Genomic DNA, 49,587 nt, shown 5'->3' on the forward strand with positions numbered 1-49,587 from the left:
CGCTGTAGCCCAGCGGGCCAACGCGCCCTTCGTCATACGACATGCAACCGGACAACCCCGACAGCAGCGCGCAACACACGATCATGGTTTTCATGCTGGTTCTCTCCGATCACTTCAGATCATGGCCAAAGTTGCCACCGCTGACGCCGAGGCTGACGGGAACCGAGCGCCCGGGCTCACTGCTCTTGGTCTTGCCAAGCAGGTAGAAGTCCAGGTCGCTGGGTTCGACAAATTTCTCGGTGGGCAGGCGCACCGCCTTGGCATCCACAGGCTTGGCGAGGTGCGGCGTCACCAGGATCACCAGTTCGGTTTCACCGTTGATGAACGACTGGCTGCGGAACAAGTGTCCGAGTATCGGCAGGTCCCCCAGCCCGGGGAATCGGCTGACGAAATCGCGGGTGTTTTCACTGATCAGCCCCGCGATGGCGATGGTCTGGCCATTTCCCAGTTCGACCGTGGACTCGGCGCTGCGCTTGGTCAGCGACGGAATGACCTGGGTAACACCATCACCCAGAATACTGTTCAGGCCAGTGTCGAGTACCAACGAGTTGACGTTCGAAAGCTCGCTCACCGAGACATTCAGGTTGAGGTTGATACGCCCGGAGTCGAGCACCACCGGCAGGAACTTCACGCCGACACCGAATTCCTTGTATTCGATGGTGATGCCATCATCCTCGGTGATCGGGATCGGGAACTCGCCACCGGAAATGAACTCCGCCTGCTGGCCGGTCAGGGTGGTAAGAGTGGGCTCGGCCAGCACTTTGGCCGAACCATTGTCCTTGGACGCTTCCAGCACCACATTGAACAGGAAATCGTCGGACAGGAACTGGGCGAACAAACCTTTGCCGCCACCAATCAGCGAACCTGGCGAAAGGATCGACCCACCGCCTGGAGTCAGGCCCAGCCCTTGACCATTATTGAACCCGCCACCGCTCCAATTGCCGGATGAGCCAAGTGCATTGAAGCGCACGTTGAGGTTCTTGATCAGGCTGCGCTGCATCTCGGCCACTCTCACTTCCAACATCACCTGCTGGCTGCCACCGACGCTGAGCAGGTTGATCACCTCCAGCGACTGGGCCGGTGCCGCTTCAGCGGCTTCACCCTTGCCTTGCACCACGCTCGAGGTTTGCGCGGCATAGGTCTTGGCGACCTTCATCGCCGTGTCCATGGCAGCGGCGCTGCGCACCTGGCCACGCAGTACCAGCGCGCCCTGGGCGCTGAACACTTCGATGTTCTCCTCGGGCAGCAACTGGTGCAGTTTGGTCTTGAGCCCGGTGAGGTCATGCACGACCTCCACATCCAGGGTGTCGATCAAGCGGTTGTTGCTGTCCCACAGCAGCACGTTGGTCGTGCCCAGGGAACGGCCGAGCAGGTAGAGCTGGGTCGGGCTGGTGATCAGGATATCGGCGATATCCGGGTTGCCGACCGAGATTTTCCTCACCGGCGTACGAGCGCTGATCGTACGCGACTTGTAGATGGGTACCTGGATCATATTGGTGTTGGCCGCCGGCATGGCGCTGTATCCCGATCCAGGTTCTGCAGCCTGCGTCACACCGACGAACAGCAGCTGCGTACCCAGCCCGCACAACAGGTACATCCCTAATCTCTGCAAAGTATTCATGCACAACTCCTTGCGAGGTGTTCTTGTTCCTGCCGAAAGTTAGCCATTCGGACGCCAGCCGCCTTAAAACCTTGCTTTCGCTACTTCAACTTCAGTCCCGCGGATGATGGTGACCGAGCCACCATCACTACTACGATTTACCACCGGTCTCGGTTGGGGTTTGAATGCTGGCGTTGCAGCCTTCACCGGCTCGACAGCGGCTACGGCTGGCGCCTGCTTCCGAGCGTCCAGCGGATTGCGCAGGGCCAACTGCAACTTCCCTTCGGATTGCGCCCTGACCAGCACCTCGGCCTCTTTGGCCGACATTTCCAGGGTCACGGCACGTACCACCACCGGCTGGGTCTTGTCCGTCCCCGCTGTCTGGTCCACGGCCAATACCCGGAGGTCCTGGAGGATGGTTCTGGACTCAGCGTCATTACTACCGCCATTGCTTTGCTTGGTAGCCAGAACATCGACCCGGTTACCCGGCAACAGGAACCCGCCCACCCCGACCACGTCATCCACACGCACCGAAATGGCGCGCTTGTCTGGAGCAATCAGCGAAGCCAGGGTACTGCCACCCAGGTGCTCGGCCAGGCGAGCGCTACGCAGCACATCGCCGCGCAACAGTGCAAAAGTGGCAATCTTGCCAACCACCTTTTCATTGCTGTCAAAGGCATCGTCAGGTACCGCATCCTTGGGCATGCGCACGATGGCGACTTGCTGCGCCTCGATCATCTGCCCGAACGGGATCTCCACCGTGGCGACCACCACGTTCTTCATGTTGTCATCCGGGGCGGCGTTGAGCCGTCCATTGAGCCAGTTGTTGGCCATCAAGGCGGCGCCAAGCCCCAGGGACAGGGAAACGGCAACCAGGATCAGCGTACGGGCACTCATGTCTGCATCTCCTCATCCAAGGAAGTCGATCTGCACGAAGTAGCTTTGCCAGGCCCATTTCAGTTCCTGCTCCGACAACGGCCCCTCGCCTCCCAGATAACGCTGGCGGTCAAGTGCCATGTTCAGCAGGTCGCGAGGGTGGCAGGGCACAAGCGGCACGCCTTCGGCCTCGTACAGCGCCTGTAGCGCGTAACGCAACAACAGCGGGTCATAAACCAGGCCCAGGCGCTCGCATTCCTGGCGCCAGATACGTTCGTACTCATCGACCTTCAGGTAGCTGAACTGCAGCTTGTAGCCGATACGTCGCAAGAAGGCTTCGTCGGCCAACTCCAGCGGGTTGAGGTTGGTGGAGAACACCAGCACCAGATCGAACGGCAGCTCGCAATGGCGCCCACCACCCAGGTTGAGGAAGTCGCGCTTCTCTTCCATCGGCACGATCCAGCGGTTGAGCAGTTCGGCCGGGGCCATGCGCTGGCGGCCCATGTCGTCGATGATGAACAGGCCATTACTGGCCTTGAGTTGCAAGGAGGCCTGGTACTGACGGGTACTGGGATCGAAGCGGACATCCAGTTGCTCCATGCCCAGTTCGCCGCCAGTGATCACTACGGGGCGCTTGCAGCGCACCAGCCGCCGGTCGATGCCTTCGTTGAGCAACAGGCTGGTAGATTGGCTTTCTTCCTCCAGGCACTGATGCACCTGAGGGTCGTACACCTCGATGACCGACTCGTTGATCTCGATGGCATGAGGTACCCAGATAGATTCGGCGAACAGGCGGATCAGGCGACTGCTGATGTAGGTCTTGCCGGTGCCTGCAGGGCCATAAATCATGATGGCGCGTCCGGAGTTCAGCGCTACGCCCAGCTGGTCGAGCATACTTTCCGACAGCACCACGCCCGCAAAGGCCTTGTGCATATCCTGCGTATTGACGCGGCCATGGTGGATGGTTTGCAGCTTGAGCAGCTCACGGTAGGCACTTACCGGGAATGGTGCCGCGCCGATATAGCCGCTGCGCGCCAGTGCATCGCGGGCAGTGCCACGGCCGCGCTCAGTCAGGCCGTAGCGCAATGCCTGCCCCCCCGTTTGCACACCGACCTGTCCCAGTACTTCGACGCGGCCATCCTTGCGCAAAAAGGCCAGCACTTCTTCCACCACCGCACCGGTCAGCGCCAGGCGCTCGACCAAGCGCGACAGGTCCAGCGTACCGGCGTCGTGCAAGTGTTTGCACAGCAAATCACCGAGAAAGCTTTCCGCCAGGCCAGTCTCGCGAACTGAGCGTGGCTGAGGTGCCAGTCTCTGCACTGCGTCCTTGTCGCAGGCGTCGGCACCACTGTCTCTGAGTGCGTACATTATTAGCCTCCCAGGCTATAGGCCTAGCGGTAGCCCGATCAGGCTAACAAGGGTTCCAGAAAGGATTGCGACCGAATAAGGGAATGGCTTGGCTGCAACTTCATCCGATGCTGGTGCCAAATACGCCCCTGACCTCAACATCAACCAGTAGCGTTGTAACGTCTGTTGCAACTGGCCACGCACGAGCACTATCAGGATCCCGAACATGCCACCGGCTATCAGGCTGAAAAGTGCAGCCGAAAGTACGTCGTACGGTGTAAGAAAAGCGCCGACCATGGCCATCAACTTGACGTCCCCGGCGGCCATTCCCCCCAACGCATACATCGGTAGAAATATGGCGAACCCGATAAGCATACTCAGCACGCCATACCCCAATCCGGCGAGTGCTGCGGAGTAGACCTGGCCCGCCAACCCCAGCCCCAACCCCAACAGGATCAGGACGTTAGGGATGCGGTGGTGTCGAAGATCGCCCACCACCGCGATGCCTAGCAGCCCTAGCAGCACGACAATGGCGAACAGAGACTCTGCTGACATTGCTGCATCCCCCCGTAGGGCTTATTAGTTGACTGCGTTCACCAAGGCGGTGATTTTGGTAACTACTGCAGCACCCAATGAATCGAAAGCAGCAACTACAGCCAGCGTTATCAGTCCCCCCGCCACGGCATATTCCACAATGGTCAGCCCGTCTTCGTCTTTGACGAACTTCATCACAGAAGCCTTGATTGTTTGCAGGTTCATTTCGCTCACCTCGCTAAGGACATTATTTTTATTGCCAGGCAGTGGTGTTTTGCACTACCTGTTGCGAATCCTAGTCAGAGGGTGACAGCGGTGGTTAGGAGATTTTTGCGAATCGCTAGGACTTTTTTGCGGCCATTGGCCATCATCAAAAGGCGGCCACTGCCATCAGGAAAACAGGCAGGAAACCCGAATATGAGAACCACCTTCGTACGCATTTGCAGGCGGTCGGAAAAAGTTCCTGGTACTTTTGTTCAAAGCCGACAGGCGGTCATCAAGCTCACAGGCCAGACCAGGTGCGGAACGTGTCTAACATCAAGATCTTACGACAGACTTAGATCGCTCTAATCGAAAAAGATATAAGGTAATAACCAAATCGCTCAGCGACTTGATAGTGTTTTGACAATACTGCTGCTCGTAAGGAAACTCCCAGCACAAGGTTAAGTCACGATGTCTAACCCGGGCACAAAGCCGCTGCTGTTGTGGTTCGATCTGACACGCGATCATTCCACCGAAGCGTTGATGGCGCAGTTCAGTCATGTCTGCGATTGCAAACTGGCGAAGGCAGTCGCGCCTTCCGAACGCCAGCAGGCAGACATGATCTGCATGCATTTCGATCGCCCCGACACCCTCAACCTCAACCTTCTGCTGGAAGTGAAACGCAACTCACCTTCCATCCCGGTCACCATGTTCACAGTGCAACACTCCGAAGAACTGGCCGTCTGGGCCATGCGTTCGCGGGTCTGGGAGTATCTGGTACTGCCGCTGACAAGCGGTGAGAAAAGCCGCTACATCGATGTCCTCAAGCAGCTTTGCGACATACGCCGCGCCAGCAGGAGCTCAGGCCATGCGCAGCGCATCGACCACCTTCCCTCCCTGCCGGACAGCATTCGCCTGACCGGCGAACACCACAAACACCAAGCGCTCAGCAAGGTCATGCCGTATATCGACCAGCACTTTCGCGAATGCATCGATCAAAAAGACCTCGCACAGCGCTGCGGCATGACCACGGCCCGCTTCAGCCGCCTGTTCAAGGAAGTCAACGGTGTGGGTTTTCTGGATTACATCCTGAGCAAGCGCATGAACCTGGCCATGGACCTGCTCGTCAACAGCCAGATGCCGATTACCAGCATCGGCTATGAGGCCGGCTTCAAGGACCCGTCCTACTTCGCCCGTGCCTTCAAGCAGGTCAGCAATTGCACACCCAGCGAATACCGCCAGGCCCGCCAGCTCGGGGCGTCGGCCGGCGAAACCGAGCCCCTGAAAGGTACGAATGCGCCACTTATGGATAACGTGTTACCGAGTGCGGCGCTTCACAAGAGCCGCTGAGGAATCACACGTCAGGCAGCAACCCATCCGCCCGCAACAGCGTCTCCAGGCAATGCTCCTGCACTCCGTAAAAAGCCTTGAGCTGCCCGATCTTCTCCAGCAACGCGCCGTTGTTCCCTGCCTGGCGCCGCTTCACCGCAAGAATCATCTTGTTCTTGTTGGTGTGCTCCAGCGAGATGAACTCGAACACCTTGGTCTCGTACCCGCAGGCTTCCAGGTACAGCGCGCGCAGGCTGTCGGTCAGCATCTCGGCCTGCTGGCCCAGGTGCAGGCCGTACTGCAGCATCGGTTGCAACAACCCCGGGCTGTGCAGTTGCGGGCGGATCTGCTTGTGGCAGCACGGCGAGCACATGATGATTGCGGCGTTGCAGCGGATGCCGGTGTGGATGGCGTAGTCGGTGGCGATGTCGCAGGCATGCAGGGCAATCATGACTTCGATGGCCTCAGGCACCACGCTACGCACGTCACCACACTGGAACTCCAGGCCCGGGTGCTCAAGGCGCAAGGCGGCAGCGTTGCACAGGTCGACCATGTCCTGGCGCAGCTCTACGCCGGTTACCTGAGCTTCGCGGCCCAGGCTGTTGCGCAGGTAGTCGTGCATGGCAAAGGTCAGGTAGCCCTTGCCAGAGCCGAAGTCGGCCACCCGCAGCGCCTGCTCCACCGGCACCGGGGCGTTGGCCAGGGCGTGGTCGAAAACTTCGATGAACTTGTTGATCTGCTTCCACTTGCGCGACATTGACGGGATCAGAGCGCCTTGTGCGTCAGTCACGCCGAGGTCACGTAGGAACGGCCGTGACAGCTCCAGGTAGCGCTTCTTCTCGCGGTCATGGCCACTGCTGCTGGCAGCTTCGCGCGGTGCCTGTGCGCCGTGGCGCTGGAGCATGGGCTTGCCCTTCTTGCTGAAGGTCAGCTGCACTTCACCGTCTGCGTCGAACAGGTGCGCGTTGCGGAAGCTTTCCGGCAGCAATTCGGCGACCAGCGCCTGAGCCTGGTCCAGCGCCAGGTTGCGGGTGATATCGCGGGTCTGGTGGCGGTAGACCAGCGACAGGCACGGCTGGCCCTTGACCTGCAGCGGCTTGGCAATGATCCGTTGCAACGTCTGGTCGGCACCGACATGGCGCGCCAATACCAGTTTGACCAGGGTATTGCCATGCAGGGCGGCATTCAGCAGGTCGAGAAACTGGGTGCGCGCATCCGGCGCGGATGGGGCAGAAGAACTGGCGGACATGGAAAAACGGTGCCTCGGATAGCGGGGAGCGCTTGGCGCAATGCACGCATTCTACAGGGTGCTCAACTTCCTGTGGGAGATAGCCCAGTCCTTTGGGCTGCGCTGTCGCGTAGGGAACTGAATTCGCAAGCGGTCCGCGTACCCTGTGAGAGCGGCTTTAGCCGCGAAGAATCCAACGCGGTGCAAGGCACCGGACGCCGACTCAATCGAGAATCACCAACCGGTTGGGCAACTCGTTACGTGCATGGGTAGGCGGCACATGTTCGCTGAGCAGTTCGCCGCACGCCTCGATGCACTCGACAAACCCCTGCAAGGTGCGGCCCTGGCGTACCTGTTCGGCAAGGCGGGCGACGATGGCCGCGCGGGCGGTGGCATCCAGATGGCGCTCGATACCGCGGTCGACAAGGATCTCCACATGCCGCTCTGCCTCGCTGACGAAGATCAGTACACCCGTGGCACCAGCAGTGCGCTGCAGGTTCTGTTCGCGAAACTGCTGGCGGGCCAGGCGCGAAGCACGCCAGCGGCGCAGGGCCCGGGGGATCAGCCAGCCGGCCAGGCGTGGGCTGCGCAACAGCAGGCACAAGCCGACGAACAGCAGCACATTGGCCACCAGCAAGCCACGCACTCCGGGCCAACCCAGCAGCCATTGCAACAGGGCCGGCACGGCCAGCGCCAGCACGGCGGCCCAGAACAACGGCCAGTAGGCATAGTCGTCGGCCCGGCGGGCCAGCACCGTCACCAGTTCGGCATCGGTGCGCCGTTCGGCACGGGCAATGGCTTCGGCGATCTGGCGCTGATGGTATTCATCGAGGGGGGTCATGCCGTCGGTCTCTTGAGCGTTCTTATAGTTGTTGTCCCGGCATTCGGGGCTTCGTCCGCAGGCGACATATTCAGGCATAATCCGCCGCTGGAAGAAATGCCTGCAAATCGTACAACAATAGCCGCCTGAAAACTTCGGCCGCGCGCGTATCACCGTGGATACGGCAGAGGCCCCACAACGGAATTGATGATGAAACTGTCTTTGCTGGGCCTGGCCATGGGCCTTGCCAGTCAGGCGGCCCTCGCCGCCCCCTCCGCCCCGCCCCTGCAGGACAAGCAGGCGTTCATCGACCATCTGGTCAGCCAGATGACCGAAGCCGAGAAGATCGGCCAGTTGCGCCTGATCAGCATCGGCCCGGAAATGCCCCGCGACAAGATCCGCGAGGAAATCGCCGCCGGCCGCATCGGTGGCACCTTCAACTCGCGTACCGCGCCCGAGAACCGGCCGATGCAGGACGCGGCCATGCGCAGCCGCCTGAAGATCCCGATGTTCTTTGCCTACGATACCGTCCACGGCGAACGCACCATTTTCCCGATCGGCCTGGGCATGGCCGCGACCTGGGACATGGACGCCATCGCCAAGGTCGGCCGCACCGCCGCCATCGAAGCCGCGGCTGATGCCCTGGACATGACCTTCGCGCCGATGGTCGACATCGCCCGCGACCCGCGCTGGGGTCGTACGAGTGAAGGCTTTGGCGAAGACACCTACCTGACCTCGAAGATCGGCCAGGTGATGGTCCGTTCGTTCCAGGGCAGCAGCCCGGCCAACCCCGACAGCATCATGGCCATCGTCAAGCACTTCGCCCTGTATGGCGCAGTGGAAGGCGGGCGCGACTACAACACGGTCGATATGAGCCTGCCGAAAATGTACAACGACTACCTGCCGCCCTACCGCGCCGCGCTCGACGCTGGTGCCGGCGGGGTGATGGTGGCGTTGAACTCGATCAACGGCGTGCCGGCCACCTCCAATACCTGGCTGATGAATGACCTGCTGCGCAAGGAGTGGGGCTTCAAGGGCGTGACCATCAGCGACCACGGCGCCATCCAGGAGCTGATCCGCCATGGCGTCGCCCGCGATGGCCGCGAAGCCGCCAAACTGGCGATCAAGGCCGGCATCGACATGAGCATGAACGACACCCTGTACGGCGAGGAGCTGCCCGGCCTGCTGAAGTCCGGCGAAGTGACCCAGGGCGAGTTGGACCAGGCGGTGCGCGAAGTACTGGGTGCCAAGTACGACATGGGCCTGTTCAAGGACCCGTACGTGCGCATCGGCAAGGCCGAGACCGACCTGAAGGACTACTACGGCAACGACCGCCTGCACCGCGAAGCCGCGCGTGACGTGGCGCGCCGCAGCCTGGTGCTGCTGGAAAACCGCAACCAGACCCTGCCGCTGAAAAAGGCCGGCACCATCGCTTTGGTCGGCCCGCTGGCCGATGCGCCGATCGACATGATGGGCAGCTGGGCAGCCGACGGCAAACCAGCGCACTCGGTGACCGTGCGCGAAGGCTTGCGCCGCGCCGTGGAGGGCAAGGCCAAGCTGGTCTACGCCAAAGGTTCCAACGTCACCGGCGACAAGGCGATGTTCGATTACCTGAACTTCCTCAACTTCGATGCCCCGGAAATCGTCGACGACCCGCGCCCGCCAGCGGTGCTGATCGACGAGGCGGTGAAGGCGGCGAAGCAGTCCGATGTGGTGGTGGCAGTGGTCGGTGAATCCCGCGGCATGTCCCACGAGTCGTCGAGCCGTACCACCCTGGAAATCCCGGCCAGCCAGCGGGAGCTGATCAAGGCCCTGAAGGCCACCGGCAAGCCGCTGGTCCTGGTACTGATGAACGGCCGCCCACTGTCGATTGCCTGGGAGCGCGAGCAGGCCGACGCCATTCTGGAAACCTGGTTCGCCGGTACCGAGGGCGGCAACGCGATTGCCGACGTGCTGTTCGGCGATTACAACCCGTCCGGCAAGCTGGCCATCACCTTCCCGCGTTCGGTCGGGCAGATCCCGATGTACTACAACCACACCCGTATTGGCCGGCCCTTCACGCCGGGCAAGCCGGGCAACTACACCTCGCAGTACTTCGAGGAGCCCAATGGCCCGCTGTACCCGTTCGGCTATGGCCTGAGCTACAGCAGCTTCGAGCTGTCGGGGCTGAAGCTGTCGAACAAGGACCTCAAGCGTGGCGACACGCTGGAAGCCAAGGTGACGGTGAAGAACACCGGCAAGGTGGCAGGCGAGACCGTGGTGCAGCTGTACCTGCAGGATGTATCGGCATCGATGAGCCGCCCGGTGAAGGAACTGAGGAACTTCCAGAAGCTGATGCTCAAGCCTGGCGAATCGCGCACGTTGAGCTTTCGCATCAGCGAAGAAGACCTGAAGTTCTACAATGGCCAGCTGCAGCGGGTTGCCGAACCAGGGGAATTCAATGTACAGGTCGGGCTGGATTCCCAGGCGGTGCAGCAGCAGAGCTTTGAACTGCTGTAATTGACAGGTTTTGCCTGTACCGGCCTCTTCGCGGTTAAACCCGATACCTGTGGGAGCGTGTTCACCCGCGAAGAGGCCGGCCCTGATATCTCATTCATCCGGATCCGCCCCATGCCCTTTTCCGTTCGCGCCCTGCGTCTGGGGCTGATCACCCTGCTTATCGTGCTGGGCACCGCCCTCAGCGCCAGCTGGGCCATGCACCAGGCCAAGCGCCAGGCCATGGAAGCCGACGCCCAGCGTGCCAGTCAGCAGTTGGGCCTGTACGCCAATGCCCTGCACACGCTGATCGATCGCTACCGCGCCCTGCCCGCCGTGCTGGCGCTGGACCCGGAACTGATCGCCGCCCTGCGCGGCCCGGTCAGCGAACCGGTGCAGGACGCCCTGAACCGCAAGCTCGAACGCATCAATGGCGCCGCCAACTCCTCCACCCTCGAACTGCTCGACCGCACCGGCCTGGCCATCGCCGCCAGCAACTGGCGGTTGCCCAGCAGCTACGTGGGCTCCAATTATGGTTTTCGCCCCTACTTCAAGCAGACCCGCAGCCAGGGCAGTGGTCGCTTCTACGCCGTGGGCGTGACCAGCGGCGTGCCCGGCTACTTCCTCGCCAGCGCGGTGAACGACGAGCATGGCCGCTTCCTCGGCGCCATGGTGGTGAAACTGGAGTTTCCCGAACTGGAACGCGAGTGGCGTCAGGGCAGCGACATCCTGCTGGTCAGCGATGCCCGCGGTATCACCTTCATCGCCAACCAGGACGGCTGGCGCTACCGTGAACTGCAGCCGCTCAGTGGCGCCGACCGTGCCGAACTGGCCGAAACCCGTCAGTACGACAAGCAACCGCTGGTGCCGTTGCAGCACCAGGTGCTGACCCGCTTTGCCGCCAATAGCACCCTCAGCCGCGTGCAAGGCCCGGAGGGCAGCGCCGAGTACCTGTGGGAAAGCCTGCCGCTGGAAGGTGAAAACTGGACCTTGCATCTGCTGCGCAAGCCGCAGGTAGCCGCCGACGGTCGCAATGCCGCCCTCGGCGCCGCCGCCGTATGGCTGAGCCTGGTGTTCGCTGCGCTGTTCGTCAGCCAGCGCCTGCGCCTGGCCCGCCTGCGCCAGCGCAGCCGGGAGGAGCTCAAGCGCCAGGTCGAGGAGCGCACCCGTGAGCTGCGCACCGCCCAGGAGGGGCTGGTGCAATCGGCCAAGCTGGCCGCGCTGGGGCAAATGTCGGCAGCCATGGCCCATGAAATCAACCAGCCGCTGACCACTCAGCGCATGCAGCTGGAAACCTTGCGCCTGCTGCTCGACCATGGCCGAATTGACGAAGCACGCCAGGCACTGGAGCCGCTGGAACAGATGCTCACGCGCATGGCTGCGCTCACCAGCCACCTGAAAACCTTCGCCCGCAACAGCCCGGTCGGCCTGCGCGAGCGCCTCGACCTGGCCAACGTGGTCGACCAGGCCCTGCATCTGCTGGAAGCACGCATTCGCAGCGAAGAAGTGGAAATAGCCCTGTACCTGGCGCGCCCGGCCTGGGTACGCGGCGATGCCATTCGCCTGGAGCAGGTGCTGATCAACCTGCTGCACAATGCCCTCGACGCCATGGCCGACAAACGCTACAAACGCCTGGAGATCCGCATCGAGCCCGACGGCGAGCTGTGGCGCCTGAGCGTGCTGGATTCGGGTGGCGGCATTGCCGAGGACGACCTGGCCAAGGTCTTCGACCCGTTCTTCACCACCAAGCCGGTGGGCGAAGGCCTGGGGCTGGGCCTGGCCATTTCCTACGGTATCGTCCACGAGGCCGGCGGCCAGCTGCAGGCCGAAAACCTGCCTGGCGGCGCGCGCTTCAGCCTTACCCTGCCCCGTGACCTGGAGCCTGTATGTTGAATTCAGTGATCGTCGTCGATGATGAAGCCAGTATCCGCACCGCAGTCGAGCAGTGGCTGAGCCTGTCCGGCTTCAGCGTGCAACTGTTCGCCCGCGCCGAAGAATGCCTGGCACACCTGCCACGGCACTTTCCCGGGGTAATCATCAGCGATGTACGCATGCCGGGCATGGATGGCCTGCAGTTGCTCGAACGCCTGCAGGCGGACGACCCCGACTTGCCGGTGATCCTGCTGACCGGCCACGGCGATGTGCCCATGGCAGTGGAAGCCATGCGCAGCGGGGCCTACGACTTCCTGGAAAAACCCTTTACCCCGCAGCACCTGCTGGGCAGCCTGCGCCGGGCCCTGGAAAAGCGCCAGCTGGTCCTGGAGAACCGCCGGCTGCACGAGCAGGCCGACCTCAAGTCACGCCTGGAAGGCACGTTGCTGGGCATGTCCCAGGGCCTGCAACAGCTGCGTCGGCAAGTGCTGGACCTGGCCAGCCTGCCGGTCAATGTGCTGATTCGCGGCGAAACCGGCAGTGGCAAGGAGCGCGTGGCCCGCTGCCTGCACGATTTTGGCCCGCGCGCTGGCAAGCCGTTCGTCGCCCTCAACTGTGCAGCCATCCCCGAGTCGCTGTTCGAGGCCGAGCTGTTCGGCCATGAAAGCGGCGCCTTTACCGGGGCCCAAGGCAAGCGCATCGGCAAGCTGGAGTACGCCAACGGTGGCACGGTGTTCCTCGACGAAATCGAAAGCATGCCACTGGCCCAACAGGCCAAGCTGCTGCGGGTGATCCAGGAACAGAAACTGGAGCGTCTGGGGGCCAACCAGAGCATCAGCGTCGACCTGCGCATCATTGCCGCGACCAAGCCCGACCTGCTCGAAGAAGCACGTGCCGGGCGCTTCCGCGAAGACCTTGCCTATCGCCTGAACGTGGCGGAGCTGCGCCTGGCGCCATTGCGTGAACGGCGTGAGGACATTCCACTGCTGTTCGAGCACTTCGCCCGTGCCGCCGCCGAAAAGCTTGGCCGCGCAGCCCCACCACTGTCGGGCGCGCAACTGGCGCAGCTGCTGTCGCACGACTGGCCGGGCAACGTGCGTGAACTGGCCAATGCGGCGGAACGCCATGCGTTGGGGCTGGGCTCGCCCAACATAGAGGTGGCGCCTGCCGGGCAGTCGTTGAGCGAACAGATGGAAGCGTTCGAGGCGCAATGCCTGCGCGCGGCGCTGCGCCAGCACGGGGGCGCGATCAATGCGGTGATGGAAACGCTGCAGCTGCCACGGCGCACGCTGAACGAGAAGATGCAGCGGCATGGGTTGGTGCGCGAGGATTTTGTTGGGCGGGAATGAGCGGAAATCCGCTTATCGCGCCCGGCCACTAAGCAAATAACCGCTCATTAGCCGGATTCTGTTGGCGCTGCCTTCCAGGCTTTCGCGGGCACGCCCGCTCCCACAGAGAAACGCGAAGAGTCAGACGTCACGCGGTCCCTGTGCGAGCGGGCGTGCCTACCAAGGGGCGCGCAGCGCCCCCATTTGAAGCCCAATGCACCCATTTGGCACACCTTCTGCAATTGCCTTGGCAAGCTGCGCCACGGCGCGCTCCACAAAAACAACGAGAAGGTATCCCTGATGGATAATGCCACCTCCCTGCCAGCCGGGGCGTCCACCGCGCCTGCCACAGAAAAAACCACCGCCAGCCGCCTGAAGTCGATCTTCAGCGGGTCCATAGGCAACATGGTCGAATGGTACGACTGGTACGTCTACGCCGCATTCTCGCTGTACTTCGCCAAGGCCTTCTTCCCTGCTGGCGATTCCACCGCACAGTTGCTCAATACCGCCGCGATCTTCGCCGTGGGCTTCCTCATGCGCCCGATCGGTGGCTGGCTGATGGGCCTGTACGCCGACCGCAAAGGCCGCAAGGCCGCGTTGATGGCCTCCGTGCTGCTGATGTGTGCAGGCTCGCTGGTCATCGCCCTGACCCCGGGCTACGAAACCATCGGCGTCGCCGCACCAATCCTGCTGGTCATCGCACGCCTGATGCAGGGCCTGTCGGTGGGTGGCGAATACGGCACCTCTGCTACCTACCTGAGTGAAATGGCCAGCAAGGACCGCCGTGGCTTCTTCTCCAGCTTCCAGTACGTGACCCTGATCTCCGGCCAGCTCATCGCCCTGGCGGTACTGATCGTGCTGCAACAGACCCTGACCACCGAGCAGCTGTATGCCTGGGGCTGGCGCGTACCGTTCGTGATCGGTGCGCTGTGCGCCGTGGTGGCCCTCTACCTGCGTCGCGGCATGGAAGAAACCGCCTCCTTCACCAAGAAGGAAAAGGCCAAGGAAAGCCTGATGCGCACCCTGCTGCGCCACCCCAAGGAGCTGATGACCGTGGTCGGCCTGACCATGGGCGGCACCCTGGCCTTCTACACCTACACCACCTACATGCAGAAGTACTTGGTCAACACCGTGGGCATGAGCATCAGCGACTCGACCACCATCTCGGCCGCCACGCTGTTCCTGTTCATGTGCCTGCAGCCGGTGATCGGTGGCCTGTCCGACAAGATCGGTCGGCGCCCGATCCTGATCGCCTTCGGCGTGCTCGGCACCCTGTTCACCGTACCGATCCTCAGCACCCTGCACACCATCCAGACATGGTGGGGCGCGTTCTTCCTGATCATGGCGGCGCTGATCATCGTCAGCGGCTACACCTCGATCAACGCAGTGGTCAAAGCCGAGCTGTTCCCAACCGAAATCCGCGCCCTGGGCGTGGGCCTGCCGTACGCCCTGACCGTGTCGATCTTCGGCGGCACCGCCGAGTACGTGGCCCTGTGGTTCAAGAGCGCCGGCATGGAGAGCGGCTTCTACTGGTACGTCACCGCCTGCATCGCCTGCTCGCTGCTGGTTTACGCGACCATGAAGGACACCAAGCAGCACTCGCGGATTACCACCGAGTGATGCTGGCCTGGCAGTACTGAAAAGGGGCGCTCCAGTGCATGGGGCGCCCCTTTTTTGTGATATGCGGCAGCCTGTGAGCCGAGTGACGGCCTTATTCGGCTCATGGGACGGATCATGAATAGCCCCTTGTGGATCTGGCAGCAACCTGCCTGGCCACGTTTCACCTGGCAAAACGAAGCCATCATCGACAGCAAATCACCCGCCGTTTCGCCATGGGTGGTAGCGCACATCTTCATGACCCAGAAGGCGAAGGTGATTTGCGGAAGTTTGTTCATTGTTGTGCCGCTCCGATTTTGAGGTGCGGCGATGGTGCTGAGCAGCATTTGAAAAATCGGTTGGTGATGTATGAAAAATGCGTTCAGCAGCCCTCTGTGAAAGATTTTTCATCCTTAACGCCCCATTAATTCCACCCCCTCAAGCTGAAATAGCTGGCAGAACCTCGGCGTATGGGCAGGCACATCCTGGGCCAGAACCGCTGCCAGTGCCACAAGATCCACGCCAATCTATATCGAATTATTCGATTTTTAAGCACTATTATTTGCGCTTTTTAATCAAATTAATCGGCGTAGGATTAAACCCATAGAAACAAACAACCTCAAGTAACCCTGGAGCAACGACCATGAAAAACAAACTGATCCTCACCCTGGCCCTCTCGATTTTCGCTGCTGGTGCCTTCGCCGAAGATGGCTTCAACCGTACTAACGCGCACACCTTCGCAGCGACCCAGAGCCAATCAGCTGCCTACGCTGAAGATGGCTTCGACCGTACTGGCGGCCAGCGTTTCGCCGAAGACGGCTTCGACCGCACTGGCGGCCAGCGTTTCGCCGAAGACGGCTTCGACCGCACCGGCGGCCAACGTTTCGCTGAAGACGGCTTCGACCGCACCGGCGGCCAACGTTTCGCCGAAGACGGCTTCGACCGCACTGGCGGCCAACGTTTTGCTGAAGACGGCTTCGACCGCACTGGCGGCCAGCGCTTCGCCGAAGACGGCTTCGACCGCACCAACGCCCACCGCATCAGCTGAGCCCTGATGCGAGCACCCAGCCCGGCTTCGGCCGGGCTTGATCATTTGCAGGCGGGCACAGGCTTGGCACACTAGGCGCCTTGTCCACCAGGAGGTAGGGCCTTCAAGCCCAGCACAGATGTATTACTACGAACCCGCCAAAGGCCACGGCCTGCCCCACGACCCGTTCAACGCCATCGTCGGCCCCCGCCCTATCGGCTGGATCTCCTCACAGGACCGCGAAGGCCGCCTGAACCTGGCTCCCTACAGCTTCTTCAACGCCTTCAACTACATCCCGCCGATCATCGGTTTCTGCAGCGTCGGGCGCAAAGACAGCCTGAACAACATCGAGCAGACCGGCGAGTTCGTCTGGAACCTTGCCACCCGCTCGTTGGCCGAGCAGATGAACCAGAGCTGCGCACCGGTTGCCGCCGAGATAAACGAATTTGAATTGAGCGGCCTCACCGCCAAGCCGTCGAGCATCGTCAATGTGCCGCGTGTCGGCGAAACCCCGGTAGCCTTCGAGTGCAAGGTCAGCCAGATCGTCCAGCTCAAGCGGGCCGACCAGGAACTGGTGCCCAGCTGGCTGATCCTGGGTGAGGTGGTGGCGGTGCACATTGCCGAGCACCTGTTGAAGAACGGCATCTACGATACCGCTGCCGCCGAGCCGATCCTGCGTGGCGGTGGCCCGGCAGACTATTTCGAGCTGGGCAACCTGTTCAAGATGGCCCGCCCGCCGGCCTGATCACCAGATCAGCTCACCCTCTTCGCTGACGCCCTGCAGGCGTTGCAGCTCGGCCGTGGCCGCTTCGTCGGCAGCCACGGCACCCTTGAACACCTGGCCGTCGAGAATCTTGTGAAAGCGCGGCGCGCCGCCCATACCCAGGGCCTTGACCGCGATGGCCGCGGTGTAGCCACCACCTTCCACCGGGACCATCGCCGAAACCGCTTCGAAATGCTGGAATTCCCTACGTGCCATGTTGCTATCCGCTTCGTTGATCGGGGGCCGGCATTTTACCTTATTTGCCCGTACCGGCCTCATCGCCGGCAAGCCAGCTCCCACAGGGTCATCACAGGTCTTAAGGGCGGTGCAGCACCTGTGGGAGCTGGCTTGCCGGCGATGAGGCCGGTACAGGCAACACCTCAATCAAAGGTATGCAGATCCAGGCTGCTGACCACCTGCGCCTGTACCAACTCACCAAACACTTCCAGCGTCGGCGAAGCAAAGTAGCCACTCATCGCCTGCTGGTCTTGCCAGCTGCCACTGAGCAACCATAAATCGGCATCAGCCTGCGAACGTTGCACCGTGAAACTCAGGCAGCCCGGCGCCCGCAGTGAGGGCTCGAGCAGGTCACGCAGGCGCGCGCCCAGCTCCGCCGAGCGCCCGCTGCTGGCACGGATGAAAGCAAGGTGGGTGACCGGTTGTGTCGGGGTCATTGCACAATCTCCTTGAAGCAGGCGGACGGAAAAGCCAGGCTGCCAAGGTTAGGGCCTCACCCGCGCGACGCGTTAGGCCATTACTGCTCGCCGATTGCCTGATCCTGCAGCGCGGCAGGATCAGGCAATCGGCGTGCAGCTTTTGACTAGCGCCCGCCATTGCCCAAACCTATGCTGCGTCGGTCAGTAGAGGAAAGCCACCATGACCATCGCCACGTCCATCGACCCGAGCCTGGAACTTCAACGCCAGGAGCTGGCCGAGCTGATCCGCCGCCACGCAGGGGAGCCTCACGGCCCGGCATCGGCCATCGATGACCTGTACCTGGTGCGCTACACCGAAAACGTGCGCTCGGTACCGACCCTGGCACAACCCGCGCTGTGTATCCTCGCCCAGGGCAGCAAAAGCTTGTTCCTCGGTGACGAGCAGTACGCTTACGACCCGCTGCACTACATGGTGGTCTCGGTAACCTTGCCGTTGAGCGCCGTGAGGCTGGACGCCAGCCCCGAGCACCCGAGCCTTGGCCTGCGCATGGACCTGGACCCGGCCGAAATCAGCCAGCTGATCGCCGAAAGCGGGCCGATGCTGGTGCCCAACCGGCCTTCCGGGCGTGGCTTGTATGTGGAAAGAACCGATGCCGCGCTGCTCGACGCCCTGCTGCGGCTGATCCGCCTGCTGGATACCCCGCGCGACATCGCGATGCTGGCGCCGCTGTTCCGTCGGGAGATTCTGTACCGCCTGCTGCGTGGGCCGCAGGGCTATCGGTTGTACGAAATCGCCTTGGCCAACAGCCAGACCCACCGGGTTTGCCAGGCGATCACCTGGCTCAATCAGAACTACCAGTTGCCTTTGCGCATCGAGGATCTGGCGCGGGAGGTCAACCTAAGCACCTCGACCTTGCACCACCGATTCAAGGCCGTGACGTCGATGAGCCCGTTGCAGTACCAGAAGCAACTGCGCCTGCAGGAGGCGCGGCGATTGATGCTGAATGACGGGCTCGAGGCGGCGGTGGCGGCCTACCGGGTGGGGTATGAAAGCCCGTCACAGTTCAGCCGTGAATACAGCCGGCTGTATGGCGCGCCGCCGATTCGTGATGTGGCAAGGTTGCGGGCGACTGCTGGCTGAAATTTTGGCTGGCAGTACCGGCCTCTTCGCGGGCTTGCCCGCTCCCACAGGTACAGCACAACGTTCAGAGCCTGTGCAAAATCCTGTGGGAGCGGGCAAGCCCGCGAAAGGGCCGGTACAGACAATAGCTTCACTTCAACCCAACACAGCCCCTTGCCACTGATTCTGGTCAACCTGGATCAAGGTCGGCCCCTTGCGCTCCAATGCCTGCCCCAACGCCACCTGCAGCTGCGCTACATCTGCCACCTGCTCCGCTACCGCGCCCAGGGCCCGCGCCACACCGATGAAGTCCGGCGTATGGATATCCACCCCCACCGGCTCGATCGCCCGGTTGACCATGTATTTCTTGATTTCCTCGTACCCCTGGTTGTTCCACAGCAGCACGATCAGCGGCACCTGCGCTTCCACCGCGCTTGCCAGCTCCGGCAAGGTGAACTGCAAACCGCCATCACCAATCAGGCACACCGCAGGCGCACGCTCACCGACCTGCTCCGCACTGCCCAACCAGGCGCCCATGGCCGCCGGCAGCGCATAACCCAAGGTGCCATAGCCGGTCGAGGCATTGAACCAACGGCGTGGCTGGTCCATGTCCAGGGTCAGGTTGCCGGTATAAACCGGCTGGGTCGAATCGCCCACAAGGATTGCATTGGGCAGGCACTCGAGAATCGCACTCAGCAAACGCGTCTGGCTCAGGGTCGGCTGGTCCCAACCCGCTGCCAGTGCCTGGCGCAACTTGGCCACCCGGGCCGCTCCCCACGTGCTGTCACGCACGGGTTGCGGCAACCCCTGCAAGGCACCGAGCAGCGCCTCGGTGGCCAGTTCGGCATCGGCCACCAGCGACAGCGTCGGCAGGTAATTGCGCACGGTCTGGTCCGGGTCGATGTCGATGCGCAACAGGCTGCCCGGGATCTCGAAACCACCTTTGAAGGTAACGTCATAGTCGGTTTCGGCCAGTTCGGTGCCTATCGCCAGCACCACATCGGCCTCGGCCACCAGCGCCCGCGTGGCTGGCAGTGACTGGGTCGAGCCGATCTGCAGGGGATGGCTGGCCGGCAGCAGCCCCTTGGCATTGATGGTCAGCGCTACCGGCGCCTGCAGGCGCTCGGCCAGGCGCGCCAGCGCAGCGCCCGCAGCCAATGCGCCCCCCCCTGCCAGGATCAATGGCCGCCGTGCACTGACCAGGCGCTCGGCCATCTGCGCCACGGCCTGCGGCGCTGCGCCAGCCCGGCTGCTACGCACCACGCGCCCCGGCAGCAGGTGATCGGCCGGCTCGACCAGCACGTCGAGCGGAATCTCGATATGCACCGGCCGAGGGCGAGCACCTTCGAAAACGGCGAATGCCCGGGCCAGCACCTGCGGCAAGTCATCGGCACTCATCAAGGTGTGGGAAAACGCCGCCACACCCGACACCAGCGCTGCCTGGTTGGGCAACTCGTGCAGCTTGCCGCGGCCACCGCCCAACTGGTCGCGGGCCTGCACGCTGGAAATCACCAGCATCGGGATCGAGTCGGCATAGGCCTGGCCCATGGCGGTGGTGATGTTGGTCATGCCCGGGCCGGTGATGATGAAGCACACCCCGGGCTTGCCGCGGGTCCGCGCATAGCCGTCGGCCATGAACCCGGCACCCTGCTCGTGGCGCGGGGTGACATGGCGGATGGACGACCCCGCCAGGCCGCGGTAGAGCTCCACGGTATGTACACCAGGAATGCCGAAGACATGGTCAACGCCATAGCCTTCAAGGAGTTTTACCAGTACTTCGCCGCAGGTTGCCATTGGGTTTCACCATGAATCTTGGTTGGGTTATGCCCTTATTGGACCCAGCCACGGCTATCGCCACAATGCAAAAAAACACATACTAGCCATGTTCTGTAATCATGGCTAAGCACAATGAAACGCCTCCCGCCCCTGCCCGCCCTGCATACCTTTCTGGTCACCGCCCAACACTGCAATTTCACCCGTGCAGGGCAGCAGTTGCATATCACCCAAGGCGCCGTCAGCCGGCAGATCGCGGCCCTCGAAGAGCATCTGGGTTATGCCTTGTTCCAGCGCCAGGCCCGTGGGCTGAGCCTGACCCGTGAAGGCCAGGACTGGCTGCCAAGAGTGCAGCAGGTGTTCGCGCTGATCGAACAAGGGGTGCGTGAGGTGGGTGGGCGCAGCACTACCTTGCAGCTCAAGGCACCGACCTGCGTGATGCGCTGGCTGTTGCCGCGCCTGATGGAATGGCAGGCACTACGCCCGGATGTGCCTGTAGAGCTGACCACCACGGTGCAACATGGAGTGGACTTTCGCCGCGAGGGTTTCGATGCCGCGGTGGTGTATGGCGATGCGCCGAACCATGGGCTGCGCGTGCGCAAGCTGTTCGATGAGCAGCTGACGCCGGTGTGCGCGCCGTCATTACGCCAAGGGCCGGTACCGTTGCAGCAGGTCGAGGACCTGGCGCTACACATGCTGCTGCACCCTTCGCGGGATGAGCATGACTGGCGGTTGTGGCTGCAGGCAGCCGGGGTGACGCTGGGCACTCAAGGCCCGAAGCAGCATTTCGAGACGCTGGACATGGCGATGGCCATGGCCTCGCAGGGCACCGGCGTGGCCATCGGCGACTGGTCGCTGATCGGCGATGACTTGCGCGGGGGACGGCTGTGCATGCCGTTTGCGCTCAAGGTGATGACCGGCAAGGGGTATTACCTGGTGAGCCAGAGCAAGAACTTGCCGCCGGGGCTTGTGGAGTTGCTGGACTGGCTGGAGGACCGGGCCAGCCTGCAAGGGCCCCTTCGCGGGTAAACCCGCTCCCACAAGTAATACACCGGCATCGAAATCAGTGCAGTACCTGTGGGAGCGGGTTTACCCGCGAAGGGGGCGACTCAATAGCCGACGGTAAAACGCTGCCGCGAATGTTGTGGCTTCTCCAGTTCGTCGAGCATGGCAATTGCGTAATCGGCGAAGGTTATCCAGCTCTTGCCATCGGCGCCGATCAGCAGATGATCCTTGCCCAGCTTGTAATGCCCGCTGCGCTCACCTTCAACGAACTCCGCCGATGGCGACAGGAAGGTCCAGTCCAGGTTCGGCTCACGTTGCAATACTTCCAGAAAACGCACCCCGGCAGTGGCCTCGGCCTTGTATGCCTCGGGGAAGTCCGGGCTGTCGATCACCCGATGCCCCGACGGCAGCAACAGGCTGCCGGCCCCACCCACCACCAGCAGGCGCCTGACCCCGGCCCGCTTGACCGGCTCGATGATGGCGTGTGGCTCGATGGTCGAGAAATGCGCCGCGCTCAGCACCGCATCCACACCTGCGATCGCCGCTTGCACGGCCGCGCTGTCCTTGGCATCCAGCGCCTTGACGGTAACCCCGTCCCGCCCCTGCAACCGCGACGGGTCGCGGGCGATGGCCAGCACACTGTGGCCACGGCGCAGGGCCTCCTCCAACAACTGGCTGCCAGCGCGGCCAGTGGCACCGATGATTGCAATCTTGCTCATGGGATACTCTCCATCAATTGAACGGAATTACCACTTCATCTCGCCCTTGGCGACCTTGGCCCCCAGCTCCAGCGAGCTTTCATCGGCCAGGCCCGGGTAACGTCGTTTCATCGCCGCGATCAACGCACCGGAGTCTTTCGCCCTGGCGGTCTCGCTATCGAAATCACGAATGTAGTTCGCCGTGAAACGCACGGCCTCCAGCGATCGGCCGCTGTCCCCCTGGTAGTGCCCAGGGATGACCGTACGCGGCGCCAGCGCTTCGATGTGCGCCAAGGTGCCAAGCCAGTCGGCGTGGGACTTGGCCGTTTGTGTGTCGGCCATCCACACGTGAATGTTCTCCGACACCACCACGCCACCGACCACCGCCTTGATCGACGGTATCCATACAAAACTGCGGTCAGGTTGAGGGCCGTCGAGGCCGACAACCTCAAGGGCCTGCCCTTCCAGCGTCAGGTGGTGGCCTTCGAGCACCTGCGGCAGCACCAGCCGCGCCGGCTTGTCCGCGCCCATCTGCGGCCCCCAGTAGGCCAGCTTGGCATCCATGGTCTGGCGGATGTGGGCAACCGTGGCGGCCGACGCCAGCACCTTGGCCTCCGGGAAGGCCTGGGTCAGGGTATCCAGGCCGAAGTAGTAGTCCGGGTCGCCATGGCTGATGTAGATACTGGTCAGCTGCTTGCCGCCCGCCCGCAGTCGCTGTACCAGCTGTTCGGCCTGGGCCTTGCCGAACTGGGCATCGACGAGGATGGCGTCGTGCTCGCCGCTGACGATCACCGAACTGACCGGGAAGATTGCCTCATGCCCAGGGTTGTAAACCTCAAGCCGCAAGGGGTCGGCAGCCAGCGCCGGGCCGGCCAGGGTCACACAGGCCAGCAGCAAGCCATGCAAGGGAGTGAAAAGAGACATCGCAAACACCCGTCAGATGAACAATGCCCAACAGCTTAGTTGCCCAATCCGTGACAAAAAATGCGATGCTCGAACATAGTTTGTTTCTGAAACCGGGCAAATCATGGACCGTCTCAACGCCATGCGTGTTTTCGTCACCGTAGTCGACCTGGGCAGCCAGTCAGCGGCGGCGGATCATCTGCAACTGTCTCGGCCGGTGGTGTCGCGCTACCTGGCAGAGCTGGAAGACTGGGTTGGCGCACGGCTGATGCAGCGCACCACACGCAAGCTCAGCCTTACCGCCGCCGGCCAGGAAACCCTGCCCCGCTGTCGGCAACTGCTGGAACTGGCCGGCGACCTGCAAGCCGCGGTGCAGCAGCCGGATGACGCGCCCAAGGGCGCGCTGCGCATCAGCGTCAGTACCTCGTTCGGCCAGGCCCAGTTGGTGGATGCAGTGGCCGACTACGTCCGGCGCTACCCCGGGGTGAAGGTGGAACTGCAGATGCTCGATCGCACGGTCAACCTGGTGGACGAGCGCATCGACCTGGCCATCCGCACCAGCAACGACCTGGACCCCAACCTGATCGCCCGGCGCCTGAGTGTGTGCCGCTCGGCAGTGTGTGCGGCACCGGCCTACCTGCGCGAGCACGGCACGCCGCAACGGGTCGAGGATCTGAGCCGGCACAACTGCCTGACCCATGCCTACTTCGGCCACAGCCTGTGGCATTTCGAGGTGGCCGGCCAGCAAGTCGCCGTGCCAGTGGCGGGGAACATCAGTGCCAACGAGGCGATGACACTGCAGAAAGCGGCGCTGGCCGGCGCAGGTATCGCCATGCTGCCGACCTACCAGGCCGCGAAAGCCCTGCGCCGGGGTGAACTGGTGCGCCTGCTGCCCGAAGCCAGGCCACGCGAACTGAACCTGACTGCGGTGTACACCTCGCGCAAGCACATGCCGGCGACCCTGCGCAGCATGCTGGATTTTCTGGTGCAGCGATTCAAGGACGAACCGGAGTGGGATCAGGACTTGTAAGGCCGTTCCTCCAGGGGGGGCGTGTCACTCTTCGACGCTCATGTATTCCTTGGCCCAACGGATGTAGTCCTCGGGCTGGGTGTAGGTATGCGAGAGTTCGGTGGCGCTGAGGTTTTCCGACTTGTTCTGCTGGCCGCGCTGCAGCCGCAGGCAGTCATAGGTGGCCTTGATCGCGGCAAAGTAGGCGGCGTGACCATCGACCACGATGCGCACGCCCAGGCGTGCCAGGCGCTCGTCGTCTCGCAGGTTCGGGTTGCCGTAGGTCACCAGCATCAGTGGCACCGTCAGGTGCTCGGCAATCTGCTCGAGTTGCTCGAAGTCCTTCACACCCACCATGCAGATGCCATCGGCTCCAGCCTTCTGGTAGCTCTGGGTACGCACGATGATTTCTTCGGTGGTGAGCACACCAGCGTTGGTACGGGCAATGATCGACAGCGACGAATCGACCCGTGCCTCCAGCGCCGCGCGGATCTTGCCGACGCCCTCTTCAACCGGGATCAGGTCGGTGGACTTGCGCCCGAACTGGGCAGGCAGCAGGGTGTCCTCGATGGTCAGCGCAGCCACGCCGGCGCGCTCCAGTTCGATGACCGTGCGCATGACATTCAGTGCGTTGCCATAGCCGTGGTCGGCGTCAGCCAGCACGGGCAGTTGCGCCACGCGACCAATACGGGTGGCCTGCTCGACGAACTCGCTGAGGGTGATCAGGGCGAAGTCCGGTGCCGCCAGTACCTGCAGCGAAGCGACGGAACCACCGAGGATGCCGACCTCGAAACCCAGGTCTGCGGCAATACGTGCCGACATCGGGTCGAACACCGATGCGGTGTGGTAACAGGAACCTGAAGCGAGCAGCTCGCGGAAGGCAAAACGCAGATCTTGATGGGAAGCCTTGGGCATGATCACTCCGCAAAATAAGTTGAAAGTCGAACGGTAACTACCGACCCCTGTAATCGGGTCTACCTGGCCTGTTCCAACCGTCGCCATCTGGGCGGTCATGCTTGACATGCAGGCAGAGGAATAAAAGGTGTGGGAGACAGCGGCGCGAAAACCTGCGGCATAATGTTGCACCAAGCTGGTGCGAGCCCCCGGTTTTCCGCCTCTGTGGCATACCAACGATATCACGCAGCCATGCAGCACTGGATGAATGCGCCAATGCCGATCTTGCATAGGGGATGCAGATAGTACATAGGAAGCTACCTAACTCAGGTTACAATTTCGGGGCCCCTTCGCGGGCACGCCCGCTCCCACAGGTACACCACAGCCTTCAAGCCCTGAGTTGTACCTGTGGGAGCGGGCATGCCCGCGAAGAGGTCTCAACCGATAAACAAGGTATCCCCGTGACCGCCGCCCTGCCCCCCACCACCCTGCGCAACGTGCTTACCGCCCTGATGCTGGCGATCTTCCTCGGCGCCCTGGACCAGACCATCGTCGCCGTCTCGCTGCCGGCAATCTCGGCGCAGTTCAACGATGTCGGCCTGCTGGCCTGGGTCATCTCCGGCTACATGGTGGCGATGACCGTGGCCGTGCCGATCTACGGCAAGCTGGGCGACCTGTACGGGCGGCGCAGGATGATCCTCACCGGCATCAGCCTTTTCACCCTGGCCTCGATCGCCTGCGCCCTGGCCCAGGACATGCAACAACTGGTGCTGGCCCGGGTACTGCAAGGCATAGGTGCCGGTGGCATGGTCTCGGTGAGCCAAGCGATCATCGGCGACTTCGTACCCCCACGGGAGCGCGGCCGCTACCAGGGCTATTTCAGCAGCATGTACGCCGTGGCCAGCGTCGCCGGGCCGGTACTGGGCGGCTGGCTGACCGAATACCTGTCATGGCGCTGGGTGTTCTGGATCAACCTGCCGCTGGGGCTGGTCGCACTGTGGGCGATCCGCCGCGCCCTCGGCGGCATGCCGGCGCAGCGCCGCGAGGCGCAGGTGGACTACCTGGGCGCCGTGTTGCTGATCCTCGGCCTGGGTAGCCTGTTGCTGGGTATTACCCTGGTCGGCCAGGGTCACGCCTGGGTCGACTCGGCCGTGCTGGCCCTGTTCGCCTGCGCCGCGCTGGGCCTGGTGCTGTTCATCGCCCATGAGCGCCGCTGCCCGGAGCCGCTGCTGCCACTCGGCCTGTTCGGCAATCGCGTGGCGGTGCTGTGCTGGGGCGTGATCTTCTTCGCCAGCTTCCAGTCAATCTCCCTGACCATGCTCATGCCGTTGCGCTACCAGGGCATCACCGGCGCCGGCGCCGACAGTGCTGCTTTGCACCTCCTGCCGCTGGTGATGGGGCTGCCCATGGGGGCCTTCACCGGCGGGCGCATGACCAGCCTGACCGGGCGTTACAAGCCGCAGATCCTGGCCGGCGCGCTGCTTATGCCGCTGGCCATTTTCGCCATGGCGCTGACCCCGCCGCAATCGGCCTTGCTCAGCGCACTGTTCATGCTGCTGACCGGCATCGCTTGCGGGCTGCAGTTCCCGACCTCGCTGGTAGGCACGCAAAGCGCGGTGGACAGCAAGGACATCGGCGTGGCCACAAGCACCACCAACCTGTTCCGCTCGCTGGGCGGGGCCATGGGGGTGGCGTGCATGTCCAGCCTGCTGCTGGCGCTGCTGCACCAGGGCGGGTTCGAGTCGCTGGGTAATCCGTTGCTGGGTAGCTTGAAGGCCGGCGAAGTGGACCTGATGACACAAGGGCGGTTACTCGAGACGTTCCGGCGTTTGTTGATGGGAAGTGCCGGGGTAGCCGTGCTGGGACTGTTTGCAGCGTTTGCATTGCCCGACCGGCAACTGCGCGGACGCTAGAAGCTACGCGATCTCTGTGGGAGCGGCCTTGTGTCGCGAAAGGGCCGCGAAGCGGCCCCAGGATTTCAGCAGTGATGCACAAATTGCCGGGGCTGCTGCGCAGCCCTATCGCGACACAAGGCCGCTCCCACAGGATCGGTGATTTGTTCAAGGTCATCCGGAAGCATTAATCCCCCCTTAACACAAAGGGGTAACACTCCCTCACAATCCTTAACAAAGTGTCATTTGCGCAGAGCCGGGCTCAAGCGCAGCATATCCAGCCCGGTGTCGACCCATTTTTCGACATCCTTCAACAGATCGACACTGTCAGGCAGCAACAGCCAGCGCCCGATCAGGCCATCGACATAGGCAAACATGGCCACCGCCGCGCGCTCGACATCCAGCTCGCCTGGCAACTGGCCCCGGCGCACGGCATTGGCCAACGCCAGGGTGATGCCCTTGTGGCAATCCAGCACCGCACCCTGGCGCTGCTGGCGAATTTCACACATGTCATCGGTGAACTCGCACTTGTGATGCAGGATTTCATTGATACGCCGGGTTCGGGCATCGAGCACCAGCTCGTTGAACACTTGCAGCAACAGCTTGCGCATGCAGCCGAGCGGGTCCACTTCGTCCTCGCTTTCGCTCGCCCGCGCCAGGTGGTCATGGGTTTCATGCAGGCTGTCGAGCAGCGCCTGCACAAGCTCGGCCTTGTTGTTGAAGTGCCAGTAGATCGCCCCCCGCGTCACACCCGCGAGTTCGGCGATGTCGGCCAGGGTGGTTCGCGCAACCCCGCGCTTGTAGAAGGCCTTTTCCGCCGCTTCGATGATCTGGGCGCGGGTTTCCTGGGCTTCTTCTTTGGTTCGACGGACCATGGCAGTACAAACCTCATCTGCCCCGAACGCGCGGCGCGTGCGGGGAACACTCCGGGGGCACCTCTGCAGGGTGCCTCGCGGAGGAGCTAATCAAGGGCTGTGGCAGTACCCGAGTACAACCCAGCGGTATTTACAAACAACCATGAATGTAAGTATATTCCTTAGCAAGCTATTTATCCACCGGATAGCAATTTTTCCAGATCAAGACTCTTCCATTACTCTTGAGCGTCTCCCTGCTCCAGCGACCCGAGGATCCTCATGCAATTCAAGCCAGCCGTTACCGCTCTGGTTTCCGCCGTCGCCCTGGCAACCCTGCTCAGTGGCTGTAAGAAAGAAGAAGCAGCGCCAGCGGCGCAGGCTCCTCAGGTCGGCGTCGTGACCATCCAGCCCCAAGCCTTCACCCTGACCTCGGAATTGCCGGGGCGTACCAGTGCCTACCGCGTCGCCGAAGTGCGCCCGCAGGTAAACGGCATCATCCTCAAGCGCCTGTTCAAGGAAGGCAGTGAGGTCAAGGAAGGCCAGCAGTTGTACCAGATCGACCCTGCCGTGTACGAAGCCACCCTGGCCAATGCCCAGGCCAACCTGCAGGCCACCCGCTCGCTGGCCGAGCGCTACAAGCAGCTGATCGACGAACAGGCTGTCTCCAAGCAGGAATACGACGACGCCAATGCCAAACGATTGCAGGCCGAGGCTTCGCTCAAGAGCGCGCAGATCGACCTGCGCTACACCAAGGTCCTGGCACCGATCAGCGGCCGTATCGGCCGTTCTTCGTTCACCGAAGGTGCACTGGTGAGCAATGGCCAGGCCAACGCCATGGCCACCATCCAGCAACTCGACCCGATCTACGTCGACGTCACCCAGTCCACCGCCGAGCTGCTCAAGCTGCGCCGTGACCTGGAAAGCGGCCAGTTGCAAAAGGCCGGCGACAACGCCGCCTCGGTGCAACTGGTGCTGGAAGACGGCAGCCTGTTCAAGCAGGAGGGCCGCCTGGAGTTCTCCGAGGTCTCGGTCGACGAGACCACCGGCTCGGTCACCCTGCGCGCCCTGTTCCCCAATCCTGATCACACCCTGCTGCCTGGCATGTTCGTGCATGCGCGGCTCAAGGCAGGTGTCAACGCCAATGCCATCCTGGCCCCACAACAGGGCGTGACCCGCGACCTGAAAGGCGCGCCGACCGCGCTGGTGGTCAACCAGGAGAACAAGGTCGAACTGCGCCAGCTCAAGGCCAACCGTACCCTGGGCAGCGACTGGCTGATCGAGGAAGGCCTGAACCCGGGTGACCGCCTGATCACCGAAGGGCTGCAGTACGTGCGCCCGGGCGTCGAGGTCAAGGTCAGCGAAGCCACCAACGTCAAGAAGCCGGCCAGCCCTGTTCAGGCCAACGCGGCGAAAGCAGACGCCAAAGCGGAGTAAACCATGTCGAAGTTCTTTATCGATCGCCCGATCTTCGCCTGGGTGATCGCCTTGGTGATCATGCTGGTCGGCGCCTTGTCGATCCTGAAGCTGCCGATCAACCAGTACCCCAGCATCGCGCCACCGGCCATCGCCATCGCCGTGACCTACCCGGGCGCCTCGGCGCAAACCGTGCAGGACACCGTGGTACAGGTGATCGAGCAGCAGCTCAACGGTATCGACAACCTGCGTTATGTGTCGTCGGAAAGTAACTCCGACGGCAGCATGACCATTACCGCCACCTTCGAGCAGGGCACCAACCCAGACACCGCGCAGGTGCAGGTGCAGAACAAGCTGAACCTGGCCACCCCGCTGTTGCCGCAGGAAGTGCAGCAGCAAGGTATCCGCGTCACCAAGGCAGTGAAGAACTTCCTGCTGGTGATCGGCCTGGTGTCCGAGGACGGCAGCATGACCAAGGACGACCTGGCCAACTACATCGTCTCCAACATGCAGGACCCGATCTCGCGTACCGCGGGTGTGGGTGACTTCCAGGTGTTCGGTGCGCAGTACGCCATGCGTATCTGGCTCGATCCGGCCAAACTGAACAAGTTCCAGCTGACCCCGGTCGACGTCAAGACCGCCGTGGCCGCGCAGAACGTGCAGGTATCCTCCGGCCAGCTCGGCGGCCTGCCGGCCATGCCCGGCACCCAGCTGAACGCCACCATCATCGGCAAGACTCGTCTGCAGACTGCCGAGCAGTTCGAGAAGATCCTGCTCAAGGTCAACAGCGACGGTTCGCAAGTGCGTCTGGGTGATGTCGCCCAGGTTGGCCTGGGTGGTGAAAACTATGCCGTCAGCGCCCAGTTCAACGGTAAGCCGGCCTCCGGCCTGGCAGTAAAACTGGCCACCGGTGCCAACGCCCTGGACACCGCCAAGGCCTTGCGCAAGACCATCGCCGACCTGGAACCGTTCTTCCCGCCTGGGGTGAAAGCGGTATTCCCATATGACACCACCCCGGTGGTCACCGAGTCGATCAGCGGCGTGATCCACACCCTGATCGAAGCCGTGGTCCTGGTGTTCCTGGTGATGTACCTGTTCCTGCAGAACTTCCGCGCCACCATCATCACCACCATGACCGTACCGGTGGTGTTGCTGGGCACCTTCGGCATCCTTGCCGCTGCCGGCTTCAGCATCAACACCCTGACCATGTTCGCCATGGTTCTGGCCATCGGCTTGCTGGTGGACGACGCCATCGTCGTGGTGGAGAACGTCGAGCGGGTGATGTCCGAGGAAGGCTTGCCGCCCAAGGAAGCGACCAAGCGCTCGATGGAGCAGATCCAGGGTGCCCTGGTGGGTATCGCCCTTGTGCTGTCGGCGGTACTGCTGCCCATGGCGTTCTTCGGCGGCTCCACGGGTGTGATCTACCGGCAGTTCTCCATCACCATCGTCTCGGCCATGGGCCTGTCGGTGTTGGTGGCGCTCATCTTCACCCCGGCCCTGTGCGCCACCATGCTCAAGCCGCTGAAGAAGGGCGAACACCATGTGGCCAAGCGTGGCTTCTTCGGCTGGTTCAACCGCAACTTCGACCGCAGCGTAACCGGCTACGAGCGCAGCGTGGGCTCCATTCTGCGCAACAAGGTACCGTTCCTGCTGGCCTACGCGCTGATCGTGGTCGGCATGATCTGGCTGTTCACCCGCATCCCTACCGCGTTCCTGCCGGAAGAAGACCAGGGCGTATTGTTCGCCCAGGTACAGACTCCGGCCGGCTCCAGTGCCGAGCGCACCCAGGTGGTGGTCGACCAGATGCGTGAGTATCTGCTCAGCGAAGAGGCCGACACCGTGGCTTCGGTGTTCACTGTCAACGGCTTCAACTTCGCCGGCCGTGGCCAGAGCTCGGGCATGGCGTTCATCATGCTCAAGCCTTGGGATGAGCGCTCCAAGGAAAACAGCGTGTTTGCCCTTGCCCAGCGCGCCCAGCAGCACTTCTTCACGTTCCGCGATGCGATGGTGTTCGCCTTTGCCCCGCCTGCGGTGCTCGAACTGGGTAACGCCACCGGCTTCGACGTGTTCCTTCAGGACCGCGGCGGTGTCGGCCATGCCAAGTTGATGGAAGCGCGCAACCAGTTCCTGGCCAAGGCCGCGCAGAGCAAGATCCTCAGCGCCGTGCGCCCGAACGGCCTGAACGACGAGCCGCAGTACCAGCTGACCATCGATGACGAGCGTGCCAGCGCCCTGGGCGTGACCATCGCCGACATCAACAACACCCTGTCGATTGCCTTGGGTGCCAGCTACGTCAACGACTTCATCGACCGTGGCCGAGTCAAGAAGGTGTATATCCAGGGCGAGCCGAACGCGCGGATGAGCCCGGAAGACCTGCAGAAGTGGTACGTGCGCAATGGCGCTGGCGAAATGGTGCCGTTCTCCTCCTTCGCCAAAGGCGAATGGACCTACGGTTCGCCGAAGCTTTCGCGTTACAACGGCGTCGAGGCAATGGAAATCCTCGGTGCACCGGCACCAGGCTACAGTACTGGTGAAGCCATGGCCGAGGTCGAGCGCATTGCTGGCGAACTGCCAAGCGGTATCGGCTTCTCCTGGACCGGCATGTCCTATGAGGAAAAACTGTCCGGTTCGCAGATGCCGGCACTGTTCGCCCTCTCGGTACTGTTCGTGTTCCTGTGCCTGGCGGCCCTGTACGAAAGCTGGTCGATCCCTATCGCCGTGGTACTGGTAGTACCGCTGGGTATCATCGGTGCCCTGATCGCCACCAGCCTGCGCGGGTTGTCAAACGATGTGTACTTCCTGGTCGGCCTGTTGACCACCATCGGCCTGGCAGCGAAAAACGCCATCCTGATCGTCGAATTCGCCAAGGAACTGCACGAGCAGGGCCGCAGCCTGTATGACGCGGCGATCGAGGCGTGCCGCATGCGTCTGCGCCCGATCATCATGACCTCGCTGGCGTTCATCCTCGGCGTGGTACCGTTGACTATCGCCAGCGGCGCCGGCGCCGGCAGCCAGCACGCCATCGGTACTGGCGTGATCGGCGGCATGATCAGTGCGACCGTGCTCGCTATCTTCTGGGTACCACTGTTCTTCGTCGCAGTGTCGTCACTGTTCGGCAGCAAAGAGCCGGAAAAAGACGTCACCCCTGAAACTCCACGTTATGAGGCTGGGCAATGACCAAGTCTTTGTTGTCCCTGGCAGTAACCGCTTTCATTCTTGGCGGCTGCTCATTGATCCCTGACTACCAGACCCCGGAATCGCCGGTGGCTGCGCAGTGGCCGCAAGGCCCTGCGTACTCGCCGACGCAATCGGCGGAAGTTGCCGCCGCCGAGCAGGGCTGGCGCCAGTTCTTCCACGACCCGGCACTGCAGCAGCTGATCCAGACCGCGCTGGTAAACAACCGCGACCTGCGCGTTGCCGCTTTGAACATCGACGCCTACCGCGCTCAGTACCGCATCCAGCGCGCCGACCTGTTCCCGGCGGTTTCGGCCACCGGCAGCGGCAGCCGCCAGCGCGTACCGGCGAACATGTCGCAGACGGGCGAAGCGGGCATCACCAGCCAATACTCGGCCACCCTGGGCGTCAGCGCCTATGAGCTGGACCTGTTCGGCCGCGTGCGCAGCCTGACCGAGCAGGCCCTGGAAACCTACCTGTCCAGCGAGCAGGCGCGTCGCTCCACGCAGATCAGCCTGGTGGCCAGCGTGGCCAATGCCTACTACACCTGGCAGGCCGACCAGGCGCTGTTCAAGCTGACCGAAGAAACGCTCAAGACCTACGAGGAAAGCTACAACCTCACCCGTCGCAGCAACGAAGTCGGCGTAGCCTCGGCACTGGACGTCAGCCAGGCGCGTACCGCCGTGGAAGGCGCCCGGGTCAAGTACTCGCAGTACCAGCGCCTGGTCGCCCAGGACGTCAACAGCTTGACCGTGCTGCTGGGCACCGGCATTCCCGCCGACCTGCCCAAGCCACTGGAGCTCAATGCCGACCAGCTGGCCGAAGTACCGGCCGGCTTGCCGTCGGACATCCTCCAGCGTCGCCCGGACATCCAGGAAGCCGAGCACCTGCTCAAGGCCGCCAATGCCAACATTGGCGCGGCTCGTGCAGCGTTCTTCCCGAGCATCAGCCTGACCGCCAATGCCGGCAGCCTGAGCCCCGACATGGGCCACCTGTTCTCGGGCGGCCAGGGCACCTGGCTGTTCCAGCCGCAGATCAACCTGCCGATCTTCAACGCCGGCAGCCTGAAGGCCAGCCTGGACTACTCGAAAATCCAGAAGGACATCAACGTCGCCAAGTACGAAAAGACCATCCAGACCGCCTTCCAGGAAGTCTCCGATGGCTTGGCGGCGCGCAAGACCTTCGAAGAGCAGCTGCAGGCGCAACGCGACCTGGTGCAGGCGAACCAGGACTACTACCGCCTGGCCGAACGCCGCTATCGCATCGGTATCGACAGCAACCTGACCTTCCTCGACGCCCAGCGCAACCTGTTCAGTGCCCAGCAGGCGCTGATCGGCGATCGCTTGTCGCAGCTGACCAGCGAGGTCAACCTGTACAAGGCGCTTGGCGGTGGCTGGTACGAGCAGACCGGGCAGGCCAACCAACAGGCATCGGTGGAAGCACCGAAGAGCTGATTGAAGCTGTCAAAGCATCAAGCCCACCCTCGCGGTGGGCTTTTTTTTGTGTTGCCTGAACCGGCCTCTTCGCGGGTTCGCCCGCAAGCCCCAACATAGACAAACAATTAACCAACCAGAACATTCCGTTCGATTATCGCCCGATTCCGCTTGTGGCGAATTGCCTCACCCCAGCCCCACCCCGCACCATCCTCCCCACGCAACGTTGCCCCGGTTCATCCCAAAAGACCCGCACCTGCAGGCCGCATCCTGCAGCGTACCGGCTCGCCCATAAAAACAAGAGATCCACGACAGATGAGCACTTTGCAACCCGCACGCCAGCTGCTGCCCGGCCTGTTGGCCATGTCCTGCGCACTCCCCGTGTTCGCCGCCGACGAAGGGGGTTTCCTGGAGGACGCCAAGGCCACCCTCAACCTGCGCAACTTCTACATCAACCGCAACTTCGTCGACCCGGCCCACCCGCAGGCCAAGGCCGAGGAGTGGACGCAGAGCTTCATCCTCGACGCCCGCTCCGGCTTCACCCAAGGCACCGTCGGTTTCGGCGTGGACGTACTGGGCCTGTACTCGGTCAAGCTCGACGGCGGCAAAGGCACCACCAACACTCATCTGCTGCCGGTGCACGACGATGGCCGCCCCGCCGATGATTTCGGCCGCCTGGGCGTGGCACTGAAAGCCAAGCTGTCCGAAACCGAGCTGAAAGTGGGCGAATGGATGCCGGTACTGCCGATCCTGCGCTCGGATGACGGCCGCTCGCTGCCGCAGACCTTCCGCGGCGGCCAGCTGACCTCGAAGGAAATCGCCGGCCTGACCCTGTACGCCGGCCAGTTCCGCGGCAACAGCCCGCGCAACGACGCCAGCATGGAAGACATGTCGATGAACGGCAAGGCAGCGTTCACGTCCGACCGTTTCAACTTTGGCGGCGGCGAATACGCCTTCAACGACAAGCGCACCATGATCGGCCTGTGGAATGCCCAGCTCAAGGACATCTACCGTCAGCAGTACCTCAACCTTGTGCACAGCCAACCCCTGGGCGATTGGACCCTGGGCGCCAACCTGGGCTACTTCATCGGCAAGGAAGACGGCGCCGAACGCGCTGGTGAACTGGACAACCGCACCGCCTCGGCCATGCTCTCGGCGCGCTATCAGGGCCACACATTCTACGTCGGCCTGCAGAAAGTCAGCGGCGACGACGCCTGGATGCGGGTGAATGGCACCAGCGGCGGCACCCTGGCAAACGACAGCTACAACTCCAGCTTCGACAACGCCAAGGAACGCTCCTGGCAGGTGCGCCATGACTTCAACTTCGCCACCGTCGGCGTGCCAGGCCTGACCCTGATGAACCGCTACATCAAAGGTGACAACGTCACCGCAGGGGGCGTGGACGATGGCAAGGAATGGGCGCGGGAAACCGAGTTGGCATATGTGGTGCAGTCGGGCAGCTTCAAGGACCTGTCGGTGAAGTGGCGCAACTCCACCATGCGCCGGGACTTCAGCACCAACTCGTTCGACGAGAACCGATTGATCGTGAGCTACCCGCTGAATCTCCTTTGAATGCTTCGCGGGTAAACCCGCTCCCACAGGTTCACCACAGATTCTGAAACTGTGGTGAACCTGTGGGAGCGGGTTTACCCGCAAGAGGCCAGATGCCGCAACAAATAACCTAAAGCTATAAACAAATCAATAAACCTTCTTTGACGGAATATACAGCAACCGCTTGAATAGGCCCCTGAACCCCGCCCCAGAGCCGTGACATGGACCTCCGTCAACTGCGCTACTTCATCGCCCTCACCGAATACCGCAGCTTCGTCCGTGCCGCCGAGGCCATGGGCATCACCCAACCCGCCTTCAGCCGTGCCATCCAGAGCCTGGAACACAGCTTCGGCTGCCCATTGGTCGACCGCGCCAGCAAAGCCCTGCCGCCCACCCCTGAAGGCTTGGTGGTGCTGCAACATGCCCGGCGCCTGGTACAAGGTGCCGCGCAGCTGAGCAACGAAGTGCTACAGATGACTAAGCTCGACGCCGGCGAGCTGCATTTCGGCAGCGGCCCGACGCTGGCCGTACGCCTGGTGCCCGATGCCCTGCGCCACTTTCTCGAGCGCCACCCAGGCATCCGCACCTCGCTGCTGGTGGACAACGCCGAACGCCTCGGCCAGGCCCTGCGCCGCGAGCAGATCGAGTTTTTCGTCGACGACATCCGCCCGTTCGAGGCCGACCCCAACTTCCACACCGAACCCCTTTCACCGCGCCCCGGCCTGTTCTTCTGTCGCCCGGGGCACCCATTGCTGGCCAAGGACAGCCTGTCGACCAACGACCTGTTCAGCTACCCCCTGGCCAGCGCCCTGCTCGCCCCCGGCGTGCGCAAGCGCCTGGCCAACCTGAGCGGGCGCAGCGATTTCACCCCGCACCTGCAAACCGAGCACCTGGCCGTACTGCGCAGCGTGGTGCTGGCCAGCGATGCCATCGGCACCGCCAGCGAGGAAGCCGTGGCCGAAGACCTGGCCAGCGGCCGCCTGGTGCGCCTGCACTGGCGCAACCTGCCGCCAGCGCTGGAAGTGCTGAGCGTGCGCTGTGGCGTAGTCAGCCGCAGCGGTTACCGGTTGTCGCCGGCGGCGCGAGCGATGATCGAAACGCTGGTGGGGCTGGATATGCCAGTGCGGGCTGCTGCCATTCGCTGAACTGATGATGCTGGCAGGGGCGGTCTATCCTGAGCTATATCGGTCGCCTGTGCCGGCCCTTTCGCGGGTGAACCCGCGAAGAGGCCAGAACAGGCAATACACCCCGATCAGGCAACCAGGGAGGCAAAAACAATGAAGACCCTCGTCGACCACCTGAGCCAATACGCCAGCTACCACCGCGACCCACGCAACATCGCCACCCACTTCGTGGGCATCCCCATGATCGTGCTGGCGGTCACCATCCTGCTGTCGCGTCCTGGCTGGGAGGTGGCGGGCGTGTGGCTGTCCCCTGCCCTGCCGGCGGCGGCAGCCTCGGTCTGGTTCTACCTGCGCCTGGACCTGCGCTTCGGCCTGGTGATGGGGTTGTTGCTTGGGCTATGCCTGTGGGTTGGTCAGGTGCTGGCGATGCAGACGACAGCACTGTGGCTCGGCGCCGGGCTGGGTGCGTTCGTGGTGGGCTGGATCATCCAGTTCGTCGGCCATTACTACGAAGGCCGCAAGCCGGCGTTTGTCGACGATGTCAGCGGATTGATCATCGGGCCGTTGTTCGTGGTGGCAGAAGCGGCATTCATGCTCGGCCTGTGCCCGGCCCTGAAGCAAGCCGTGGAAAGCAACGCCGGGCCAGTTGCCATGCGGCAGAAGAATGCGGCCATGTAAACATTCAATGGCCCTATCGCCGGCAAGCCAGCTCCCACAGGGACTGCACTGCCCTCAAGCCTGATGCAATCCCTGTGAGAGCTGGCTTGTCGGCGATAGGGCCGGTACAGGCATTACTGCTGTCGCGACTCCACGCCCAGCTCATCCCATACCGACTCAGCCATGTGGAAGGTGGCATTGGCAGCCGGAATGCCGCAATAAATCGCGCTCTGCATCAGTACTTCCTTGATCTCGTCGCGCGTGACGCCATTGTTGGCCGCCGCGCGCAGGTGCAGCTTCAGCTCGTCATTGCGGTTCATGCCAATCAGCATGGCGATGGTGATCAGGCTACGGGTATGCCGCGGCAGGCCCGGGCGGGTCCAGATGTCACCCCAGGCGTGGCGGGTGATCATCTCCTGGAACTCGCCGTTGAAGTCGTTGAGCTTCTCCAGGCTGCGGTCCACATGGGCATCGCCAAGCACTGCGCGGCGTACTTGCATGCCGGCGTCGTAACGTTGTTTCTCGTCCATGGCGGTATCCTCAGTGGGCCAGCAGGAAGTCGAGCACGCGGCGGCTGAACGCCTCGCCGACCTCGACGTTGGACAGGTGCGCCGCCGGGAAGTCGACGTACTCGGCACCCGTGATACCGGCCTGCATGAAGCGGCCGTACTCTGGGGTGGTCACCACGTCTTCGGTACCGGCAACGATCAGCGTCGGCACCTGTATGCGGCCCAACTGCTCACGGTAGTCGGCATCGCGCACCGCTGCGCAGTTGCCGGCATAGCCTTGCGGGCTGGTTTGCGCCAGCATCTGGCAGATGCGCTGGGCCTGCGCCGGCTGGGCCTGGGCGAAGCCCGGGGTGAACCAGCGGGCGATGGAAGCATCGCGCAGATCGACCATGGCCTGCTGGCCGCCCTTGAGCACGGTGTCGATACGGGTGTTCCACACCTCGTCGTTGGCGATCTTGGCAGCGGTATTGCACAGGGTCAGGCTGTGCAGGCGCTGGCCGGCATTGATGCCCAGCCACTGGCCGATCAGGCCACCCATCGACAGGCCGACGAAGTGCGCCTTGGCGATATCCAGCCCATCGAGCAAGGCCAGCACGTCACGGCCCAGCTGTTCGATGCTGTAGGGGCCTTCAGTGACCAGCGACCCACCGTGGCCACGGGTGTCGTAGCGCAACACGCGCAAGTGCTGGCTCCACAGTGGGATCTGCGTGCCCCACATGCCCAGGTCGGTGCCCAGCGAGTTGGACAGGACCAGCACCGGGGCGTTTTCCGGGCCATCGATCTGGTAATTCAAAACGCCATCGGCCAGTTGCAAGTGCGCCACAGCGGTCTCCTTCAGGCAGTGAAACGTTGATGTTCGGACACGGCGCGCGCCACCCAGACGCGGGCCTGGCCCAAGTAATGGGCAGGGTCGAGCAAGCGATCGAGTTCTTCGGCGGACAGCTCGGCGCTGACCTGCGGCTCTTCACCCAGCACAGTGCGCAGGTGGCGCTGTTCGGCCACCGCGCGCTGGCAGCACTGCTCCAGCAGGTGGTGGGCGTGGTCGCGGCCCAGGCGCTGGGCGAGGACGATGCTTACCGCTTCGGCCAGCACCAGGCCCTGGGTCAGGTCGAGGTTACGGCGCATGCGCGCGGCATCCACTTCCATACCCTCGGCAATCACCTGGGCCTGGCGCAGCGCACCGGAGACCAGGCAGCAGATGTCGGGCAGGGTTTCCCATTCGGCATGCCACAGGCCGAGGCTGCGCTCGTGCTCCTGGGGCATGGCGGCAAACAGCGTCGAAACCAGCCCCGGCACGCGGGTCGCGGCGCCGATCAGCACTGCTGCGCCGACAGGGTTGCGCTTGTGCGGCATGGTCGAAGACCCACCCTTGCCCGGCGCGGAAGGCTCGAACAGTTCCCCCGCCTCGGTCTGCATCAGCAGGCTGACATCGCGGCCGAACTTGCCCAGGCTACCGGCGACCAGGCCCAGCACCGAGGCAAACTCCACCAGGCGGTCGCGATGGGTGTGCCAGGGCTGCTCGGGCAGGGTCAGCTTGAGCTGCTCGGCCAAGGCTTCGGCCACCGGCATCGCCTTGCTGCCCAACGCCGCGAGGCTGCCCGAGGCACCGCCGAACTGCAGCACCAGCAGGCGTGGGCGCAGCTCCTGCAGGCGCTGGCGGTGACGGGTCAAGGCGCCCAGCACACCGGCCAGTTTCATGCCCAGGGTCACCGGGGTGGCATGCTGCAACCAGGTGCGCCCCACCAGCGGCGTGTCGGCGTGCTGCAAGGCCTGATGCGACAGGGTATCAGCCAGCTTGCCAAGGTCGGCTTCGATCAGGTCGAGGGCAGCGCGCAGCTGCACGACCAGCCCGGTGTCCATCGCGTCCTGGCTGGTGGCGCCCAGGTGCACGTAGCGCTCGGCCTCGGGCACGCCACTGGCGATCACCTTGCCCAACGCCTTCACCAGCGGGATCGCCGAGTTGCCAGCAGTGGCGATGGCATTGGCCAGCGCGCCAACGTCATAACGCTCGGCGTGGCAAGCCGCCTCGATGGCCGCTACCGCGCTGTGCGGGACCAGCCCGGCAGCCGCCTCGGCCCGTGCCAGCGCCGCTTCGAAATCGAGCATGCCCTGCAGGCGGCCACGGTCGGAGAAGATCTCGCGCATGGCCGGTGCGGTGAAGTAGGCGTCGAACAGTTGGTTGGTCATGCCACATCCTTAATCATCGTGGTGCAGGTACGCGGCCTGCTTCGGCAAGCGCAGGCTGAACAGGAAGGCAATCGCCATCATCGCTGTCACGTACCAGTAGAAAGTGTTTTCCATGCCCAAGGTCTTCAGGCCCAGGGCAACGTATTCGGCCGAACCGCCGAACGCCGCGTTGGCCACTGCATAGGCCAGGCCCACACCCAGCGCACGCACCTGCGGCGGGAACATCTCGGCCTTCACCAGGCCGCTGATCGAGGTGTAGAAACTGACGATACACAATGCCAGGGTAATCAGCACGAAGGCCATGAACGGGCTGCTCACGGTTTTCAGCGCCATCAGCAGCGGCACGGTGAACAGCGTCCCCAGGGCGCCGAACAGCATCATCGAATTGCGCCGGCCGATGCGGTCGGAGAGCATGCCGAAGAACGGCTGCAGCACCATGAACAGGAACAGCGCGCCAGTCATCACGTAGCTGGCGTTTTTTGCGGTCATGCCGGCGGTGTTGACCAGGTACTTCTGCATGTAGGTGGTGAAGGTGTAGAAGATCAGCGAACCGCCCGCGGTATAGCCGAGCACGGTGATGAAAGCCGCCGCGTGGTTGCGGAACAGGCCCTTGATGGTGCCGGCGTCCTTGTCCTGGCGGGTTTCGGCGCTGCTGGTCTCATGCAGCGAGCGGCGCAGCATCAACGAGATCAGCGCTGCAATGGCACCGACCACGAACGGTATGCGCCAGCCCCAGGCGCGCAGCTCTTCTTCGGTGAGCAGTTGCTGCAGGATCACCACCACCAGCACCGCCAGCAACTGGCCGCCGATCAGGGTCACGTACTGGAACGAGGCGAAGAAGCCGCGCTGGCCGCGCAGGGCCACTTCACTCATGTAAGTGGCAGTGGTGCCATACTCGCCGCCAACCGACAGGCCCTGGATCAGCCGGGCCAGCAACAGCAACGCCGGGGCCCAGGTGCCGATGCTGGCATAGGTGGGCAGGCAGGCGATCATCAGGGAGCCGAAGCACATCATCAGCACCGAGATCATCAGGGAATTCTTGCGACCATGGCGGTCAGCGAGGCGGCCGAATATCCAGCCACCGATGGGGCGCATCAGAAAACCCGCGGCGAACACGCCTGCCGTGTTCAACAACTGCACGGTGGGGTCGTCGGAAGGGAAGAAAGCCGGAGCAAAGTAGATCGCGCAGAAGGCATAGACGTAGAAGTCGAACCATTCCACCAGGTTGCCTGAAGAGGCACCAACGATAGCGAAGATGCGTTTACTGCGTTCTTCGCCGGTGTAATAGGCTGAGGTCATGGTGAGTTTACTCCTGGAGGGTCGCAGGTAATTCTAGACACACCTGGTAACACACTCGTTCCGCTATCTGGCTGGCAATTGGCCTTGAGTCGCATGTGCCGGCCTCTTCGCGGGTAAACCCGCTCCCACAGGGGATGCGTGGTTCCCTGTGGGAGCGGGTTTACCCGCGAAGAGGCCGGTACAGGTCAAACCCGCTCGATGGCCAGCGCCAAACCTTGGCCTACGCCCACACACATGGTCGCCAGGCCTTTACGCCCACCGCTCTTTTCCAGTTGGTGAAGCGCAGTCAGCACCAGGCGCGCACCGCTCATGCCCAGCGGGTGGCCCAGGGCGATAGCACCTCCGTTGGGGTTCACCTGCGGTGCATCGTCGGCCACACCCAGCTCACGCAGCACCGCCAGACCTTGGCTGGCAAAGGCTTCGTTGAGCTCGATCACATCGAAATCATTCACCGCGATGCCCAGGCGCTCGGTCAGCTTGCGCACTGCCGGCACCGGGCCAATGCCCATCACCCGCGGTGCAACACCGGCGCTGGCCATGCCCAGTATCCGGGCACGTGGGGTCAGGCCGTGTTTCTTCACCGCCTCGGCCGAGGCCAGGATCAACGCCGCAGCACCGTCATTCACACCCGAGGCGTTGCCGGCGGTGACGGTCTTGTCCGGGCCGTTGACCGGCTTGAGCTTGGTCAGCGCTTCCAGTGTGGTTTCCGGGCGCAGGTGCTCGTCACGCTCGACGATGGTCTCGCCCTTCTTGTGCGCGATACGCACCGGCACGATCTCTTCGGCGAAGAAACCGGCGGTCTGGGCGGCAGCTGCCTTCTGCTGGCTGCGCAGGGCGAAGGCGTCCTGGTCAGCACGCGAAACCTGGTAATCGTCGGCCACGTTGTCCGCGGTTTCCGGCATGGAGTCCACACCGTACTGGCTCTTCATCAGGGGGTTGATGAAACGCCAGCCGATGGTGGTGTCTTCGAGCTTCATGTTGCGCGAATAGCCACTTTCGGCCTTGCCCATGACGAACGGGGCACGCGACATCGACTCGACGCCGCCGGCAATCGCCAGCTCCATTTCGCCGCTGGCAATGGCGCGGAAGGCGGTACCGATGGCATCCATGCCCGACGCGCAGAGGCGGTTCAGGGTAACGCCCGGAATGCTTTCCGGCAGGCCGGCCAGCAGCAGCGCCATGCGTGCCACATTGCGGTTGTCTTCACCAGCCTGGTTGGCGCAGCCGAAGAATACTTCGTCAACCTGATCCCACTGCACGCTCGGGTTGCGCTCGATCAGCGCCTTCAGCGGCACGGCGGCCAGGTCGTCGGCCCGCACGCCGGCCAGGGCACCGCCGAAGCGGCCGATCGGGGTGCGAATGGCGTCACAGATGAATACGTCGCGCATCAGGCTTCTCCTGCCACCTGGCCGTGGGCCGCGGCGGTACGGGCTTCGAGGTCTCGCAGGGCGGACAGCTCGACTTCGGTCGGTTCGGCAGTGGTCTGCACATCGTCGGCAAAGCGGATCGCCCAGCCAGTGGCGGCGATGATCTGCTCGCGGGTCACGCCCGGGTGGATGGCAGTAACGACGAATTCGTGGGTACCAGCCTCCGGCTCCATGATGCACAGGTCGGTGATGATACCGACCGGGCCGTCGCCTGGCAGGCCAAGGCGTTTGCGCGAGTCGCCGCCTTCACCGTGGCCAACCGAGGTGATGAAGTCCAGCTTGTCGACGAAGGCACGCGGCGACTGCTTGAGGATGATCAGCACCTGTTTGGCGGAACCGGCGATTTCCGGTGCGCCACCGGCACCCGGCAGGCGGGTTTTCGGGGCGTGGTAGTCACCGACCACAGTCGTGTTGATGTTGCCGAAGCGGTCGACCTGGGCGGCGCCGAGGAAGCCGACGTCGATGCGCCCACCTTGCAGCCAGTAGCGGAAGATCTCGCCGGTCGGCACCACGGTGTCAGCGGTTTCGGCCAGCTCGCCGTCGCCGATCGACAGCGGCAGTACGCTTGGCTTGGCGCCGATCGGACCGGACTCGTAAATCAGCACCACGTCTGGCGACGAGGTCAGGCGCGCCAGGTTGGCGGCCTTGGAAGGCAGGCCGATGCCGACGAAGCACACAGCACCGTTACGCAGGCGACGGGCTGCGGCGACGGTCATCATTTCGGAAGTGGAGTAGCTCATTGTGCGGCCTCCGCAGTGCTGGCCAGCTTGGCCTTGAATTCGTTGAAATCGGCAGTGCCACGGATGTAGGTGTCAATCCAGGCGGTGAACGATTCGCGGCTGCGCGCGATCGGGTCCCAGGCCTGGTAGAAGCGGTTGTCACGCTCGTAGTAGCCATGGGCATAGGACGGGTGCGCACCGCCAGGTACCAGGCATACCGCGCTCAGGGCCCAGGTCGGCAGTACGCAGGCGTTCATCGGGGCCTGCAGGTCGTCGACGATTTCCTCGACGGTGACGATGCAGCGCTTGGCGGCCAGGGCGGCTTCCTTCTGCACGCCGAGGATGCCCCACAGCAACACGTTGCCTTTGCGGTCAGCCTTTTGCGCGTGAATCACGGTCACGTCCGGGCGCACCGACGGCACGGCTGCCAGCACTTCACCGGTGAACGGGCAGGTGATGCTCTTGATCAAGGGGTTGACCTTCGGCAGGTCGGAGCCGGCGTAAGCACGCAGCACGGCGAACGGCAGGCCAGAAGCACCGGCGACATAGGCGTTGGCCAGGTCGGCGTGGCTGTGCTCTTCGATTTCGATGGCGTGTGGCCACTGCTTCTCGACGGCATCACGCAGGCGGTGCAGCGAACCGACACCCGGGTTACCACCCCAGGAGAAGATCAGCTTGCTGGCGCAACCGGCGCCGATCAGCTGGTCGTAGATCAGGTCCGGGGTCATGCGCACCAGGGTCAGGTCGCGCTTGCCCTGACGGATGATCTCGTGGCCGGCGGCAGTCGGGATCAGGTGGGTGAAACCTTCGAGGGCGACGGTATCGCCATCCTGGATGAACTGCTTCACGGCTTCGTGAAGCGAGAGAATTGCAGCCATTTGGAGACTCCTGGTCAGGGTGCTTCGGTGAGCTCAGATTAAGGAGACTCTTGGGTGGCTTACAATCCGATAATCGACTATTTGTGCGATTATCGAACCATTTGTTGTCCTGCTACTCATTCTCTACCGTGTCGAATTCTTCGCAGCACAAGGCTGGTCCTACAGGGGGTGGCATCGCCTGTGTAGGAGCAGCCTTGTGCTGCGAAGGGCCGCAAAGCGGCCCTCGGGCCTCAGGTCGCGTCAGCGTGGCTCACCAGCCCTTTCACGATCACACCCACGGTCGCCAGCCCTGCCGGCACCAGCAACGCCGTCAGCACCTGTTCGAAGTTCCAGCCCAGCCCCAGCAGCGTGGCACCACTCCAGGCCCCGAGAATCGCGCCGAAACGGCCGATACCCAGCATCCACGATACCCCTGTGGCGCGGCCCTGTGTCGGATAGAAGCGCGCCGCCAGCGAAGGCATCGCCGACTGGGCGCCGTTCACGCACATGCCGGCAACCAGCACCAGCGTGGCCAATACGGTGATGTTGCCCAGGCTCTGCCCCACGGCGTAGGCGAACACCCCGGCCAGCAGATAGAAAATGCCGATCACCTTGTGCGGATTGAAGCGGTCCATGGCCCAGCCCACGCCGACGGCACTCAGCACGCCACCGAACTGGAACAGTGCGCCGATGAAGGCCGCCTGCTCCATGCTCGCGCCACTGTCGCGCATCAAGGTTGGCAGCCAGCTGGTCAGCAGATAGACGATCACCAGGCCCATGAAGTAGGTCAGCCACAACAGCATGGTGCCCATGCCGTAGGTACCGGAGAAGATCAGCGCAAACACGTTGCGCGCGGCCACCGCCTTCTGCTCCGGCACGCTGAAGCTGCCCGCCTCGGCCACCACCTGCGGTGCGATGGGGGACAAGGTCTTGCGCACCTTGTCGGTGCCCCGATTGCGCACCACCAGGAACCGCGCCGACTCCGGCAGCCATACCATCAGCACCAGCGCAAGCAGCAACGGCAGCACGCCACCGATCACCAGCAGGCTGTGCCAGCCGTAGGCCGGGATCATCTTGGCGGAAATGAAGCCCCCACCGGCCATGCCCAGGTTGAAGCCGCAGAACATGCTGGTCACCAGCAGCGACTTGAGGCGTTCGGGGGTGTACTCAGACAGCAGCGTGGTGGCGTTGGGCATGCCTGCGCCAAGGCCCAGGCCGGTCAGGAAGCGCAACACCAGCAACTGCTCGACGTTGGTGGCATAGGCCGAGGCAAGGCTGAAGCCGCCAAATACCAACACAGCGCCCACCAGTACGCCCTTGCGGCCAAAACGGTCCGCCAGCGGGCCGGAGCCGAGGGCGCCGAAAACCATGCCGATCAATGCGGCACTCATGACCGGGCCGAGGCTGGCGCGGTCAATTCCCCAATCCTGTGACAGGGCCGGGGCTATGAAGCCCATGGCCGCAGTATCGAGGCCATCGAGGAAGACGATCAGGAAGCACAACAACACCACCCGCCATTGGTAGCGAGACAGCGGCTGCTGATTGATGAACGACTGGACGTCGAGGCTTTTGCCGACGTTGGTTTGCGCTTGGTTCATTATTGTTATCCGGAATGAGGGGCACAGCCAGGCCACTGCACGCGTTAAACCGGTACAGAGGACAGTAGTTTGAGGGAATGCGGCCGGCGTCAGCCTGGATATAACGGTACTGCGCGCGGGTGCGGCCGCTGCAGCGAGGGGACAGTATTCATGTAAGTGCCTCTTATTATGCTTTTCTTGTTCGGTCGGCACAGCCAACCGTTGCGAGAGACATTAATCAGCGGGCGGTGGTGGCGCAATTGACAGCGAACGACACTGTGCGTTTATCGCACAGGAAAGGGTTTTGCCTGTTCCAGATTTGAAAGGGGGCGCTTTGCGGCCCCCTGCAGGCTCAACCAAACAACTGATGGCAAAGGTCCCGGCTTGCCGCCAGCAGGATCGGCAAGAACCGTTGCTCCAGTTCACTGCGCGTCACCCGCCCGACATGGGTACTCACGTTCAATGCCGCCAACACCTGCCCCGAGGCGTCATACACCGGCACCGCAATCGAACGCAGCCCTTGCTCCAGCTCCTGGTCCACCACGCACCAGCCCTGGGCGCGCACCTGCTGGATACAGGCGAACAGTGACTCGGGGTCATGCAAGGTACGACTGGTACGCGCCTTCAGGTCGGCACGTTCCAGGTATTCACGCAGGCTGGTGTCGTCCATGGCCGCCAACAAAATGCGCCCCATCGACGTGCAATAGGCCGGCAGGCGCCCGCCCACCGACAGGTCGACCGAAATCAGCCGCTCCACGGTGGCCGAACGGGCTATATAAAGAATGTCGTCACCTTCGAGCGTGGCCATGTTGGCCGCCTCGTGCAGCTGATCGCTGATGCGGTCCAGGTATGGCTGGGCAGAAATCGCCAGCGGCGTCGAGGACAGGTATGCATGCCCCAGCGTCAGCACTTTGGGCAACAGCGAATAGGTGCGCCCGTCGGTGGTGGCGTAACCCAGCTTGATCAATGTGTGCAGGCAACGGCGTACCGCCGCACGAGGGATTTCGGTGCGGTGGCTGATCTGGGCGATGGTCAGGTGACGCTTGCGTTCCTGAAAGGCCTGGATTACTGCCAGGCCTCGCGCCAGGGAGGTCATGAAGTCCGGGTCGCCGGTAAAGGCCTGGATGCGCTTTGCCGGGGAAGCCACGATCGGCGGTGCCAGGGCTGCCGAGGCAGATCGCCCCTGCTCCGGGTTGCCCGACTCTGGACTGACGGAATCGTTGGCCAGGGTTTCGTCACTCATCGCACACCTCGAAAAAAACGCCCACTCGTGCGATTATCGAACAAACGGCCGATAATCGCAATTGACCGCTGACACTTTTACTTATACCTTTCTCATGCCACTTGTGGCTTCTTTGGAGAGACTGGTCAGGTACCCACCGTAGAAGTCCCCAGGCAACGGCCTCGCCTTTTGGCGAGGCCGTTTTTCTTTACTCTCCCGTAGACGGTCCCGCTGCTGCACTGCAACGAACTTTTGTCCGTCTTGCCTTTCAAACTTGTACGAAAGGCCCAAACTGTTGTCGGATGCATTCCCTTACTTGCGTCTGGTGATGTCAGGGCTGGGTAAATAACGATGTTCGGCGAAATATCGGTTGCTATAATCGATTGCGCAGGCCTCGACGATGCCGTGGTAATGGGACCTTCCGCTGTATCAAGCCGTTGCGGCCAGCAAGGCATGTGCACGCTGCACACGTAGAACAACAGTCATCAAACTTAATTCAGGTACTACTGTGACGAAAGATGAACTGCGCGCGGAACTCGAGCGCCAGGCTGAACGTTACAAGGATGTTTACGGTGGCGAAGTCACCACTTACGCCGCACAACCGGATCCGGAACGCAAACCATGGCGCAAGCGCGCGAGCGTGCGCGACCAGGCCTTCAGCCAGGAACTGGAACGTATGGAAAAGGAACTGCGCAGCGACACTCCCTGACCCCGGGACCACGCCAGCGCGTCGTCGCCCGGCCAGCCCGGGCGCGGTCGATCTTTACTGTCTGGCCGAAGGTGAAATGGAATTACACAAATTTCATACGACCGTTTGAAAAGAAGCGAAGCGGTTTTTTGCTTAATTTTTTGCCGGTTTTCGCCAGGTTTCGCGCGTTTTAGCGGACATTTCCCTGCCTCGACGTCGCGCCGTGCACATAACGCTCCCGAAAGGAAGATTGCCGTCGGTCTGTCGCAGATGCATCGATTGCCAAGGTTTTCTGGCATAATCCCGCCCCCCTAAGACCGCCAGACAACCTTCATGATCGAATTATTCAGCGGACTGGATGCCTGGGTGTTGGTGAGCCTGCTGCTCGCCTTGACCTTCGTGCTCGCCTTCGAGTTCATCAATGGCTTTCATGACACCGCCAACGCGGTAGCTACCGTCATCTATACCAAAGCCATGCCGCCGCACCTCGCCGTGTTCTTTTCCGGCGTGTTCAACTTCCTTGGCGTTCTGCTCGGCGGTGTCGGGGTGGCCTATGCCATCGTGCACCTGCTGCCGGTAGAGCTGCTGATCAACGTGAACACCGGACACGGCCTGGCCATGGTCTTCTCGCTGCTGGCTGCGGCCATCACCTGGAACCTGGGCACCTGGTACTTCGGTATCCCCGCCTCCAGCTCGCACACGCTGATCGGCTCCATTCTCGGCGTCGGCCTGGCCAATGCCCTGATCAACGACATCCCGCTGGGCGACGGTGTCAACTGGCAGAAGGCGATCGACATCGCCATGTCGCTGGTGGTCTCGCCGATGGCCGGCTTCGCCGTTGCCGCACTGGTACTGATCGGCCTGAAGTGGTGGCGCCCGCTGTCGAAGATGCACAAGACCCCCGAGCAACGCCGCAAGCTCGACGACAAGAAGCACCCGCCGTTCTGGAACCGCCTGGTACTGGTGGTTTCGGCCATGGGCGTAAGCTTCGTGCACGGCTCCAACGACGGCCAGAAAGGTATCGGCCTGATCATGCTGGTACTGATCGGCATCGTCCCGGCCAAGTTCGTCCTCGACCTGAACAGCACCACCTACCAGATCGAGCGTACCCGCGACGCCACACTGCACATGAGCCAGTTCTACCAGCGCAACGCCGCCACCCTGGGCGAGTTCCTGGCGCTGGGCAAGGCCAAGGCCAGCGACCTGCCAGAGCAGTTCAGCTGCAACCCACAGCAGACCGAGCCGACCATTGCCGCGCTGCAGTCCTCGCTGCAGGGCGTGACCGACTACCACAGCCTGAGTGCCGACAAGCGTGTCGAAGTGCGCCGTTACCTGCTGTGCCTGGACGACACGGCGAAGAAGGTTGGCAAGCTGCCAGGCCTGGAAGCCCGTGAAAAGGCCGACCTGGAAAAACTGCGCAAAGACCTGACCGCCACCACCGAGTATGCCCCGTTCTGGGTGATCGTGGCCGTCGCCCTGGCCCTGGGCCTGGGTACCATGGTCGGCTGGAAGCGCGTGGTACTGACCGTTGGCGAGAAGATCGGCAAGCAGGGCATGACCTATGCCCAGGGCATGTCCGCGCAGATCACCGCGGCTTGCGCCATCGGCATGGCCAACATCTTCGCCCTGCCGGTATCGACCACCCACGTGCTGTCGTCCGGTGTGGCCGGCACCATGGTCGCCAACAAGAGCGGCTTGCAAGGCGGCACCGTGAAGACCATCCTGCTGGCCTGGGTACTGACCCTGCCGACATCGATGGGCCTGGCGGCCGGCCTGTTCTGGCTGGCGTCCAAAGCCATTGGCTGAGTGATACCGCAACTAGAAGAAGGCGCCTGACGGGCGCCTTTTTCATAGGTGTCATTCCTGTACCGGCCCTATCGCCGGCAAGCCAGCTCCCACAGGTATTGCACCGCCCGCAAGGCCTGTGCAGTACCTGTGGGAGCTGGCTTG

At 62.9% G+C, this 49,587-nt stretch carries 44 protein-coding genes (1 of these 44 cut by a window edge); 20 read left to right on the forward strand and 24 right to left on the reverse strand.

Going from position 1 to position 49,587, the window contains the following annotated elements; genetic code table 11:
* The 6 genes from IRZ77_RS14120 to IRZ77_RS14145 form a co-directional block, all read right to left on the reverse strand.
* A protein-coding gene (locus tag IRZ77_RS14120; protein ID WP_046614812.1) for a hypothetical protein crosses the window boundary here: on the reverse strand, nucleotides 1-94 show its beginning. Its footprint begins 188 nt before the window's first position; only the first 94 of its 282 coding nucleotides appear in the window; it begins with the start codon at nucleotides 92-94; its stop codon lies beyond the left edge, outside the window.
* A 15-nt stretch (nucleotides 95-109) separates the two neighbouring features.
* On the reverse strand, nucleotides 110-1,597 hold the full coding sequence (locus IRZ77_RS14125; protein WP_196173725.1) for a type II and III secretion system protein family protein: 1,488 nt from the start codon (nucleotides 1,595-1,597) through the stop codon (nucleotides 110-112).
* An 87-nt stretch (nucleotides 1,598-1,684) separates the two neighbouring features.
* Nucleotides 1,685-2,497 carry a Flp pilus assembly protein CpaB gene (gene cpaB / locus IRZ77_RS14130; RefSeq protein ID WP_046614813.1) on the reverse strand — a complete coding sequence of 271 codons (813 nt, stop codon included), beginning with the start codon at nucleotides 2,495-2,497 and terminating at the stop codon, nucleotides 1,685-1,687.
* A 12-nt stretch (nucleotides 2,498-2,509) separates the two neighbouring features.
* The gene (locus tag IRZ77_RS14135) at nucleotides 2,510-3,844 is read right to left on the reverse strand and encodes a P-loop NTPase family protein (protein ID WP_135001487.1); all 1,335 of its coding nucleotides are present in this window, start codon (nucleotides 3,842-3,844) and stop codon (nucleotides 2,510-2,512) included.
* Nucleotides 3,845-3,859: 15 nt separating this feature from the next.
* Nucleotides 3,860-4,378, reverse strand: a complete 519-nt coding sequence (locus tag IRZ77_RS14140; RefSeq protein ID WP_153670527.1) for an A24 family peptidase — start codon at nucleotides 4,376-4,378, stop codon at nucleotides 3,860-3,862.
* Nucleotides 4,379-4,402: 24 nt separating this feature from the next.
* Entirely contained in the window at nucleotides 4,403-4,582 is a 180-nt protein-coding gene (locus IRZ77_RS14145) for a Flp family type IVb pilin (RefSeq protein WP_046614816.1), read from the reverse strand.
* A 447-nt stretch (nucleotides 4,583-5,029) separates the two neighbouring features.
* Between IRZ77_RS14145 and IRZ77_RS14150 the strand changes: the two genes are divergently transcribed.
* Nucleotides 5,030-5,908 carry a response regulator transcription factor gene (locus IRZ77_RS14150; protein ID WP_046614817.1) on the forward strand — a complete coding sequence of 293 codons (879 nt, stop codon included), beginning with the start codon at nucleotides 5,030-5,032 and terminating at the stop codon, nucleotides 5,906-5,908.
* A gap of 4 nt (nucleotides 5,909-5,912) precedes the next feature.
* On the opposite strand, the gene IRZ77_RS14155 is transcribed toward IRZ77_RS14150, so the two are convergent.
* A complete protein-coding gene (locus tag IRZ77_RS14155) occupies nucleotides 5,913-7,136 on the reverse strand; it encodes a class I SAM-dependent methyltransferase (RefSeq protein ID WP_046614818.1) in 1,224 nt (407 codons plus the stop codon).
* 202 nt (nucleotides 7,137-7,338) lie between these two features.
* Nucleotides 7,339-7,956, reverse strand: a complete 618-nt coding sequence (locus IRZ77_RS14160; RefSeq protein ID WP_196173707.1) for a TPM domain-containing protein — start codon at nucleotides 7,954-7,956, stop codon at nucleotides 7,339-7,341.
* Nucleotides 7,957-8,142: 186 nt separating this feature from the next.
* On the opposite strand from IRZ77_RS14160, the gene bglX reads away from it, so the two are divergent.
* The 7 genes from bglX to IRZ77_RS14195 all read left to right on the forward strand — a co-directional run bounded on the left by bglX (nucleotide 8,143) and on the right by IRZ77_RS14195 (nucleotide 16,978).
* Nucleotides 8,143-10,434, forward strand: a complete 2,292-nt coding sequence (gene bglX, locus IRZ77_RS14165; protein ID WP_046614820.1) for a beta-glucosidase BglX — start codon at nucleotides 8,143-8,145, stop codon at nucleotides 10,432-10,434.
* 111 nt (nucleotides 10,435-10,545) lie between these two features.
* Nucleotides 10,546-12,303 carry a sensor histidine kinase gene (locus tag IRZ77_RS14170; RefSeq protein WP_153670525.1) on the forward strand — a complete coding sequence of 586 codons (1,758 nt, stop codon included), beginning with the start codon at nucleotides 10,546-10,548 and terminating at the stop codon, nucleotides 12,301-12,303.
* Nucleotides 12,297-13,631, forward strand: a complete 1,335-nt coding sequence (locus IRZ77_RS14175; RefSeq protein ID WP_046614822.1) for a sigma-54-dependent transcriptional regulator — start codon at nucleotides 12,297-12,299, stop codon at nucleotides 13,629-13,631. Before IRZ77_RS14170 ends, IRZ77_RS14175 begins: the two co-directional genes overlap by 7 nt.
* A 279-nt stretch (nucleotides 13,632-13,910) precedes the next feature.
* Nucleotides 13,911-15,230, forward strand: coding sequence for an MFS transporter (locus IRZ77_RS14180; RefSeq protein WP_003258436.1), 1,320 nt, complete (start codon nucleotides 13,911-13,913; stop codon nucleotides 15,228-15,230).
* Nucleotides 15,231-15,344: 114 nt separating this feature from the next.
* Nucleotides 15,345-15,527 (forward strand): DUF4172 domain-containing protein, encoded by a 183-nt coding sequence (locus tag IRZ77_RS14185; protein ID WP_153670524.1) that lies wholly within the window; start codon nucleotides 15,345-15,347, stop codon nucleotides 15,525-15,527.
* Nucleotides 15,528-15,849: 322 nt separating this feature from the next.
* A complete protein-coding gene (locus IRZ77_RS14190; RefSeq protein WP_196173709.1) occupies nucleotides 15,850-16,254 on the forward strand; it encodes a heme utilization protein in 405 nt (134 codons plus the stop codon).
* A 118-nt stretch (nucleotides 16,255-16,372) separates the two neighbouring features.
* A complete protein-coding gene (locus IRZ77_RS14195; protein WP_046614824.1) occupies nucleotides 16,373-16,978 on the forward strand; it encodes a flavin reductase family protein in 606 nt (201 codons plus the stop codon).
* On the opposite strand, the gene IRZ77_RS14200 is transcribed toward IRZ77_RS14195, so the two are convergent.
* Nucleotides 16,979-17,275, reverse strand: coding sequence for a hypothetical protein (locus IRZ77_RS14200; RefSeq protein WP_046614825.1), 297 nt, complete (start codon nucleotides 17,273-17,275; stop codon nucleotides 16,979-16,981).
* Between the two features lie 101 nt (nucleotides 17,276-17,376).
* Nucleotides 17,377-17,670: a putative quinol monooxygenase gene (locus IRZ77_RS14205; RefSeq protein WP_046614826.1), complete on the reverse strand. Its 294-nt coding sequence runs from the start codon at nucleotides 17,668-17,670 to the stop codon at nucleotides 17,377-17,379.
* Between the two features lie 202 nt (nucleotides 17,671-17,872).
* Between IRZ77_RS14205 and IRZ77_RS14210 the strand changes: the two genes are divergently transcribed.
* On the forward strand, nucleotides 17,873-18,793 hold the full coding sequence (locus tag IRZ77_RS14210) for an AraC family transcriptional regulator (RefSeq protein ID WP_046614827.1): 921 nt from the start codon (nucleotides 17,873-17,875) through the stop codon (nucleotides 18,791-18,793).
* A 135-nt stretch (nucleotides 18,794-18,928) separates the two neighbouring features.
* Here IRZ77_RS14210 and IRZ77_RS14215 read toward each other — a convergent pair whose 3' ends face one another.
* Complete coding sequence (locus IRZ77_RS14215) at nucleotides 18,929-20,566, reverse strand: 5-guanidino-2-oxopentanoate decarboxylase (RefSeq protein ID WP_153670523.1); 1,638 nt, start codon at nucleotides 20,564-20,566, stop codon at nucleotides 18,929-18,931.
* A 114-nt stretch (nucleotides 20,567-20,680) separates the two neighbouring features.
* Here IRZ77_RS14215 and IRZ77_RS14220 point away from each other — a divergent pair, with 114 nt between their 5' ends.
* A complete protein-coding gene (locus IRZ77_RS14220) occupies nucleotides 20,681-21,574 on the forward strand; it encodes a LysR substrate-binding domain-containing protein (protein WP_085602293.1) in 894 nt (297 codons plus the stop codon).
* A gap of 80 nt (nucleotides 21,575-21,654) precedes the next feature.
* Here IRZ77_RS14220 and IRZ77_RS14225 read toward each other — a convergent pair whose 3' ends face one another.
* Both IRZ77_RS14225 and IRZ77_RS14230 read right to left on the reverse strand, forming a co-directional pair.
* Nucleotides 21,655-22,269 carry an NAD(P)-dependent oxidoreductase gene (locus tag IRZ77_RS14225; RefSeq protein WP_046614830.1) on the reverse strand — a complete coding sequence of 205 codons (615 nt, stop codon included), beginning with the start codon at nucleotides 22,267-22,269 and terminating at the stop codon, nucleotides 21,655-21,657.
* 27 nt (nucleotides 22,270-22,296) lie between these two features.
* Nucleotides 22,297-23,172 (reverse strand): MBL fold metallo-hydrolase, encoded by an 876-nt coding sequence (locus IRZ77_RS14230; RefSeq protein WP_196173711.1) that lies wholly within the window; start codon nucleotides 23,170-23,172, stop codon nucleotides 22,297-22,299.
* Between the two features lie 103 nt (nucleotides 23,173-23,275).
* Here IRZ77_RS14230 and IRZ77_RS14235 point away from each other — a divergent pair, with 103 nt between their 5' ends.
* Nucleotides 23,276-24,181 (forward strand): LysR family transcriptional regulator, encoded by a 906-nt coding sequence (locus tag IRZ77_RS14235; RefSeq protein ID WP_196173713.1) that lies wholly within the window; start codon nucleotides 23,276-23,278, stop codon nucleotides 24,179-24,181.
* Between the two features lie 24 nt (nucleotides 24,182-24,205).
* Here the strand turns inward: IRZ77_RS14235 and IRZ77_RS14240 are convergent, their stop codons facing one another.
* Complete coding sequence (locus IRZ77_RS14240; protein WP_003259571.1) at nucleotides 24,206-25,075, reverse strand: isocitrate lyase/PEP mutase family protein; 870 nt, start codon at nucleotides 25,073-25,075, stop codon at nucleotides 24,206-24,208.
* 440 nt (nucleotides 25,076-25,515) lie between these two features.
* Here IRZ77_RS14240 and IRZ77_RS14245 point away from each other — a divergent pair, with 440 nt between their 5' ends.
* On the forward strand, nucleotides 25,516-26,967 hold the full coding sequence (locus IRZ77_RS14245) for an MDR family MFS transporter (protein ID WP_196173715.1): 1,452 nt from the start codon (nucleotides 25,516-25,518) through the stop codon (nucleotides 26,965-26,967).
* 221 nt (nucleotides 26,968-27,188) lie between these two features.
* On the opposite strand, the gene ttgR is transcribed toward IRZ77_RS14245, so the two are convergent.
* Nucleotides 27,189-27,821, reverse strand: coding sequence for an efflux transport transcriptional regulator TtgR (gene ttgR, locus IRZ77_RS14250; RefSeq protein WP_025340482.1), 633 nt, complete (start codon nucleotides 27,819-27,821; stop codon nucleotides 27,189-27,191).
* Nucleotides 27,822-28,079: 258 nt separating this feature from the next.
* Here ttgR and ttgA point away from each other — a divergent pair, with 258 nt between their 5' ends.
* The 6 genes from ttgA (at nucleotide 28,080) to IRZ77_RS14280 (ending at nucleotide 37,173) form a co-directional block, all read left to right on the forward strand.
* Entirely contained in the window at nucleotides 28,080-29,234 is a 1,155-nt protein-coding gene (ttgA, locus tag IRZ77_RS14255; RefSeq protein WP_075046218.1) for a toluene efflux RND transporter periplasmic adaptor subunit TtgA, read from the forward strand.
* Nucleotides 29,235-29,237: 3 nt separating this feature from the next.
* On the forward strand, nucleotides 29,238-32,390 hold the full coding sequence (gene ttgB, locus IRZ77_RS14260; RefSeq protein WP_046614835.1) for a multidrug efflux RND transporter permease subunit TtgB: 3,153 nt from the start codon (nucleotides 29,238-29,240) through the stop codon (nucleotides 32,388-32,390).
* Entirely contained in the window at nucleotides 32,387-33,841 is a 1,455-nt protein-coding gene (locus IRZ77_RS14265; RefSeq protein WP_046614836.1) for an AdeC/AdeK/OprM family multidrug efflux complex outer membrane factor, read from the forward strand. The genes ttgB and IRZ77_RS14265 overlap by 4 nt, the downstream gene beginning before the upstream one ends.
* 294 nt (nucleotides 33,842-34,135) lie before the next feature.
* On the forward strand, nucleotides 34,136-35,392 hold the full coding sequence (locus IRZ77_RS14270; protein WP_046614837.1) for an OprD family porin: 1,257 nt from the start codon (nucleotides 34,136-34,138) through the stop codon (nucleotides 35,390-35,392).
* A 200-nt stretch (nucleotides 35,393-35,592) separates the two neighbouring features.
* Nucleotides 35,593-36,516, forward strand: a complete 924-nt coding sequence (locus tag IRZ77_RS14275; protein WP_085602343.1) for a LysR family transcriptional regulator — start codon at nucleotides 35,593-35,595, stop codon at nucleotides 36,514-36,516.
* Between the two features lie 132 nt (nucleotides 36,517-36,648).
* On the forward strand, nucleotides 36,649-37,173 hold the full coding sequence (locus IRZ77_RS14280; RefSeq protein ID WP_108481917.1) for an Mpo1 family 2-hydroxy fatty acid dioxygenase: 525 nt from the start codon (nucleotides 36,649-36,651) through the stop codon (nucleotides 37,171-37,173).
* A gap of 113 nt (nucleotides 37,174-37,286) precedes the next feature.
* Here IRZ77_RS14280 and pcaC read toward each other — a convergent pair whose 3' ends face one another.
* The 9 genes from pcaC to pcaR form a co-directional block, all read right to left on the reverse strand.
* A complete protein-coding gene (gene pcaC / locus IRZ77_RS14285) occupies nucleotides 37,287-37,682 on the reverse strand; it encodes a 4-carboxymuconolactone decarboxylase (protein ID WP_003259581.1) in 396 nt (131 codons plus the stop codon).
* Nucleotides 37,683-37,692: 10 nt separating this feature from the next.
* The gene (gene pcaD, locus IRZ77_RS14290) at nucleotides 37,693-38,484 is read right to left on the reverse strand and encodes a 3-oxoadipate enol-lactonase (protein WP_196173717.1); all 792 of its coding nucleotides are present in this window, start codon (nucleotides 38,482-38,484) and stop codon (nucleotides 37,693-37,695) included.
* Between the two features lie 11 nt (nucleotides 38,485-38,495).
* On the reverse strand, nucleotides 38,496-39,848 hold the full coding sequence (locus tag IRZ77_RS14295; protein ID WP_196173719.1) for a 3-carboxy-cis,cis-muconate cycloisomerase: 1,353 nt from the start codon (nucleotides 39,846-39,848) through the stop codon (nucleotides 38,496-38,498).
* Nucleotides 39,849-39,857: 9 nt separating this feature from the next.
* Nucleotides 39,858-41,147 (reverse strand): MFS family transporter, encoded by a 1,290-nt coding sequence (locus IRZ77_RS14300; RefSeq protein WP_046617253.1) that lies wholly within the window; start codon nucleotides 41,145-41,147, stop codon nucleotides 39,858-39,860.
* Nucleotides 41,148-41,332: 185 nt separating this feature from the next.
* Complete coding sequence (gene pcaF, locus IRZ77_RS14305) at nucleotides 41,333-42,538, reverse strand: 3-oxoadipyl-CoA thiolase (RefSeq protein ID WP_178081827.1); 1,206 nt, start codon at nucleotides 42,536-42,538, stop codon at nucleotides 41,333-41,335.
* The gene (locus IRZ77_RS14310) at nucleotides 42,535-43,314 is read right to left on the reverse strand and encodes a CoA-transferase subunit beta (RefSeq protein ID WP_015271653.1); all 780 of its coding nucleotides are present in this window, start codon (nucleotides 43,312-43,314) and stop codon (nucleotides 42,535-42,537) included. The genes pcaF and IRZ77_RS14310 overlap by 4 nt, the downstream gene beginning before the upstream one ends.
* On the reverse strand, nucleotides 43,311-44,171 hold the full coding sequence (locus tag IRZ77_RS14315; RefSeq protein WP_196173721.1) for a CoA transferase subunit A: 861 nt from the start codon (nucleotides 44,169-44,171) through the stop codon (nucleotides 43,311-43,313). The genes IRZ77_RS14310 and IRZ77_RS14315 overlap by 4 nt, the downstream gene beginning before the upstream one ends.
* A 230-nt stretch (nucleotides 44,172-44,401) precedes the next feature.
* On the reverse strand, nucleotides 44,402-45,748 hold the full coding sequence (locus tag IRZ77_RS14320) for an MFS transporter (RefSeq protein ID WP_046617221.1): 1,347 nt from the start codon (nucleotides 45,746-45,748) through the stop codon (nucleotides 44,402-44,404).
* A gap of 331 nt (nucleotides 45,749-46,079) precedes the next feature.
* Nucleotides 46,080-46,970, reverse strand: coding sequence for a pca regulon transcriptional regulator PcaR (pcaR, locus tag IRZ77_RS14325; protein WP_230386299.1), 891 nt, complete (start codon nucleotides 46,968-46,970; stop codon nucleotides 46,080-46,082).
* A gap of 487 nt (nucleotides 46,971-47,457) precedes the next feature.
* On the opposite strand from pcaR, the gene IRZ77_RS14330 reads away from it, so the two are divergent.
* Together IRZ77_RS14330 and IRZ77_RS14335 are read left to right on the forward strand one after the other, a co-directional pair.
* Complete coding sequence (locus IRZ77_RS14330; RefSeq protein ID WP_003259583.1) at nucleotides 47,458-47,658, forward strand: hypothetical protein; 201 nt, start codon at nucleotides 47,458-47,460, stop codon at nucleotides 47,656-47,658.
* Nucleotides 47,659-47,970: 312 nt separating this feature from the next.
* Nucleotides 47,971-49,443, forward strand: a complete 1,473-nt coding sequence (locus IRZ77_RS14335; RefSeq protein ID WP_196173723.1) for an inorganic phosphate transporter — start codon at nucleotides 47,971-47,973, stop codon at nucleotides 49,441-49,443.
* The last annotated feature ends 144 nt before the right edge of the window (nucleotides 49,444-49,587 follow it).

Origin of the sequence: Pseudomonas pudica, from assembly GCF_015680405.1 — a bacterium.
In the GTDB taxonomy this organism is placed as follows: domain Bacteria; phylum Pseudomonadota; class Gammaproteobacteria; order Pseudomonadales; family Pseudomonadaceae; genus Aquipseudomonas; species Aquipseudomonas pudica.

Excerpts from the sequence above, each read along its gene's own strand:
- IRZ77_RS14125 (WP_196173725.1), bottom strand. The coding sequence starts at position 1,597 with ATGTACCTGTTGTGCGGGCTGGGTACGCAGCTGCTGTTCGTCGGTGTG.
- cpaB (WP_046614813.1), bottom strand. The coding sequence starts at position 2,497 with ATGAGTGCCCGTACGCTGATCCTGGTTGCCGTTTCCCTGTCCCTGGGG.
- IRZ77_RS14135 (WP_135001487.1), bottom strand. The coding sequence starts at position 3,844 with ATGTACGCACTCAGAGACAGTGGTGCCGACGCCTGCGACAAGGACGCA.
- IRZ77_RS14140 (WP_153670527.1), bottom strand. The coding sequence starts at position 4,378 with ATGTCAGCAGAGTCTCTGTTCGCCATTGTCGTGCTGCTAGGGCTGCTA.
- IRZ77_RS14145 (WP_046614816.1), bottom strand. The coding sequence starts at position 4,582 with ATGAACCTGCAAACAATCAAGGCTTCTGTGATGAAGTTCGTCAAAGAC.
- IRZ77_RS14150 (WP_046614817.1), top strand. The coding sequence starts at position 5,030 with ATGTCTAACCCGGGCACAAAGCCGCTGCTGTTGTGGTTCGATCTGACA.
- IRZ77_RS14155 (WP_046614818.1), bottom strand. The coding sequence starts at position 7,136 with ATGTCCGCCAGTTCTTCTGCCCCATCCGCGCCGGATGCGCGCACCCAG.
- IRZ77_RS14160 (WP_196173707.1), bottom strand. The coding sequence starts at position 7,956 with ATGACCCCCCTCGATGAATACCATCAGCGCCAGATCGCCGAAGCCATT.
- bglX (WP_046614820.1), top strand. The coding sequence starts at position 8,143 with ATGATGAAACTGTCTTTGCTGGGCCTGGCCATGGGCCTTGCCAGTCAG.
- IRZ77_RS14170 (WP_153670525.1), top strand. The coding sequence starts at position 10,546 with ATGCCCTTTTCCGTTCGCGCCCTGCGTCTGGGGCTGATCACCCTGCTT.
- IRZ77_RS14175 (WP_046614822.1), top strand. The coding sequence starts at position 12,297 with ATGTTGAATTCAGTGATCGTCGTCGATGATGAAGCCAGTATCCGCACC.
- IRZ77_RS14180 (WP_003258436.1), top strand. The coding sequence starts at position 13,911 with ATGGATAATGCCACCTCCCTGCCAGCCGGGGCGTCCACCGCGCCTGCC.
- IRZ77_RS14185 (WP_153670524.1), top strand. The coding sequence starts at position 15,345 with ATGAATAGCCCCTTGTGGATCTGGCAGCAACCTGCCTGGCCACGTTTC.
- IRZ77_RS14190 (WP_196173709.1), top strand. The coding sequence starts at position 15,850 with ATGAAAAACAAACTGATCCTCACCCTGGCCCTCTCGATTTTCGCTGCT.
- IRZ77_RS14195 (WP_046614824.1), top strand. The coding sequence starts at position 16,373 with ATGTATTACTACGAACCCGCCAAAGGCCACGGCCTGCCCCACGACCCG.
- IRZ77_RS14200 (WP_046614825.1), bottom strand. The coding sequence starts at position 17,275 with ATGAGGCCGGTACGGGCAAATAAGGTAAAATGCCGGCCCCCGATCAAC.
- IRZ77_RS14205 (WP_046614826.1), bottom strand. The coding sequence starts at position 17,670 with ATGACCCCGACACAACCGGTCACCCACCTTGCTTTCATCCGTGCCAGC.
- IRZ77_RS14210 (WP_046614827.1), top strand. The coding sequence starts at position 17,873 with ATGACCATCGCCACGTCCATCGACCCGAGCCTGGAACTTCAACGCCAG.
- IRZ77_RS14215 (WP_153670523.1), bottom strand. The coding sequence starts at position 20,566 with ATGGCAACCTGCGGCGAAGTACTGGTAAAACTCCTTGAAGGCTATGGC.
- IRZ77_RS14220 (WP_085602293.1), top strand. The coding sequence starts at position 20,681 with ATGAAACGCCTCCCGCCCCTGCCCGCCCTGCATACCTTTCTGGTCACC.
- IRZ77_RS14225 (WP_046614830.1), bottom strand. The coding sequence starts at position 22,269 with ATGAGCAAGATTGCAATCATCGGTGCCACTGGCCGCGCTGGCAGCCAG.
- IRZ77_RS14230 (WP_196173711.1), bottom strand. The coding sequence starts at position 23,172 with ATGTCTCTTTTCACTCCCTTGCATGGCTTGCTGCTGGCCTGTGTGACC.
- IRZ77_RS14235 (WP_196173713.1), top strand. The coding sequence starts at position 23,276 with ATGGACCGTCTCAACGCCATGCGTGTTTTCGTCACCGTAGTCGACCTG.
- IRZ77_RS14240 (WP_003259571.1), bottom strand. The coding sequence starts at position 25,075 with ATGCCCAAGGCTTCCCATCAAGATCTGCGTTTTGCCTTCCGCGAGCTG.
- ttgR (WP_025340482.1), bottom strand. The coding sequence starts at position 27,821 with ATGGTCCGTCGAACCAAAGAAGAAGCCCAGGAAACCCGCGCCCAGATC.
- ttgA (WP_075046218.1), top strand. The coding sequence starts at position 28,080 with ATGCAATTCAAGCCAGCCGTTACCGCTCTGGTTTCCGCCGTCGCCCTG.
- ttgB (WP_046614835.1), top strand. The coding sequence starts at position 29,238 with ATGTCGAAGTTCTTTATCGATCGCCCGATCTTCGCCTGGGTGATCGCC.
- IRZ77_RS14265 (WP_046614836.1), top strand. The coding sequence starts at position 32,387 with ATGACCAAGTCTTTGTTGTCCCTGGCAGTAACCGCTTTCATTCTTGGC.
- IRZ77_RS14270 (WP_046614837.1), top strand. The coding sequence starts at position 34,136 with ATGAGCACTTTGCAACCCGCACGCCAGCTGCTGCCCGGCCTGTTGGCC.
- IRZ77_RS14275 (WP_085602343.1), top strand. The coding sequence starts at position 35,593 with ATGGACCTCCGTCAACTGCGCTACTTCATCGCCCTCACCGAATACCGC.
- IRZ77_RS14280 (WP_108481917.1), top strand. The coding sequence starts at position 36,649 with ATGAAGACCCTCGTCGACCACCTGAGCCAATACGCCAGCTACCACCGC.
- pcaC (WP_003259581.1), bottom strand. The coding sequence starts at position 37,682 with ATGGACGAGAAACAACGTTACGACGCCGGCATGCAAGTACGCCGCGCA.
- IRZ77_RS14295 (WP_196173719.1), bottom strand. The coding sequence starts at position 39,848 with ATGACCAACCAACTGTTCGACGCCTACTTCACCGCACCGGCCATGCGC.
- IRZ77_RS14300 (WP_046617253.1), bottom strand. The coding sequence starts at position 41,147 with ATGACCTCAGCCTATTACACCGGCGAAGAACGCAGTAAACGCATCTTC.
- IRZ77_RS14310 (WP_015271653.1), bottom strand. The coding sequence starts at position 43,314 with ATGAGCTACTCCACTTCCGAAATGATGACCGTCGCCGCAGCCCGTCGC.
- IRZ77_RS14315 (WP_196173721.1), bottom strand. The coding sequence starts at position 44,171 with ATGGCTGCAATTCTCTCGCTTCACGAAGCCGTGAAGCAGTTCATCCAG.
- IRZ77_RS14320 (WP_046617221.1), bottom strand. The coding sequence starts at position 45,748 with ATGAACCAAGCGCAAACCAACGTCGGCAAAAGCCTCGACGTCCAGTCG.
- pcaR (WP_230386299.1), bottom strand. The coding sequence starts at position 46,970 with ATGAGTGACGAAACCCTGGCCAACGATTCCGTCAGTCCAGAGTCGGGC.
- IRZ77_RS14335 (WP_196173723.1), top strand. The coding sequence starts at position 47,971 with ATGATCGAATTATTCAGCGGACTGGATGCCTGGGTGTTGGTGAGCCTG.